This is a genomic window from Rhodococcus sp. PAMC28707, from assembly GCF_004795915.1.
GTDB lineage: Bacteria > Actinomycetota > Actinomycetes > Mycobacteriales > Mycobacteriaceae > Rhodococcoides.
This window is the reverse complement of sequence record NZ_CP039253.1, coordinates 1,094,023-1,150,704: the sequence shown is the minus strand read 5'-3', so window position 1 is coordinate 1,150,704 and position 56,682 is coordinate 1,094,023. Positions and strand designations below refer to the sequence as shown.

The following is a 56,682-nucleotide window of genomic DNA, read 5'->3' as shown; positions in this document are numbered from 1 at the left end:
TCGAGACGAAGCTCGAGAAGAGCGGCAAGTTGAAGATGCTCGCGAAGGTCCGCGTGGCACCCTCGCTACTCGATGTCCAATCTGTCGTGCAGTCCGAGCCGCTCGGGCTCGGGCATGCCGTCGCATGTGCCGAAGAAGTACTCGACGACGACGAAGACGCCGTGGCAGTCCTGCTGCCCGACGACCTCGTTCTTCCCCGCGGCGTGCTCGACGTGATGTCCCGGGTGCGGGCCAAGCGTGGCGGCACCGTGCTGTGTGCCTTCGAAGTACCCGAAGAAGACGTCTCCTCCTACGGAGTCTTCTCCGTCGAAACCGTCCCCGATGCGGTGAACCCGAATGTCCTCAAGGTCACCGGCATGGTCGAGAAGCCCAAGCGTGAAGACGCGCCGTCACTGTTCGCTGCGGCAGGCCGCTATCTACTCGATCGAGCGATTTTCGACGCCTTGCGACGCATCAAGCCTGGCGCTGGTGGCGAGATTCAGCTCACCGACGCCATCGCATTGTTGATCGATGAGGGCCATCCGGTTCACGTCGTCGTACATCGCGGTTCCCGACACGACCTCGGAAATCCCGGGGGATACCTACGCGCTGCGGTTGACTTTGCACTCGAACGCGATGATTACGGTCCGTCGTTGCGTGAATGGCTGACCGAACGACTGAGTGACGATTGGGCGCCGCAACTCACCACGTATGAATAGGCCCGTAGTACAGAGATAGAGAAGGGGCCAGATGCGCTCGGTTGAAGATCAGCAGACCAGAGTGACCGCTGCGGCGGTCGCTCCACGGCCTGTCCGAGTAGCGATTTCGGAAGCGCAGGGTTTGTTGTGCGCCGAGGAAGTGGTCACCGAGCGTCCACTGCCAGGTTTCGACCAAGCAGCCATCGACGGCTACGCCGTGCGCAGTGTCGATGTCGCATCCGCCGGAACCGACTTGCGCAACGAGGACGACGAGCGGATCGAATTGACGCTGCCTGTGGTCGGCGAGGTCACCGCCGGCTCACGGCAACCCATTCGGTTGCAACCGCGGCAGGCTGTTCGGGTGGACACCGGGGCACCGCTCCCGACGCTCGCCGACGCGGTACTCCCGCTGGACCGGACCGACGCGGGACGGGCACGCGTGCAGGTATATCGACCGGTGCGCTCGGGCGAATACGTCCGCAAGATCGGTGACGACGTACAACCGGGTGACGTTGCCGTGCGGGCAGGCACCATCATCGGCGCAGCCCAGGTCGGTCTACTCGCTGCAGTCGGGCGTGACAAGGTGCTGGTCCATCCGCGCCCGCGCCTGTCGGTCATTTCCGTCGGCGGAGAACTCGTCGACACCGATCGCACCCCGGGACCCGGCCAGGTCTACGACGTCAACTCCTATGCGCTCGCGGCCGCGGCACGTGATGCCGGCGCAGACGTCAACCGCGTCGGAATCGTCAGCGGTGACCCCAAACGGTTGCGTGAAGTTGTCGAAGGCCAGCTCATTCGCTCCGAGATCGTCGTCATTGCCGGTGCAGTCGGTGGCGGCGCCTCGGACAGTGTCCGGGAGGCTCTGTCGGACCTCGGCGATCTCGAAGTCGAACGTGTCGCGATGCATCCAGGTTCGGTGCAGGGTTTCGGGCAGCTGGGCCGCGACGAAGTACCGACCTTTCTCCTTCCTGCCAACCCGGTCAGTGCACTCGTGGTGTTCGAAATCATGGTTCGGCCGTTGATCCGCATCGCGCTCGGACGTCGCCAGCCGATGCGTCGCACCGTCACTGCGCGAACGGTCGCACCGATCACCTCGATCGAGGACCGCAAAGGGTTCCTGCGCGGTCAACTCATGCGTGACGAAGGCTCCGGTGAGTACCTCGTCCAGGCGCTCGGTGGTGCGCCCGGATCCTCCTCGCATCTGCTTGCCACTCTCGCCGAGGCCAACTGTCTCGTGGTTATCGAGCCGAATGTCACCGAAATCAGAACAGGTGAAGAAGTCGACGTAGCTTTCCTCGCCCAGCGGGGGTAGCGACTCCGCGGAGATGGTGCAGTGTCCTCGCCGAAGGCGCTAATGTCGACAGATGCCGCGCACGTGGTCGAGCCACCCAGGTTGGCCGGCAAAATTGGGACCTCTGACTGTTGCCGGGGGCAATGTCACTCTCCGTCCTGTGAAGCTTCGGGACGCGGGTGCCTGGAGTCGGCTCCGACTCCGCGATCGCGATCACCTGGAGCCGTGGGAACCGACCGGCGAGGGCTCGTGGGCCGCGCGACACCACATCTCGTCATGGCCCGCCTTGTGCTCCGGGCTCAAGTCCGAAGCACGTAAGGGCCACATGCTGCCGATGGCCATCGAGGTCGACGGTGAATTCTGTGGACAAATGACTGTCGGCAACATCATTCGCGGTGCGCTTAAATCTGCCTGGATCGGGTATTGGGTGGCCAAGGACGTCAATGGTCGCGGTGTTGCCACGGCAGCGTTGGCCATCGGTCTCGACCATTGTTTCGGTCCGCTCGGACTTCACCGTGTCGAAGCGACAGTGCGACCGGAGAACCTTCCGAGCCAGGCTGTACTACGTAACGTCGGGTTCCGTGAGGAAGGACTCCTGCGGGACTACCTCGACGTCGATGGGCGTTGGCGCGATCACCTACTGGTGGCGCTGACTTCCAACGAGGTTCAGGGGACCGTCGCAGACCGGTTGGTGCGCACTGGACGGGCGGCTTGGGCTTAGAACTCGGACGTGTCCACTCGTGACGGATGTGACTGGAGTTGCCTGTGTGTAATCTGGTGTCGGCGCGTCGGCGAGGTTCGGCAGCAACTTCCGCATAGCCTGAAGACGTCACAGATGTCGGACCCAACAGGCATGAGAGGAGAACGCCGATATGCCCAACTCGATCATCTGGATCGGTCTCGTCGCAATCTGGTTGTTCGTCCTGCTGCCGATGATGATGAGTAAGCGCCCACGCATCATGCAAACATCCGATGTCGCCCTCGCGACCCGCGTTCTGTACCGCGGTGGATCCTCGAGGCCCCAACGTGGACCTGCCGCCGGACACGCAAGCGACCCCGACTGGCGACCCGAGTACGACGAGCGCACATCGGCACCCGCCGGTGTCGTCTTCGGACGTAACGCACCAAGCACCGACGCGGAGGACCCGATGGACACTCACGCAGAAACCGAAGAAATCGACACAGGCGACGTCGAACGTGCCTACGTTCCGAGCCGTCGCGGACGCGGCGGCTTCGACGCCGAAGCCGATGCGATTGCAAGCGCCGCTCGATACTCTTTCCGGCAGCGCGCGGTACTTGGGTTGGTGTTCGCGGCAATCGCTACTGGCGCTCTCGCAGTCATCATGATGCCGATGTTGTGGTGGGCATGCACCCTTTCGGTCGCGGCCCTCGTTGGATACCTCTACTACCTGCGTCGGCAGGTCCAGATCGAGCAGGAGATCCGACGGCGTCGGATGACCCGAGCGGGTCGCTCACGCCTCGGTGTGGAATCACGCACCGACGAAGAGCTCCGGCTGGTTCCACAGCGACTGCGTCGTCCCGGCGCCGTGGTACTGGAAATCGACGACGAGGACCCGGAGTTCGAGCATCTCGATCACTACGACGAGCCATTTCAGCAGTCGGCGCGCGAGAGCCATGGCGTCCGACGGGCATCGGGGGCCTGACGTTCCGCGGTTTCCGATCCCTTTGATAGGGTTGAGCAGCAGTGAGAAACGCTGCACCAGGGGTTGTGGCGCAGTTGGTAGCGCGTCTCGTTCGCATCGAGAAGGTCAGGGGTTCGATTCCCCTCAGCTCCACCAGATGTAGGGCAGTACGAAACACGGCAGCGACCATTCTTCGGGTAACCGGAGAAGGTCGCTGTTTCATTTGAGTGGATGATTTCCGGGCAATACTTGAATCGACCCGTGAGCGTCATGTGAAGAAAAAGGTCTCCGACCGGTAGTCTTGCTTAAAAGTTGAGATCAGAGTCTGTGTTCGACGTCTGCCGGGAAACGTCAGCCCGGCCTAGCAGTCTCGAACGTGCGCACCGAGAGCTTGTGGAGAGTGAATGACTTTCGAGATTGTCGACCTCGAGGAGACGTGGGTCGCCGGTCTTCCGGTGCGTAGCCCGAAGCGGGCGCTGGGAAGGCTTGATGATCCGGCTTTGAATCAAGCATGGTCTTCTGTCCTGAAACAGGAAATCTCTGGTCCGCTCGCGTCTATCTATACAGACTTCGCGTCCGGTATCGGATCGTATAATACGCAAATAGTCGGTTATCGATGTTCTTCTTTGAGTCAAGTGACTCGGGGGCATCTCGTAGCCAGAGTGCCGCGTGCCAAGTATGCGAAATTCTCCGCAGTGGGTCATTTTCCGGACGTCATGACGCGGTTGTGGAAGCAGATCGACCACGCGGAAGACCAGGGTGAGATCAAACGGTTGTACACCGGCGACTACGAGTGCTACCCGCACGCTTACAAAATCGATCTGTACTTGCCGCTCGATTCTTCGCGGACTTCAGCATGACGCACAGCGTGACCGCGCGGGGTGCGGAGTTGTTCGGCGGGTTGGTGGCCCCACTTGCCGCTCCAGGGTTCGAATCCAGTGGTAGTGAATTGATTCGCTTTCTAAGAGAACGCATTCGAGACAGATCGGCCGATCCTGTTGCAGTCAGTACGGTCTTCGTTTCCGATGAGTTCGGTGACTACAACGCGCTGATCGGTTTACCGTATTTGTCACCGAGCGAGGTGCCCGTGGGGGACGTGTTCTTGCAAGTTCCGAGCGGAGTATTCGCAAAGTTCGTACCGACCGGTAATCTTCGCGATCCTATCGACGATGTCTGGGTGCAGGTCGATGAGGCAACGGAATCCGGAATGCTATTTCGGGCATACAAAGAAGATATCGAAGTCGTTACACAATCCGGTGAAGTGGAACTCTTTATCTCGATCGTAATCTAATTTCGTGAGGTGTTCCCCGCTTTAGGTCACTGTAAATCACATTGTGGACTTACTTGTGGTAAGTATTACCTTGCGAGATACGGGTTCAGTGAGTTCGAGACTACGGATTCCTTGTGACTCGGATGTCCACGCTGAATAGCGTAGGTGTCATGGTAGGCAACTGGGCAGGGGTGAACGATCATGGTTAGGCAACTGAGAGCGGAAGCTACACGCGCGGCCGCGCTTCGTGCAGCAGCGGATCTTTTTCTCGACGTCGGGCACGCGAATGCGACACTGAGTCAGGTGTCTGCGCAATCGGGCGTCACGAAGGGCGCCTTGTACTTCCACTTCGCGTCGAAGGAAGAGCTCGCCCGCGCAATTGTCGACGAGGGTCACGAGCGCGTATCGACTGCGTGCGCAGGATTGGTCGACAGTCGATCGCCTGCCCTGGAGTCGGTCATCGGAATTTCGTACTCCGTGCTCGAGCTGGCGGCTTCCGATCCTCTGGTCCGGGTGATGTATCGGTTGCAGATGGAGATCGATGGATCCGAAACTTCAAGGGGCAGTGTTTTTTGCACCTGGGGGAACATCTTCGAGCATCTCTTCGATCGGGCGATCGAACACGGTGACGTCGCCGATCACCTCGACTCCGGAAACGCTTCGCTCCTCGTATGCGAAATGCTCGCCGGTGTTCTGATGGTGTCCGAGGCTCAGTCCGCACTGGTGAGTGCACCGTCCCGCATGGAGAAGGTATGGAACACCGTGCTTCCGTCACTCGTTCCACCGAACAAGCTCGGATACTTCCGCGAGTTCGCAGCGCGCAGTCTCTCGAGCTTCGTGCCGTCCGAGGAATTCTCCAACGCGTAGCGCTCACGTCTGAGCAGGCTTGCTAAGGGTCGTTGCCCGGCGGACACTGTGTGATATGAGCCACGCAACGAGTTACCGCGTAATGTCCGACACCGAACTCCGAAAAGCAATCGGTACTCTGCAGAGCCGCGCCGACGACGCACGTCGGCGCGGAGCTGAAGCCGACGCCGAGCGGATCGAGCAGACCGTAAACGAGTATCGCGACGAGATGTCACGACGCTTGTGAGCCACCGGTTCAGGTCGGACCGAAACGTTCCGTTCGGATCCGGTACGGCGCGTGACCTAGTTCGACGAGCATGTCGGCAGTCGACTCGACGAAACCGGTAGGACCGCAGACAAAGCAGTCCGGCGAGGAGTCTGGTTGCCACTTTTCCGATGCCAGATCCTGCGCAGTCAGACGGCCTACCCGGTCGTCGTATTCGGGCGGCGCCTCGCGGGTGAAGCGATAATCGACCTCGACGCCCTCCGGCAGTGAGCGGAGCTCTCGGGCGTATATCAAGTCGTCCGAAGACCTGGCCGAATAGATCAACCGGAACGGAGTCTTCCTCGCGCTGAGACTGCGGGCCCGCGTCATCGCCATCAGCGGCACGATGCCGGACCCTCCCGCAACCAGCAGGACCGGTGACGGGCGGGCCTCGTTCCAGACGAACCAACCGCCGATCGGCCCGCGCAGCTCGATCTGCTCACCGACCTCCAGCGTGGACGTCAGGTAGGGCGATACCTCGCCGTCGGCGACGGTCTGAACCGTCAACGCAATTCGGTCACCGGCGCCCGGTTGGGCGAGAGAGTAACTTCGTTGCGCGCTGTACCCGTCCTCGGCGGTGAGACGCACGTCGACATGTTGACCTGGCTGGTGTCCGGGCCAACCTTCGACGTCGTAGATCAGCGTGCAGGCAGTGTGCGTTTCGAGAATCTTCTCGACAAGCGTCGCGACGAGCCACTCCATGGTGCGCTCAATCTCCTTGGTATCGCTGTTCCTGCCAGGGATCGCCGTAGTCGTGATAGCCGTTGCGCTCCCAGAAACCTGGTTCGTCCCGCATGAGCAGCGTCAACTTCTCGATCCATTTCGCGGACTTCCAGAAGTACAGGTGCGGCACCAGAAGTCGAGCTGGTCCTCCGTGTTCGGGAGACAACGGTTTGCCGTCGAATGTGTATGCAAGCCAAGCTTTTCCGCCCCGCAGATCGGATAGGGGGAGATTGGTGGTGTAGCCGTCGTGGCTGTGCGCCATGACGTGCGTGGCCTGCGTTTCGATACCGGCGAGAAGCGTGTCGAGCGAGATTCCACGCCATCGAGTGTCGAGTTTCGACCACTTGGTGACACAGTGAATATCTACTGTCGGTTTCTCTTCCGGCAGCGCACGCATCTGTTGCCAACTCCACTGATGCTTCGAACCCATCTCGGTGGAGATGGTGAATTGCCACCGGTCCGTGTCCACCCTGGGTGTCGGACCGAGGGACAAGACTGGGAAATCGTCGACCAGATACTGACCTGGTGGGGTGCGGCCGTCGTTGCCTCGACGCTTTCCGTGGAATCCTCGGGACACCAGTGCCATGGTCATCTCCTCGTCTTGTCTGCTTTGGCAGTGTCCTCCGCCTTTGCTTCCTGTGACAACTCGGTGTTCCCCGTGGCAACTCGGTCGACGCGTAGGGTGCGGTCAGGAACGCATCGCAGGACGCCGCCGAGAGTGGGGGAGAAGAGACACCGACATGGGCATCACCGATTTACGCGGTAAGAAGACGTTCATCACCGGGGCTGGGAGCGGGATCGGCCGTGCGACAGCACTCGCGGCCGGTGCGGCCGGTGCCGAACTCGTACTCACCGACATCAACGATATAAGTCTGAAGAGCACCGTCGACGCCGTCCGGGCTGCAAGTGGAATAGTTTCTCGCTCAAAAGCGATCGATATTTCCGTGTTCGAAGATGTGACGGCATTCGCAGACGAAGTTCACGCAGAGGGCGGCAGCCTGGACATCGTGATGAACGTCGCTGGGATTGCCGCGTGGGGAACCGTGGAAAACCTCGAGCATCGGCACTGGAAGTCCATGATCGATGTAAATCTGATGGGGCCGATCCATGTCATCGAGAACTTCCTGCCGCCGATGGTGAAAGCCGGCCGGGGTGGACACCTGGTGAACGTTTCCTCGGCCGCCGGGCTGATCCCATTGCCGTGGCATGCCGCCTACAGTGCGAGTAAATACGGTTTGCGCGGCGCATCCGAGGTGCTCCGATACGACCTGAAGCGGCACGGTATCGGGGTGAGTCTCGTCGTGCCGGGCGGAGTCAAGACAGGCCTGGTCGACACCGTGGACATCGCGGGCGTCGACCGTAACGATCCGCGAGTGCAGAAGCTGCAACATCGGTTCGAAGCGCGTGCCGTCGAACCGGAGAAGGTGGCCGAGGCGATCCTGGCGGGCATCGTCAAGAATCGCTATCTGGTGTACTCGTCGAACGACATTCGGTTCGCCTATTGGTGGGCACGCAAGTTCGCACCACCGTACGAGTTCGTGCTGCAGAAGGCCAACGATCAGTTCAGCAAGCTGCTTCGGACATAGTTCGACAGTTCAGCGAATGACCCAAGGTTGCGCACAGCGCATTACGGTTGACTGATGACTGCAGAACTCGGCGCTGATTCCGAGGTAGGAACGCTACGTACGGTGATGCTTCACCGCCCGGGCGACGAACTGCGACGTCTCACACCCCGCAACAGTGATCAACTGCTGTTCGACGGCATCCCGTGGGTCGATCGAGCGCAGGAGGAGCACGACGCGTTCGCGGAACTGCTGCGAGGCCGCGACGTCGAAGTGCTGTTGTTGGCGACGTTGCTCACCGAGGCGATGACGGTGAGCGGAGCTGCGCGGATGCAGGGCATTTCGGCGGCGGTGAACGAGCGGCGTCTCGGCCGCGCGTTGGCGCACGATCTTTCCGCACATCTGCGAGGGGTCCCGGCAGCGGAGTTGGCGCAGATCCTCATGGCAGGCATGACGTTCGACGAGCTTCTGGAGGCGGAGAGCGGTGACCCCGAACTCAGTGATGCGTCACTGGTTCGTCGGATGCACCACGGAGCGGATTTCATCATCGACCCGCTGCCGAATCTGCTGTTCACGCGTGACTCGTCGTTCTGGATCGGTAACCGCGTCGCGATCACATCCCTGGCGTTGCCTGCTCGACTGCGCGAGACGACGTTGACCGATCTGATCTATGCGTTCCATCCCAGGTTCCTCGGCATTCGGCGCGCCTACGAATCGCGGACGGCCCCGGTCGAGGGAGGCGATGTGCTGTTGCTCGCCCCGGGTGTGGTGGCCGTAGGGGTAGGGGAGCGCACCACTCCTGCCGGTGCAGAAGCATTGTCTCGCAGCCTGATCGAGGATGACTTGGCACATACGGTGCTGGTCGTTCCTATTGCGCAGGAGCGGGCGTCGATGCATCTGGACACCGTGTGCACGATGGTCGATGTCGATGCCGTCGTGATGTATCCGGCCGTTCAGAACACGTTGTCGGCGTACACGATTCGTCGAGAAGATGCCGGCGTTTCCATCCGCGGTGCCGATCCGTTTCTGGAGGCTGCAGCGGCCGCGATGGGAATCGGCAAGCTCCGAGTCATCGATACCGGACTCGACCATGTCACCGCCGAACGCGAGCAATGGGACGACGGCAACAACACCCTCGCCCTTGCCCCCGGTGTCGTCGTCGCCTATGAACGCAATGTCGAGACAAATGCCAGGTTGGAGGCGTCGGGCATCGAGGTGCTGCGGATCAGTGGTTCGGAATTGGGCTCTGGACGTGGCGGTCCGCGGTGCATGTCGTGCCCCGTGGCACGCGATGCGCTCGAGCCCCCTGTATGAGTGGGAGGCCCGGCATCGATGCCCACGGCGAACCCGCGCATCACAAAATTTCGCGGACCTTCTCCGCTGGTCGCGCCAGCACCGTTCCCTGGTCCGTCACCACGATCGGCCGTTCGATGAGAATGGGGTGTTCGACCATCGCCGCGATGAGTTGGTCCTCGGAGGCGTGTGCCAAGTCGAGTTCTTTGTAGACCGGTTCCTTCTTGCGGATTGCTTGCGACGCAGAAAGGCCGGCGTCGTCGAGAAGCTTGCGGAGACCGTCCTTCGTCGGCGGTGTGTCCAGGTATTTCACGATCGTCGGTTCCAGCCCGGATTCTTCGATGATCTTCAACGCAGTCCGAGAGGTGTTGCAGCGAGGGTTGTGGTAAATAGTCGCAGTAGAAGCCATGTTTGTTGATTCTGCCACCCGGGTAGGCGACTGGACATGACGGATCTGAGAGTGGTTATCGCTGGAGGTCACGGAAAGATCGCGCAACACCTGATTCAGGTGCTCACTGCGCATGGCGACCGCGCGGTCGCATTGATTCGCAATCCCGAGCACGCGAGTGAGGTGGAGTCGCTGGGTGCCCTTCCCGCGGTGCTCGATCTGGAAACAGCGACGGTCGACGAGGTGGCAGCAGTTCTCGCCGGTGCCGACGCCGCAGTATTCGCTGCCGGGTCGGGTGGATCGGGTGGGGCCGCGAGAAAGGATTCGGTGGACCGGGCAGGTTCGGTGCTGCTGGCCGACGCCGCTGAGAGGGCCGGAGTCAAGCGTTTCGTGCAGATCAGTTCCTTCGGTGCAGGTGAGCCGGTAGCCGATGACGCCGAGGACAGCTGGAAGGCGTACATGGCTGCCAAGACGGCGGCCGAAGAGGATTTGAAAGCCAGAACGAAACTCGATTGGACCATTCTTCGTCCTGGAGGATTGACCGACGAGGACGCGACGGCGCATATTGCCTTGTCCGAGCCACCGCTCGAGCGAGGGACGGTGCCGCGCGGCGATGTTGCAAAGGTGATTGCCGCGTTGCTCGAAACGCCGTCGACGATCGGGAAGACCCTGATGTTGACTTCTGGTGGGGTGCGCCTGGAAGATGCCCTCTGACTGTCCTGGTTCTGCAGGGGCACCTGAGCAAAGGGTCCATATGCGAGTGCACCTCGATCCAGCATCCAAAACCCCACTGTACGAGCAACTCCGCAGTGGAATTCTCGATCTCGTGCGAAGCGGAGAATTGATCGCGGAGACGAAGATTCCGACGGTCCGGGGCCTGGCTGCGGAGCTTTCGATAGCGCCGCACACGGTGGCGAAGGCCTACCGGGAACTCGAGCAGCAAGGAGTCATCGAGGCTCGCGGCAGGCTCGGTACGTTCATTGCTTCCGGAGGAGATCCCACCGAGGACAATGCCGCCCGGGCAGCGATGTCGTATGTGGCAGAGCTTCGGGCATTAGGGTTGTCCGACGCCCGAGTGCGAGATCTCGTCGATGTGGCTCTCGCGTCAAGTTGACGCTTCAACCTCGTTGTGTCAAAGTTGCCGTGTCTCGCTGCCGCCCCGAAGGAACTGACATGAACTCGAACATCTTCCGTGACGTAGCAACGCTGGTGGCCCGACTCGGTCTCGGCATCATTTTCATCGCCCACGGTTGGCAAAAACTCAACACCAACGGCCTCGACGCCACGAAAGCCGCCTTCGACGGCATGGGCGTCCCTCTACCAGGCTTATCCGCCTACTTCGCAACCTTCGTCGAACTCATCGGCGGAGTCGCACTCGTTCTCGGCATCTTCACTCCCATCGTCGGCATTCTGCTCTTCGTCGACATGCTGGGGGCATTCCTGTTCGTCCACTACGACATGGGGGTCTTCGTCGGTGAGGGCGGCTACGAGCTGGTAGTAGCGCTCGGAGTCGGATCCCTACTGTTGGCGGCCGTCGGCGCAGGGCGATTCAGCCTCGACGGAGTCTCCGGAGGCAAGACGAGCTTGGCGAAAATGCGCAAACGCCGCTAGCGGGTGTCTCCTGGATGGCGATTGGGGCCAAACGTTTGCTTGACATTCATTGACCTTCGATATCGGCGACGAGTCCTGATCGTTCCCCCGGCTGAGGCGGGACCAGAGCTGCCAGATGCACAAGGCCGACAGAGTAGCTACTCCGTCTTTCGGATGAAGCGAGAATCGTCGACCGTGATAGAAGAAACTACATCCTCGTTGGCCGGGTCCTCGAACGCATCCGGTGTCGTCCACTCGACGGTGCCGGTCACTGCTTCACCTGGCAGGTCGATGGACGATGTCGTACCGTCGGGGTCGATGCGTCGCAAAGTTTCCGTCCCGTCGACGCACCATTGCGTACCGTCAGGGCCGGTTGCTCGATCCGCGCGAGAGCCTGCGATGCCTTCTGGTTCGTCGACCGGCACGATGCGTCGAGCTCTTCTGTCCACCAACCGCACTCGTTGCATATCCGGGTAGGTGCGTATGATGCCGTACCGCCGGTCGCTACTCATGGCCGATCGGGTGGATCCCAGGTAGTACAGCTGTCCGTCGTGGACTGCGCTTGCCCAACCACCTTCGGTGATGATTCGGTCGACACTCAACGCCCCGTCGGGATCAATGGTGCAGTAGTGGGTGTCGTGCTCGGACGTGATCCAGATCCCGTCGTCGGTATGTATTCGACGTGCCCAGCGGTCGACAGGTGGCTCGATCGTCAGCGGCAGAACGTAGCGGGTGATGATCGGCGTTGCGCCCGCAGTCCGAACGCGAAGCAGGATCGGATCCGACTGGTGCATAACCCAGACGGTATTGCCGTCGAGCGTCACTGCTCCGGCCGCGAAAGGTGTTGGCTTCGTGGGTACATTGTCTAGATCGAGTTCGAGCAGGACACCCGATTCGACGAAGTCGCCGTCTTTGGTCTTCTCGGTGGGCCACCATCTGCCAGCGGCAGGAACCGTCTCGATCTCGGTAAGTCGATCGGTGCCGGCAACGCCGGTCCAACCGTTGTCCATCGGCTCTACCTGCTTGTGCACCAGATGCATTCGAGTGATGCGTCCGCACACGCGGGGAGGAGTGTCGATGCCGTTCAGCTCACCTGATCCAGCGCTGAAGATACCCGTCAGTGTGACCGGACCGTGGGTGGGTTCATCTGTCCACCACTTGCTGCTCCAACCGTCGCCGTAGAGGAGATGAAGCCACCGCCATTGGCCGTCGCGGTGCCGGGTAGGTCCTCTGCCGTAGGCCGGTCGGGCGGTTGCAGTACGGGTCTCATCGCAGATTGATGGTGCATCCGCCGACGAACAGTGCTCGAGGACGACGTCTGCAGCGTCTCCGATCGATGCACGGGGAAAGGAACCGTCCTGAATGACCCACCCTGCAATGAAAACGCGGAGGGTGCGTGGGTTTGTAGCGTTCATCCAATTCCCGACGCAGTAGGGGAGTCCGCACGACGAGGCGTGACGGGCGTCGGGTCACCGTATGTTTACTGTACCGACGGACCCCTCGAATTCAATGACAACTCCGCAAAAAAGTGTGGAGTCGGGCCGCGTCAGGCTGCAGCCGTGAAAGTTTTGTTGCGGGTCGACTGACAGCCGTGGCTGTCGTCGTAGTAAGAATTGCGGTGCTCGGACGACGCGCCAGCAGTCCGCGGTCGTGAGCTCATAAAGTGCCCGCCGACTTCCATTGCGCGAGAAACTAATACCAGTAGTCGGGTTCACTATCGGGGTCGTCGAGGACAGTGTCGATTTGATCGTTTCCAAGAATCTCGTCGATTGCCTCAGCTGCGGCTGCGATGGTGGCAAAGTGCGGATCGACATCGTTGGTGATGCACCAGGCGTGGTCGGCAGGGAAGATGAAGGCGGGATCAGGGGTGTCGCCGTAAGCCCACAATGCTGGATTGTCGCTGTTCCAGTGTTCGTAGTCGGCGAGTGTGCCGCGTATGAGCCAGTAGTCGCGGTTGGGAATCTTGAAGTTCGGCCACGGTGCAATGGTGATGGAATCCCATCCGTCCCAGATTGCGAAGTAGCATTCGTCCGGGGTGGTCGTGTGCCCAGTCAGGACGTTGAGTGCTGTTGCGACCTGCATGAGTTCGCTCGGGCCGTCTCCGTCGAATTCGATGTCGCTGGTTTTCTGTCCGGAGAATTCCGGGTCGGGGATGAACAACAGTCGCGCATACTTCTCGAAGCCGATCGGTCCGCGCCCGGCAAGCCGGTACCAGGGCAAGTTCTGAGAAGTCATCCACAGCGCGGGTGTCGAATCGGCACACAGCTCGAAAGTCATTGCTGCTCTCCTCTTTCGGCAAGGGCCATATAGTCAGCCCCGCGCGTACTCGTACTCGTACTCGTACCAGGGGCCGCCGAGGTGGGTGAGGGTAGTGAATCCTGCCGGTTCGGTGTCTGGGGAGTAGACCCATCCGGTGGAGGTGCTGAAAATGCCTGCGTTGCCGGCGAAATACACCTCACCCGTCGGTGAACTGCTGGCCCTTCTGATGTCGAAGGGCCCGATCTCGAAGTGCTCTCGATAGGCCCCGGGCTTGTTATGTATGGCGACTGCAATGGCCTCGAATTCGCTCCGCTCATCGAGGAACGACGTCGATGGCATCAGCGCCAGGAAGGCGAGTCCGGTGAGGACGACTGCTGGGGCCGGTACGACCCACCACGCCCATCGCTGGTCCCGACCCAGAACGTAGAGGGTGCGAATAGCCCAGACCAGACCGGTCACCAGAAATATCAGCACGCACGCCATCGCGGCGAGGAGGGGATCGAGCCACGTGTACGAACCGAAAGGGGACGACCACCAATTCCGGTCCAGGCACACCCACACGATGACTGCGACGGTGACGAACGCCAGCAGAATTGGGCCGGGAGGCTTCGACCGAGTAGGCAGACCCGTCGGCCGGCTACCGATCCACTTGTTGATCTCCTTCATTACGGCCATCTTCGGAGCGTAGCGGGGCCGCCCCAGTGAGTGTTGTCATCGAGGTCACGAGGGCAGTCCGGAACCGTGACAAATTTCGTGTCGGGTGGCTGTCTGGCCTGCCGACTATGTACGGGGTGCCGAACCGTATGAGCAGATCGCCTCGGTACCGGTGTCGCTGACGATCCGGTCTGCTGTAGACGTACGAATCGCGGAACTGAGACGGGATACGCTGCCGACGTGTCGAGATTTATATGGTGGTTCACCGCTGTGGCCGCGTTGGCGTTCGGCGCGTTGGTGTGGACGTCGGGGTCGATGAGTGATGTGTCGTTGGAGTGCTCGAAGATCGGAGAAAGCCGGTCCTCCTATCGGTGCGAAGACCGTATCGTCGACGTAATCGGGGTGTGGCCGGTGGTCGGGCTCGGGTTGTTGCTCACAGCACCGCCGCTGGTCGCGGCAGTGGCGATGCGACAGTGGGTTTCCTGGTTGGCCGTCGCAATACTGGTGGGGGTGTCGATCATCGGGCTGATCAATTGGTCCTCGTACTGGGGAGAGCTGCTTTCCGCAGTACCCCTGGTCGTCCTCGGATCGGTTGCCGCTGCACTGCACAAGTCGCGCCCGCGCACCTCAGCCGCATGAGCGAGACGCGCGATAAGCAACCCCGGCGAGGTAGTCGTCGGGGGCTTGGCACTGCGCTCGCGGCTGTTCTGTTCCTCGTCCTCCTTGCCGGGATGCGATACGAGTGGTGGGAATACCCCTCACCCGAGGACACACTTCTCGACTTCGCAACCGTGTGGCTGGCACTTTTCGGCCTCGTCGCCACTGGCAGCGTGTGGGCAGTCAGGTTGTACAAGTACTGGACACGACATCGCAGACTGACGTGGGCAAGTGCGCTCACACCGCTGCTCGTCCTAACTACTGCTGCTGCGTTCGAACTGGTTGATCTACCCGTGCACCGGGACTTCGATCGCGCACACGGTCAGATGGAAGAACTCGCCCGAACCATGCTGCGCGACGGAAATTCTCGCCTCGCATCAACGGAGATTGACGGTGTGCAATTCTCCGTCATCTACGTTGGCGAGGACAACTGTGTGTACTTCGTAGACGGAAAGCGAAGCGATGTGATTTCGCGTCATGGCTGGATGTACACAGCGCAGTGCGCTCCTGACAAGAACACCTTGCGATCGCTGGACTCGCCCGCCGACAACTGGCTTGCTTACGAGCAAGGATCGTGAGGTCCCCAGCCTGCAAAAAAGATGTTCCCTAGCGCCAACTCGGCAGCCAGAGTTGTTGCTGCCACAGCTCCGGTGAGATCGGCATCGCGGTCAGGATCGGCCACAACCAGATGAAGTTCGCAACCACCAGGCCGACATACAGACACACCAGTAGTAGCCCCGTGCCTCTACGTTCGGCGGACGCGCGTGCGCGCCCGATGATCTGCCCGAGTATCAACGCGAGCCCCATCACCATGAACGGGGCCATCGCGACTGCGTAGAAGTAGTACATCTGCCGATCGAGCGTGATGAACCATGGCAAAAATCCTGCGGCGTACCCAACGATGACTGCGGCGAACCGCCAATCTCGGCGGACCAGGAACATCCACAATCCCCACGCGAGCATCGGCACCGCGAGCCACCACATGGCCGGCGTGCCGATGAGCATGATGGCTTTGACGCACGACTGCGTCGAGCAGCCCTGCACTTGCTCACCGTCGGCGAAGTAGTACAGCATCGGGCGCAAGCCCATCGGCCACGTCCACGGCTTCGATTCCCAGGGGTGACGGTTGCCCACCGAATTGGTGAGACCCTCGTGAAAAGTCAGAACATTGCCGCTGTAATACCACAGTGAGCGCAGTGCATCCGGGACGAACGAGAACAGCCCGCCCGTACCGACCTGATTCCCGACGGCATGGCGATCGACTCCGGTCTCGCTGGCGAACCACCCTGAATACGTGCACAAATAGACGATCAACGGCACCACGACGAGGGCGTACAGCGACGGCCCTATGTCTCGAAGTGCCGTACCGATCCAGGGCCGAGATACTCCGTTCGCGCGGCGGGCCGCGACGTCGAATCCGACGCACAACAGTCCGAAGAACGCGATGAAGTACATCCCGGACCACTTGGTTCCGCAGGCAAGCCCGAGCATGATTCCGGCGCCGAAACGCCACCAGCGGACACCGAGCCTCGGCCCGAATTCGCTTGCCTTGATACGTCCTTCGCTTCGCACTTTCGCCATACGTTCACGGACATCGTCTCGATCGACCACCAGGCAACCCAGCGCCGCGGTCACGAAGAACGCCAGGAAGATGTCGAGCATGCCGACGCGTGAGGAGACGAATGTGACGCCGTCGGCGATCAGTAGGACGCCGGCAATCGCGCCCACCAGCGTCGACCGCGCCATCCGTCGTACTATCCGAATCACGATCAGCACCAACAGAGTTCCGAAGAGCGCCGACGAGAACCGCCAACCCCAACCGTTGTAGCCGAACAGTGCTTCCCCGGCTGCGATCAATTGCTTGCCGACGGGCGGATGCACTACGAGCCCGTAAGCGGGATTGTCCTCGACCCCACCGCCGGTGAGCACCTGCCATCCTTGCGGGGCGTAATGCTTCTCGTCGAAGACCGGCGTGCCGGCATCGGTGGGGTAACGCAGAATCGCGAAACGGGTGATGGCGGCGATTGCAGTGAGAACGAGAGTGACGATCCATCCGCGTCGCCGATCGGTATCGCGGTAGAAGTCGGCCGCCGCAGTGGTGGGCCCAGGACTGACGACGGGGCGCGCATCGGTCGACAGGGTCACATGCCGATCGTAGGCGGCGCAGCGGAATGCGAGAAGGTCGGTGTGGGGGATGATGGGTGCATGCTGATCCTTGCCGCAACACCCATGGGCGACGTGGGTGATGCGTCCCAGCGACTGCGCGACGCACTGGCCACGGCCGACGTCGTCGCAGCAGAAGACACCCGAAGGACCAAACAGCTGGCGAGTTCGCTCGGGGTGACCATCACCGGCAAAGTGATCAGCTTCTACGACCAGGTCGAAACCGCGCGTCTTCCCGGGCTGCTCGACGCGATCCGTGCCGAGAAGTCGGTCTTGCTGGTCACCGACGCGGGCATGCCGTCCGTCAGCGACCCTGGGTACCGGCTGGTGGCCGCCTGCGTCGACGCCGACCTTCCGGTCACCTGTCTGCCGGGCCCTTCCGCGGTGACCACCGCACTCGCGCTGTCCGGACTACCCGTCGAACGGTTCTGTTTCGACGGGTTCCCACCGCGCAAGCAAGGCCAACGGAGAACCTTTTTCGAGTCCTTGCGGACGGAATCGCGCGCCTGCGTGTTCTTCGAGGCGCCTCATCGACTCGCTGCCAGTCTCGACGACGCCGTCGCAGTACTCGGCCCGGATCGGCGTGCTGCGGTCTGCAGGGAGCTGACGAAGACCTACGAGGAAGTCAAGCGTGGCACGCTCGGCGAGCTTGCAGTGTGGGCCGCCGACGGGGTTCGCGGCGAGATCACCGTCGTGCTCGCCGGAGCGCAGCCCGTTGCCGCAGAACCGGAAGATCTGATCGGTGAGGTAGAAGAACTGGTTGCGTCGGGCATGCGGCTCAAGGATGCATGCGCCGAGTTGGCCGTCGGCGGCGTCAGCAAACGCGAGCTGTACGAGGCAGTTCTCGATTCTCGTAAAGCGGCGCAGGACACACTGTCGTAAGTTTCGGACTGGCCTTCAGCGGTGGGCCGTGGAGGTGAATTGGTAGGTCGCCGCATCGACGATCTCCTCGGGAGTGATGGTGATTTCGTCGTTCAGCCATGCGGTGACCAGCTCGGCCAAGCCGCCGACGAACAACAGGCCGTTGATTTCTCCCTGGTGTGGTGGCCACGCTCGATCGCCGTACATTCGGGTCGCTTCGTCTGCGACCATCTGAGCGAAGCCCCGTAGAGCTGCACGACGGTGGGTGCGCAGGGGCTCGAACGCAGCGGATTCGATCATCGCAACTCGACCCTTGCGGGGATCTTCGGTGAGGATGGTGACGAAGGAGGAGATGGCATTTCGTACGCGTTCCTCCAGTGTTCCGGTGCTCGATCGAAGCGCGGCCAACCCAGCCTGTCGAACTTCGTCGGCGATACCGTCCAGGACTTTCTGTAGGAGATCGTCTCTGCCAGTGAAGCTTTCGTAGAAATATCGTTCCGTCAGCTTGGCGCGGCTACAGATGGCAGTCATCGTGGCACCACTTTTCCCGGTAGCTGCAAACACGTCCAACCCTGCTTCGAGCAAACTCTCGCGTCGTTGGACTGCTCGTTGGTCTGCGCTCATGCCGCCGTACCGGCGTGGCGTGGATGGAGTCATGGAGTGATTTTGACAGATGCGAACGCGGCGCCGCTTCTATCGGAGATCAACCGACGACCTGCTGACGCAGCCCTTCTGTTGCTGCTTCGAGAATCGTCTTGGTGCCCTTGCGGACAATAAAACCTGGAATCGGAATCTTCGGATCGATGGTCAACTCGAACGCCACATGAGTGCCCCTGGCTGTCGGCGTCAATGTGTACTCGCCGTGCTGCGCCTTCTGCTGCGACCCCTCCACCAGGTCCCAGCTGACAGTCGTATCGGTCCAGGTGTACTCCACTACCTGTTCGTCGCTGATTCCCAGGATCGATACCGCCATCTTGACGTGATGGGGGCGGCCGTCGTCGAAACGGTCGATGACTTCGACCTTCTTGTGGACCGGCGACCACGACGGGAGCCCTTCCACATCTGCGAGGACATCGAGCACCGCCGCAGGATCGGCATCGATATCTACGTCTTTGTTCGCTGTGACTGCCATGTGGACAACGTAACTCAGGCCGAGCGGTCCGCGACAGGAATCGAGCCATGCGAGCGCACGAAGTCACCGATCCGCTGCAGCGCGCGGTGTGCTTCCGGCAGGAAGTCTGCGACCTGGAACACGTGCACCTGATCCGCCCATACTTGGAGTTCGCAATCGACGCCCGCAGCGCCGAGCCTCTCCGTCATCAACTCGGCGTCGGCGAGGATCATCTCGGTGGAACCAGCTTGAATCAGCACCGGCGGTAACCCGCGTAGGTCTGCGTCGACGGGTGAAACCCTCGGCCCCTGTTCTCCTTCGACGACGATCCGGGCTTCGACTCTCTCTGCCAGCACAGTCAGCGGAGGCACTGCCTCGGGCGGGAAGATAGCGCATTTCGACGCGTTCTCGTGGTTGAGCTTGTTCGTCGGGTCCATGTCCGTCAACGGTGACATCGCGAAAATGCCGGCAGGCATCGGTAGATCCAACGTCTCCAACGCCAAGGTGATCATGAAGGCGAGGTAACCACCGGCAGAGTCGCCGGCGATGAAGATCTGATCCGGGCGGTATCCCGAATCGAGAAGAAAGCGGTAACCGTCGACGCCGTCCTCGACCGCATGAGCGATCGGATTACGGGGCATCATCCGGTAGTCGACCGATAGCACGGGCGCATCGACGTACTGCGAGATCCGAGAGGTCAGCCTGCGGTGGGTATTGAGCCCGCAGCAGATGAAGGCTCCGCCGTGCAGATACAGCACCACATTGTCGTTTCGGACCCCTTCGGCACGGATCCATTCGGCGTAGCAATCGGCCAGCATGATCCGGTTGCACTGCGCGCCCTTCACTGCGGGCAACAGCATGCCTGCGTAGTCGACGAGTCCCATCGGCCATGGAAGGTGTGGCGCCTTGGCCCACAATGACAAGAACGGTCGAATCGAGTACTGCAGGCCCGTCGACAGCGCTCGTGAGCTCAGGCTTCCACCAGGAAAATCATGCCTGCGTGGCGCACGGTTAGGCGTCGACTGTGGCTGCCGCAGTGCGGTGAGCGCTGTGTTCATCGTCCTCGCCTCGATTCGACAGTTGTTTGGAACTCCTACTAACGGACCTTAGCGTGTGACATATATCGCCCGAACGTAAGGTCGTGTTCGATGTCACACCGTAATCGAAACTAGGCTCAAAGGTGATCCACATGGCGCTCATGCCCGTTACCGAATCCATGTTCCTGATCGCTGAATCGCGTGAGCATCCGATGCACGTCGGAAGTCTCCAATTGTTCGTGCCACCCGGGGATCCGCACGAGTTCGCACAAGAGGTCCACGACAAGTTGACGACGGGTGAAGTCCACGAGTTGTTCCGTAAGCGCCCCGGTCGCCCCGTCAACGTGATGGGCAGCCTCGCATGGTCACGTGAGCCGGACATCGACTTCGACTACCACGTAAGGAGGACAGTTCTGCCCTCTCCCGGGCGAATCAGAGAGCTGTTCCAGTTCCTTTCGCTCAATCACAGCACTCCGCTCGACCGGTACCGGCCGATGTGGGAAGTACACATCATCGAAGGTCTCGTCGACGGCCGCATCGCGCTGTACACAAAGGTGCATCACTCCCTCGTCGACGGTGTGTCGGCCCTGAAATTGACGCTCAACGCTCTCAGTACCGATCCCGATGACAGAAACGGTGTCGCAACATGGGATCCGTCCCTGTTCCGCGAGAAGAAGGCGCGTGAAACACCGTCCACACTCGAACGAATCACCGGCGGGTTGACTCTAGGACGCACAATTGCCGCTGATCTCATGGACTTTTTGCCCGCTGCAACCCGAATCGGATTGCGCGCCATGCGAAACGAAGGGGCGCAACTCCCTCTGCGCGCACCCCGCACGATGTTCAACGTACCGATCGGCGGAGCTCGACGTTTCGCGGCCGAAAGCTGGTCCATCGAGCGAATGACCAAGGTGGCCAAAGCCAGAGGGGTAACGCTGAACGACATCGTGCTCGCAATGTGCTCCGGTGCGCTGCGCTCCTACCTCATCGACCAGGAAGCGCTCCCTCGAGCACCCTTGATCGCAATGGTTCCGGTATCCCTCCGCACACCAGGGGAGGACAAAGGGCCCGGTAACTCGGTCTCGGTGATTCTGTGCAATCTCGGCACCCACGAATCCGACCCACTTGCCCGACTCGACGCCATCACCGACTCCACCGCCAAGGGCAAGAGCATGATGCGCGAACTCAACACCCTCGAATCACTGGCAATCGGCGCAGTGACCGTGGCGCCGTTGCTGTTCGGACCGGTACCAGGCTTCGTCAACTACACACCCCCGCCGTTCAATGTCATCATCTCGAACGTGCCGGGCACCTCCGAGGAATTGTATTGGAACGGAGCCAAACTCGACGGTATCTACCCGGCTTCGATCGTCTGCGACGGAATGGCGTTGAACATCACCGTCGCCAGCAACGGCGATTCCCTGAACTTCGGGCTCATCTGCTGCCGGCGCAGCGTCCCGCATCTGCAGAGAATGCTGACGCACCTGGAGAACTCCCTGGAGGAGTTGGAAAAGACCCTATAGGCGGCGGCGGTATGCTCCGCAGCCGCTCAGCCCGCTTACCGCCGCTTGAATGTGCGCTTCAAGTTATCTGATCGTATGAATGGACCATTCAAGCGAAGCGGGGAGCGGCACGACCACGCCGCCACCCCCGCCGCCACCACCCTGGGCGCTACTTGACCTCGTACTTCGGGAAGACCGGAGACGGGGCCGGCAGTGGCGTACCTACGACGATTCGGGTGCCGATATCGGCGAACTCGTGCGCTGGACTGCCGAGTAGTTCGAGGATCCGGGCGGCCGAGTCAGGCATGATCGGCTGCACCAGAATGCCGACGATGCGCAGCACCTCCATCGTCACGTAGAGCACAGTTGCCATGCGCGCCGGGTCCGTCTTGCGCAGTACCCATGGCTCCTGCTGCGAGAAGTAGCGGTTCGTCTCGCCGAGAACCGACCAGATTGCCTCGACGGCCGAATGCAGTGCCTGCACGTCGAATTCGCGTCGGCAGATCTCGAGCAGTTCGTCTGCGCGTGCCAGCATCGCGGAGTCCTCGGCGGTGAATTCGCCCGGTGTCGGCACTACTGCATCACAGTTTTTGGCGACCATCGTCAGTGATCGCTGCGCCAGGTTGCCGAGTTCGTTCGACAGGTCTGCGTTCATCCGCGTCACGATCGCCTCGGCGCTGTAGCTCCCGTCCTGGCCGAACGAGACCTCGCGCAACAGGAAGAATCGGAGTGAATCGAGTCCGAACTCCTCGACCAATGCGAAGGGGTCGACGACGTTGCCGACCGATTTGGACATCTTCTCGCCCTTGTTGTTCAAGAAACCGTGGACGAACACCCTCTTGGGTAGTTCGACACCGGCGGACATCAGGAACGCAGGCCAGAACACGGTATGGAAACGCGTGATGTCCTTGCCGATGATGTGAAGGTCTGCGGGCCAATACTTCTGGTACTTCGCCGACTCGGTATCCGGGTAGCCGACGCCGGTGATGTAGTTGGTCAATGCGTCGACCCACACGTACATCACGTGCTCGGGATCGTTCGGTACCTGAATTCCCCAGTCGAACGTCGTCCGAGAAATCGACAGATCTCGCAGCCCGCCCTTGACGAAGTTGACGATCTCGTTGCGGCGCGAGACAGGTGCGATGAAGTCGGGCTGCGCGTCGTAGAGCGCGAGGAGCTTGTCCTGATACGCAGACAGGCGGAAGAAGTACGACGCTTCCTCGGTCCACTCGACCGGAGTGTTCGTTTCGGTGGCGACCCGGGTGCCGTCGTCGGCGACTGTGGTCTCGGCCTCGGTGTAGAAGGCCTCGTCGCGAACGGAGTACCAACCGGAGAATGCGTCGAGGTAGATGTCCCCGTTGGCCTCCATGCGCCTCCACAGCTCCTTGCTGGCGGCGTGATGGTCTTCGTCGGTGGTGCGGATGAACCTGTCGTGGGAGATGCCGAGAGCCTTGTCGAGCTCCTCGAAGGCATCGGAGTTACGTGCAGCGAGATCGACGACGTCGATGCCTTCCTTGACGGCCGTCTGCTGCATCTTCAGGCCGTGTTCGTCGGTTCCGGTCAGAAACATGACGTCGAAACCGTCGAGTCGCTTGAATCGGGCGATCACATCCGTCGCGATGTACTCGTAGGCGTGTCCGATGTGCGGAACGCCGTTCGGGTACGCAATGGCAGTTGTGACATAGAAGGATGGCCGTGAGGCATCAGCTGGCGCAGTCATGGTTCGCCTACTCTATCGGCGTGAGCAAAGACCGTCCCGCACCACCATTGCCCGAGCCGCTCGGCCACCTCGTCGACGCCCATACCCACCTGGACGCATGTGGTGCCGTCGATGCGGCCAGTGTGGCTTCCATCCTCGACCGAGCCGAGTCCGTAGGCGTTTCTCGCGTGGTGACCGTTGCCGACGACCTTGCCGCCGCACGCTTCGCTGTCGACGCAGCTCACTGGGATCGGCGAGTGTGGGCGGCCACGGCGATACATCCGACGCGAGCCAACGTGCTCGACGAGACGACCCGCACCGAGATCGAGCAGCTTTCCGCCGATCCTCGGGTCGTCGCGGTGGGGGAGACAGGCCTGGACTACTACTGGCCCGGCAAACTCGACGGGTGCGCGACGGTCGAGGAACAGCACGAAGGTTTTCGCTGGCACATAGATCTGGCGAAGCGGCTGCGCAAGCCGCTGATGATTCACAATCGTGAGGCCGACGACGATCTGCTTGCGGTCCTGAAATCCGAAGGCGCCCCGGAGACTGTGATCTTCCATTGCTTCTCCTCGGGGCCGGAGATGGCGAGGGCATGCATCGACGCCGGGTACGTGCTGAGCCTGTCCGGGACCGTCAGTTTCAAGAACGCTCACGCTCTACGAGAAGCGGCCGCACTGATCCCGGATGCGCAGTTACTGGTGGAAACCGACGCTCCCTTTCTGACGCCCCATCCTTACCGTGGGGCCCCGAACGAGTCCTACTGCCTGCCGTACACCGCCCGGGTGCTCGCGGAGATCCGGGGTCAGGACCCTGGGCATCTTGCCGCCCACGTCACTGCCAATGCGGAACGGGTGTACTCGCTCCCGCCGGGCCGGTAGCGGAAAGACATAACTCGACTTCACTTACAGTCGGTTGCTTGCTTGGGTTGCGAGATATCCATCAGTTCGTTACCGTACCGTGACCGACCGCCGGGCGTTTCGAACAGAAGGTAACGCTCCAGAATCCAGGAATCGCTTGTGTCTAGTATTGCCCGCCTTAACTCCACCAGGTCTTTGACCTTCTACCTGGTGGTCGCCGCGCTGCTGGCGACGTTGATCGTCGGGGGCGCCACCGCCGTCGCTCGTCACAAAACCGTGACAATCGACGTCGATGGCGAGATGATCACGCTCAGCACGATGACGTCCGACGTCAACGGCGCGTTGGGTGCGGCTGGATACGAACCGAGCGACAAGGATCTCGTAGTGCCTTCCGGCGATTCGTCGCTGTCCGACGGCGAGACGGTCGTCCTCCGGCGCGCTCGCGAACTGAGCGTGACGGTGGATGGCCAACCCCGCGAGGTCTGGACCACAGCACTGACGGTCGACGAAGCCCTTTCGCAGATGGACCTGGCCCAGGACGTGCACGTTTCCGCTTCGCGCGGTGAGCGACTGCCACTGGAAGGTACGTCGCTGGAAATCGCACTGCCCAAGCAGGTCTCGCTCGTCGACGGAGCTGCTCCGGCCGCACCGGTGACACTGGCGGCACCTACCGTCCGGGAACTTCTCGAGCAGGCAGGCGCGCCACTCCAAGAAGCTGACACAGTGGTCCCTGCACCCGACGAGATCGTTACCGAGGGCGCGTCGATCATCGTCACCCGAGATCGAACCGAGACCAAGTCCGAGACCGCCGATGTAGCGCCACCCGAGCAGCGCATCGAGGACCCGACGATGAACATGAGCCGTACCGTCCTCGAGAATCCGGGCGCACCCGGCATCTCCGACATCACCTGGGCGATCAACACCGTCAACGGCAAGGAAGTCGGCCGCGAAAAGGTAACCGAGACCGTCAAGGTTCCGGCGCAACCGAAAGTAGTTCGAGTCGGTGCCAAGCCTGGCACCGAGGTCCCGCCCGTCGAGAACGGCAGCACCTGGGACTCACTCGCACAATGTGAAGCAACAGGTAACTGGGCCATCAATACCGGCAACGGATTCTTCGGTGGCGTGCAGTTCGACCAGAACACCTGGGAGCGCCAAGGCGGCCTCAAGTACGCGCCCCGGGCTGACCTTGCGAGCCGCGAAGAGCAGATCGCCATCGCTTCGGTGACGCAGAAGTCCCAGGGATGGGGAGCGTGGCCGGCGTGCACCTCCCGCCTCGGCTACCGATGACAGGTGCGTAGAGTTTTCACAGTGCAAGAACATGTGCGGGAACCCGCGGCGCTGCTAGGGCCTGCGGAGGTGCGATCTCTCGCTGCCGAGTTGGACGTGCGTCCTACCAAACAACTCGGCCAGAACTTCGTGCACGACGCCAACACAGTGCGACGCATTGCGGCCGCAGCCGACATCTGTGGCAGCGATACCGTCCTCGAGGTCGGGCCCGGTCTGGGCTCACTGACGCTGGCCCTGCTCGACGTCGCAGACTCCGTCATTGCCATCGAGATCGATCCCAAGCTGGCATCGCGGTTGCCACAGACAGTGGCCGAGCGAGCACCGTCGCTGGCCGACCGTCTCACCGTCGTCGAGTACGACGCGCTACGAATCAAGGCCGCCGACATCCCGGGGGAGCCGGCTGCCCTCGTCGCGAATCTTCCCTACAACGTTGCGGTTCCGGTTCTGCTGCACCTGTTTTCGGAACTACCGTCGCTCCGCACTGCTTTGGTGATGGTGCAGGCAGAAGTAGCCGATCGACTCGCTGCAGACCCCGGCAACAAGATCTACGGCATTCCCAGCGTCAAGGCAGGATTCTTCGGAACCGTCAAACGAGCAGGATCCGTCGGGCGCTCGGTATTTTGGCCGGTGCCGAAAGTGGAGTCCGGGCTGGTACGGCTCGACCGGTACGCCGAGCCACCGTGGTCTATGGACGACGCCCATCGACGTGCCGTGTTCGCCGTCATCGACGCCGCATTCGCGCAACGTCGCAAAACCCTCCGTGCAGCACTCAGCGGTTGGGCCGGCTCGCCCGTCATCGCGGAGCGCCGGTTACGCGAAGCCGGGATCGACCCATCTGCTCGCGGGGAAACACTCGACGCTGCGGCCTACGTGCGGTTGGCGGCAACCGAAGCCTGACCCGCGTATCGCTTCGGTCCAGATCGCTTCGATGGTCCACTCATACGATCAGATAACTTCAGTGATTCATTCAAGCGACCCCGTCCGCACCCGCTCGGTACCGACGGCTGAGCTTTATGTGTCGCTCCGCGAGCACCCGGCACTCGTCGGCGAGTTGCGGCGGATCGAGGACCGTGAAGTCCGTGTCGAAGGCGGACAGCCATCGAGCGATCGAGGGCAGTGAATCTCCGGCCAAGGCGAGGATGCAGGTCTCGTCGCTTTCGGACTCGAGAGTGCCCCATTCCGCGTCGACCATCGGTGTGATCGTCTCGATCGGAGAATGCAGCCGTATCCGTGCCTGCGCCTGAGCGAGTGCACGGTCGATTCCCCGCGCGACGAATGCCGCTGCCCCGCCGTCGGGCAATTCTCGTGGGGTGAAGCGTGGACCCGTCGGAATCTTCGGTTGGAGCCGGTCGACGCGGAACGATCGCCAGTCCTGACGGTTGAGGTCCCATCCGAGTAGGTACCACCGGGAGCCCGCCCGCACCAGGCTGTAGGGCTCCACCTCGCGCCGGGTCTCGGTCCCGTCGTGGCTGCGGTAGTCGAATCGCAGTCGTTCATGGCCATGGCACACGCCCGCAACTGCCGACAACACCGCAGCGTCGACGGCGGATAGTGCGTCCGGACGGTCTACGACGTCGATGCGTAGTGCGTCGAGTCGGTGCCGAATGCGCGACGGCATCACCTGGCGCAACTTGGTCAGCGCGCGCAACGACGCCTCTCCGATGCCCGCTACCGAGCCGCCGGCCGCGGATTGGAGTCCGAATGCCACTGCGAGTGCTTCGTCGTCGTCGAGTAGCAGGGGAGGCATTTCGGCGCCCGCACCCAGCTGATAGCCGCCGCCGACACCTGCGGTGGCGTGGACCGGGTATCCGATCTCGCGGAGCTTGTCTACGTCGCGTCTGACGGTGCGCGGGGTGACGTGCAGTCGGTCCGCGAGGTCGGCCCCTGCCCAGTCACGTCGTGTCTGGAGCAGGGACAGCAACTTCAGAAGTCGTGCCGAGGTTTCCCGCATACCCCGATAATGGCAGTAATTGCGGACCGATACTGTCCGCGGTCGGGGTGATCGGGGAGTTAGGACGGCCACACGAATGTGGGGTACCACGATTTCTCCACTACTGTTGACCCTCGTGCTCTCAGTCGTCCCCAGCCCCGTAGTCGTCAGGGCTCCGTCCAAGGTGAATTTGCACCTCTCGGTCGGTGACCTGCGCGAGGACGGCTATCACGAGCTCACCACGGTGTTTCAGGCGCTGTCGTTGGCCGACGAAGTTTCGGTGGTGCCGGCTCGGACCTTGCGCGTGACCGTTCGCGGCGATGATGCGCGGTCGGTCCCGACCGACGAGCGCAATCTGGTGTGGAAGGCAGCGGTCCTGTTGGCCGATGCCGTCGGACGTGAGCCGGGCGTCGAGATCACTATCGACAAGGGCATCCCGGTTGCAGGCGGTATGGCAGGTGGGAGTACGGACGCAGCGGCGACGCTCGTCGCGCTCAACGCCCTGTGGGATCTGGATCTTTCCCGAGCGGAGTTGACCGATCTGGCCGCCGAGCTCGGCAGCGATGTCCCGTTCGTTCTGCACGGCGGAACCGCGATGGGTACCGGCCGGGGGGAGAAGCTACTTCCGATACTCTCGCGCAACACATTTCATTGGGTTCTCGCCTTGGCCAAGGGCGGCCTGCAGACCCCAGCCGTATTCGCCGAGTTGGACGAGCTGCGCGCCAAGGGAAACCCGCCGCGCGTCGGTGAGCCCGAGGCTCTGATGCATGCGCTCGCGACCGGTGATGCGAATGCGCTTGCGCCGCTTCTCGGTAACGATCTGCAGGCTGCTGCGCTATCGCTGCTTCCGCAACTGCGCCGCACCTTGCGCGCAGGGGTGAGCGCAGGCGCTCTGGCCGGGATCGTCTCGGGGTCGGGTCCCACGTGCGCTTTTCTGTGTGCTGACGCTGATACCGCAGTGTCGGTCAGTGCTGAACTATCCGGTGCGGGTGTCTGCCGCACCGTGCGTGTCGCGAGCGGCCCGGTTCCCGGCGCTCGCGTGGTAACTAGTGAATCGATTGGTTTCTCCTGATGGTCAATCTCGTCAATCTCGAAAACGTCTCCAAGTCTTTCGGCGTCAAACCGCTGCTCGACGGAGTCTCCCTCGGTGTGCAGGAGGGCGAACGCATCGGCATGGTCGGCCTCAATGGTGGTGGTAAGACCACCACGCTCGAGGTTCTTGCCGGCATCGAGCCGCCCGACTCGGGGCGGGTCAGCCGGGTCGGTGGACTGCGGATGGCCGTCGTCACCCAGCGCGGCGTGCTGCCTCCGGGTTCGACCGTCGGGCAGGTCGTTCTCGACCCACTCGGCATGGCCGAGCACGAGTGGGCAGGCGACTCGCGCGTACGTAACATCCTGACCGGCATCGGTATTGCCGACCTCGGTCCTATCGGTAGCTCGGGCCTCGACGCTTCCATCGACAACCTGTCCGGCGGTGAGCGCCGAAGAGTCGCGCTGGCGGCGGCGCTGGTCCAGGATCTCGACCTGTTGGTGCTCGACGAGCCGACCAACCATCTCGACGTGGAAGGCGTGCAGTGGCTCGCCGCGCATCTGGTTTCGCGTCGCAGCGCTCTCGTCGTCGTCACCCACGATCGTTGGTTCCTCGACACGGTGGCGAACCAGACGTGGGAGGTCGTCGGCGGCGGCGTCGAAACCTACGAGGGTGGATACAACGACTGGGTGTTCGCCCGTGCCGAGCGCAGTAGGCAGGCCGATGCTTCCGAGGAACGTCGACGCAACCTTGCGCGTAAGGAGTTGGCGTGGCTGCGTCGCGGCGCACCGGCCAGGACCTCGAAGCCCAAGTACCGGATCGAAGCGGCCGAAGCGTTGATCGCCGACGTGCCTGCGCCCCGTGACTCCGTTGCCTTGGCGTCGTTCGCGCAGCGTCGACTCGGCAAGGTCGTCATCGAACTGGAAGATGCGCGACTCGAAACTCCGGACGGCCGTGAACTGGTCCGCGACTTCACCTGGCGCCTGGCGCCGGGTGAAAGAGTGGGTCTGGTCGGGGTGAACGGTTCCGGTAAGACCACGCTCCTGCGCACCCTTGCCGGTGAGTTGGAACCCGCCACTGGCAAGCGTATTCAAGGCCAGACCGTCAAGATCGGTTGGCTCAAGCAGGAATTGGACGATCTGCCCAAGAAGCTGCGAGTTCTCGACGCGGTCAAAGAGGTAGCTGAGCGAATTACCCTGGGCGACAAAGAGGTATCGGCGGGCCAGCTCGCCGAACGTCTCGGGTTCACCCCGGCCCGTCAGCGCACTCCGGTCGGTGATCTGTCCGGCGGCGAGCGTCGACGGTTGCAGCTCACACGGGTATTGATGGCGGAGCCCAACGTGCTGTTGCTCGACGAGCCCACCAACGATCTCGACATCGACACGCTGCAACAGCTCGAGGACCTGCTCGACGGCTGGGCGGGGACCATGGTGGTCATCAGTCACGACCGGTACCTCATCGAGCGCATCTGTGACTCGACCTGGGCGCTGTTCGGCGATGGCAAGCTCACCAACCTTCCCGGTGGCATCGAGGAGTACTTGCGTCGGCGCGCGGTGATGGCGGCCGAGGCGACACCGGACTCGCTGACCACGGGCGGTGTCGTCAAGACCGCTGTACGTGATGCAGGATCCGAGAGGGCTGCTCGTAAAGAGCTCAGCAAACTGGAGAAGTCCGTCATTCGTTTGTCGAAGCGGGAAGCGGAGCTGCACGCCGAACTGGCGGAGGTGGCCACCGATCCGGGCAAGCTCGTGGCATTGGATACCGAGCTCAAGCAGGTGGTGGCGGACAAGGACGTCGCCGAGGAGCGTTGGATGGAGCTGGCCGCCGAGCTGGAGTGACCTGCACATGATGGCGGGGCACGACGGCAGTAGGTACTTTCGATAGCAGGACGGTTCGGCGGACCGCGCACACCGGATACGAGAGGACCTACGAGTACATCGTGTCCATACTTTTCATACCGACCTTCCAACTGACGGCCGAGATGGGGTCCACTCAGTGACGTCCGTGGTGCGCAAGGCCATGGGCGATTCGTTCGAGGATCTGCATCCCAAGGTGCAGTGGCGGTTCGGACTCTCCGCAGCGGACGGGCTTTGCCAGATCGGCGTCGGCGTCATGGAAGAGATGACCCATTCGGCGTTGGTGCCATGGCCCGTTCTTGCGCTCGGGGCCCGGCGGGGTTTGTTCCCCGGGGGTCGAGGAACCGACGTTCCCTTCACCGTCGCCAACTACGCGTATACCGACGAACTGGGTCGGGAGACGATGTCGTTCGTGCGCAGGTTTGCCTTCGTCGGAAAGCCACAGGGCATGAACTCGGTGATGGTCACACCGGCTGTGTCCCAGGGGCACGATGTTGCGCTGGACTATCTGGGATACAGCTCGGACATGCTGGTACACACTCGATGTAGCGCGGACTCCGATGGTGGAATCCTGCTCGAGAGCGGCGCTCCACGGATACGCGGGCTACGTGTCCCCGCGTTCGCATCTGCCCTGACAACCGGACGCGAGTGGTGGGACGAGGGCGAGCAGCGGCATCGCATCCAGATCGACGTCACCAGCCCGATATTGGGTCGGCTGTTCCACTACCGAGGATGGTTCACAGCAGAGGAACGTCCGTGCGCGGCCGCTGACATCCCCGAAGATGCACGGCCGTCGAGGCTGGAAGAGCACGAATAGCACTGGAAGCGGTGGAACCCTCTGATACTGGACATAGTCGAGCCAGAGGTGTTCCGTCACATGCGGTGAGAGATCAGCGGTAACCCTTGGCCGGGTTGAGTAGATCGAGCACGATGGTCTGACCGTTGGACCTGACATGTATCTCAGGGTTCTGCAGTCCACCGGAGGTGAGGTACTCACCGAGGAGCTGGAGTAGCTCGTCGGGGCCGACCGAAGTGTCTGGCGTACGGATGTCACCGGTGCGGCTGCCCAGCTCGTTCTGAGTGAGTCGGCCCGCTATGCGTACCGATGCAACACCCATCGCGGTGCGGCGGTCGGGTGCTGCGCCGCGTGCCGGGCTCGACGACGGGCCGCTACTGGCGCCGTTCGATGCGTAGGTGCTCGATCGGCCGTTGGTCGGCAGGCCGTGCTCGGAGATCTGATCGCTAGTAGTCACTTCAACCTCGTTCGAATCTTTGGACGGCTGCTCGGGGCCGGCACTTGGGGGTTCCTGCTTCATGACCGGCTGCTCCAGTTCCTGCGTGATCGCAGGTTTTGCGGGCCTAGTAGGTGCCATCTCGGCGGGATCCTTCGCCGGAGGTGTAGCGGTCTTCGGATTGGTCGATGCAGGCGAGTCCGCCCAAGGCGGCGAAATATCCGCGGCCAATTTCGGGGTCGGCGTACTCAACCGGTGGGCCGGTGTTTGGCCGATCTTGATTCCCGCCTGCGGATAGCTGGAACCCTGCGTCATAGAAGACCTCGCGTCGTGAAGAACCTGTGTCATGCCACGTCTCGGCGTGCAATGTGCTGCGCTCGAGTATGAAACGTACCCGAAGCCCGTTCGGACTTCGGAAGCGTAACACTATGACTGTTTAACCGGTCCGATTGCGAGTATTTTCCCGTTGCGGGTCATTCACCGGCAGCGACGAGGGGCTCCAGCGTCAGTTCGGGCATCTCCTTCTGGAGATACTGCAGACGCCACTTGTCGCTGACGAGAGCGAGCAGCACGCCGTCCGTCCGCGTGAAAACCTCCACCCCGCGCTGGCGACCCAACTCGACCGCAGATTCGGTGTCGGTCCGGCGAGCGAGTGAATAGCCCAGCGATTCCAGACGAGCATCGACACCGAACTCAGCTTTCATTCGGGCCATGACCACCTCGAACTGCATGGGACCGACAGCTGCGAGAACCGGCGAAGCGTCACCGCGAATATCGTTGCGCAACACCTGGACAACGCCCTCGGAGTCCAACTGCTCCACGCCGCGACGGAACTTCTTGTACTTGTCGGCGCTGTCCACGCGCAACAGTGCGAAGTGCTCGGGCGCGAACGAAGGAATCGGTGGGTACTCGACCTTCTTCTCCGTGTACAAGGTATGCCCAGGCGCGAGAGCGGTGGCGTTGACCAGTCCCACGACGTCGCCGGGATATGCGTGCTCGACGGTGGTCCGCTCCCGACCGAACACCGTCAAGGCGTACTTGGTGGTGAACGGCTTACCGGTCTGCGAATGCGTCACGACCATGCCGCGCTCGAATACGCCCGACACGACGCGCATGAACGCCAACCGGTCCCGGTGCGCAGTATCCATTCCAGCCTGCACCTTGAACACCACAGCGCTGAACGGATCGGTCACTTCCCTCGCCGTACCCTTGATGTCTTCCCGCGGTCCTGGCTGCGGCGCAAGCGCCACCAGGGTGTCCAAGATCTGGCGAACCCCGAAGTTGAGCATCGCCGAACCGAAAATGACGGGCGATGTCTGGCCGCCGAGGAACATTTCCTGATCGTGACCCTGGCCGCTTGCAACCAGGAGTTCGCTCTCTTCGACTGCCGTGTCCCACTCGATGCCCTCGCGCGCAGCGGCAGCGTCGGCATCCATCAATTCCTCGGGGGCGATAGTGGCGCCACCAGCGGTTCGAGTGAATCGGATGTAATTTCCTGCCCTGACGTCGAGCAGACCACGGAAGTCTCCGGCGATGCCGACAGGCCAGTACAGCGGTGTCGGTGTCAGTCCGATGCGCTGTTCGATCTCGTCGAGGAGTTCCAGTGGGGACTGGCCCGGCCGGTCCCACTTGTTGATGACGGTGATGACCGGAATGCCGAACTGGCGGCACACCTGAAAGAGCTTGAGCGTCTGTGGTTCCAGGCCCTTGGCTGCATCGATGAGCATGACTGCCGCATCGACAGCGGTCAGAACCCGGTAGGTGTCCTCGGAGAAGTCGGCGTGGCCGGGAGTGTCGACAAGGTTGATGACGTTGATCTCGTCGACGCTCCGGTCGAGCTGGTAATTGAACTGCAGCGCGGTCGAACTCACCGAGATGCCGCGTGCCTTCTCCATCTCCATCCAGTCCGAGACCGTGGCGCGTCGACCGGCTTTGCCATGGGTGGCGCCGGCTTCCGAGATCACTCGGGCGTGCAGCGCGAGCGCTTCGGTCAGCGTGGACTTACCGGCGTCGGGGTGGGAGATGACGGCGAAGGTGCGCCTGCGATGGACCTCGTGGACGAGTTCCTTGTGCGGGTTCTTCGGCTGCGCCGTCGACTCGGTGGCGGTACTGCTCTTGTCGACCGGAGCGTCTACCGAATCGGGCGGCGTACTCAAACGAACCTCAATCTCACGTTGTACGGCATCGGGCTCGTACCAGGATACTCGGACGAAAAGGCGGTAATGGTTCACCTCCGCGCGAGGATTGAATAACCTGAATACCACCTGCCGTGACCACGCCCGCTCGACGAGGAGATGGCATTGAGTAAGTTCACCGAAGAAATGTTCGCGACTGCACAATCCAGTCGTCGTGGACTGGTGACCGGCGAGCCTGACCAGCCGCTCCGTCAGTCCTGGGGTGAGATCCATCAGGATGCGCGCGCGATGTCGGGCGCTCTGGCCGAGGCGGGGATCGGGCACGGAGACGCGATCGGTGTCCTCGCCGGGCAGCCGGTGGACATCGCACCCGCCTGTCAGGCCGCGTGGATGCGTGGCTGCTCGGTCACGATGCTTCATCAGCCGACACCGCGAACCGACCTTGCCGTGTGGGGGCAGGACACCGAATCCGTGGTGAAGATGATCGAGTCCAAGGCAGTCGTTCTGGGAGCACCTTTCGACGTCGCCGCCCCGATTCTCGAGGAACGGGGCATCACCGTGTTGAAAATCGAAGACATGCGTCGAGGCACTCCCATCGACCCGATCGAGACCTCGGAGTCCGACATCGCGCTCCAACAGTTGACGTCGGGGTCCACGGGGTCACCCAAAGCGGTGCGCATCACCCATGAAAACTTTTTCGTCAACGCGTACGCCATGATCGATCGGATCGAGTTCGATGTCGACCGCGACGTCATGGTCAGTTGGCTGCCGCTGTTCCACGACATGGGTATGGTCGGGTTCCTTACTGTGCCCATGCAGGTCGGGGCCGAGGTCGTCAGTATCACCCCACTGGACTTCCTGCGGTCACCGCTGCTGTGGGCCAAGCTGATCGACAAGTACCGTGGAACTGTCACGGCGGCACCGAATTTCGCTTACTCGCTACTCGCTCGACGGCTACGGCAAGCCGCGGACGATTTCGATTTGGATCTGAGCTCACTGCGCTATGCCTGGAACGGCGCCGAGCCGGTAGATCCGGACACGATGACGGCGCTCGCCGAGGCCGGGAGGCCGTACCGACTCGATCCCCTTGCCCTTGCCCCTGTCTACGGTATGGCGGAAACGACTCTGGCCGTGTCCATTCCGGACCCGTATCAAGGACAGGTGCTCGACGTCGTCGACGCAGACCTGCTCGAGGCGATGGGTCGCGCAGTACCGGCTACCAAGGGCAACGTGCGGACCCTGGCGACGCTCGGCAAGATGGTGCCGAACCTCGAAGGGCGCGTGGTGGACAAGGAAGGGCAGGTACTGACACCGCGCGGTGTCGGCATCATCGAAGTACGAGGCAAAGCGGTGACCCCCGGATACATCACCGTCGACGGCCCGGTAGCAACCCAGGACGAGGACGGTTGGCTCGACACCGGTGACGTCGGCTACTTCACCGAGGATGGTCTGGTCGTGGTGTGCGGGCGCATCAAGGACGTCATCATCATGGGCGGCCGCAACATCTATCCGACCGACATCGAGCGTGCCGCAGGGTCGGTGCGCGGAGTGCGCCCGGGCAACGCCGTCGCAATCCGTCTCGACGCCGGTGACAAGCGGGAAAGTTTCGCAGTTGCCGTGGAAACCAACGACTTTCAGGATCCGGATGAGGTCAAGCGAATCGAGCGTGAAGTCGTCCATGCCGTGCACTCGGAGGTAGGCGTGCGGCCACGCACGGTCGCTGTCCTGGGGCCTGGGTCGATTCCGAAGACCTCCTCGGGCAAGCTGCGTCGGGCCAATTCGGCTGCGCTGCTGGGGTAGCGCGCACCCTTTTTGCAAAGCGCACACACGTGCTCGGACGTGAACAGGGCGCGAAGGTTGGCAAAAACGGTGTTAGCTTCGCGACATGCTTCAGCGCGGATGAACCTGGTTCTGCGCAGCTTCGAGCCCGACGCGTAGAAGCAGTTCCGCCGCATCGGCAGCTTCCTCGCATATCACGCCGAGATCTTTGCGTTCGGCTGCGGAGAACGGCTTCAGGACGTACGCGGCAGCATCCATTCGACCCGGCGGTCGGCCGACCCCGACGCGCGTGCGCAAATAGTCCTTGGTGTCCAGCTGCTGTGAAATCGAGCGCAGGCCGTTGTGTCCGCCCTCGCCGCCGCCGAGCTTGAGGCGAATCGATCCGAACTCGATATCCAGTTCGTCGTGCACGATCACGATGTTGCCCGGATCTACGGAAAAGAATCGGGCAAGTGCGGCCACCGGTTGGCCCGAGAGGTTCATGAATGTGCGCGGCTTGGCCACCACCACCGGGCGATCGCTCAGTCGCGCCTGAATCACCTCGGAATTGGACTTCTTGTGAGAAGAGAACTTTGCACCGATTCGAGCGGCCAACACGTCGGCGACCATGAAACCTACGTTGTGCCGCGTCGCCTCGTACTGAGGTCCGGGGTTCCCGAGTCCGACGATCAGGGCTGGCTCTACATTCACGGCGACCATGCTTCCATTGCGGTGACAAACAACAACGCGCCGCTCCCCAGTGCAGGGGAGCGGCGCGTCGGTAGTAAAAGGGCTGAGATCAGCTCTCGGACTCTTCCGAGCTTTCCTCGGCTGCTCCCTCAGCGGCCTCGCCGGTCGGCTCGGTGCCTTCGCCTTCGGCCTCGAGGTCCTCCTCGGACGGAGCCTCGACGACATTGACGAGCAGCATTTCGACGTCAGACACCAGGGTGACGTTCTCAGGCAGCGTGACCGCGCCTGCGAGGATCTGAGTTCCGGCTTCGAGACCCTCGACCGAGACAGTGATCGACTCGGGGATCGACAGTGCGTCCGCGTCGATTTCGATGACGGTCGAGTCGGTGTAGACCAGGGTGCCTGCAGCGGCGTCGCCCTCGATCAGGACGTTGACCTCCACGGAGACACGCTCGCCCTTCTTGAGGACGAGCAGGTCGGCGTGCTCGATGCTGCGGCGGATCGGGTGCACGACGATGTACTTGGTGAGCGCGACCTGCTCTGCGCCGTCGATGTCGAGCGTCAGCACGGCGTTGGTGCCGTGGTTACGGAGAACTTTGGCGAAGGCCCGCGAATCGAGTGCAAGGTGCTGCGGGTCGGTTCCGTGTCCGTACAGAACCGCAGGAACGAGGCCGTCGCGACGTGCACGGCGCGCGGCACCCTTGCCGAATTCGGTGCGGACGATCGCCTTGAGATTGTTAGCTTCGTTCGACATGTGGTGAATGCTCCTGGTGTATCGCTTGTGGCGGATAAAGACTCGTCGGGGCTGACACGTACGAGCAAGGCCAGGGGCCGAGCCGCGTCGATCACGGTAGATCCTGTGTAGGTTCTACCCTCGCCGAGACAACCCGGAAGACTTTACACGACGGCTCGACCAGCCTGTCCAGCGCATCCGGAACTCACCGGGTCCGAAGTGCCTCGACCATCTCGTCCAGCTGCGCGAACGTGACGAAATAGTGCGGTGACGCCCGTACGACGGCGTCGAGTTTCCGATGCGTCATGTCGAGGAGCGTCGAACTGCGCGGACTCACGGTGACCGTGACGCCCTTGGCAGCCAGGAAGTCGCGGACGTCGGTCGGCGTCAGATCGTCGACTGTGAAGGAGACGATGCCGCTCCTGCGGTCGCCCAGATCGTGCACCGACACACCATCGAGACCACGTAGCGCGGTCCGCAGGTATTCGGCACGCTGAGATATCGCTTCTTCTGCGTTGTCGATGCCGATATCGAGCAAGTAGTCGACGGCGGTACCGAGCGCTAACCGAGCTGCGACGTCGCATTCCCAGAATTCGAATCGGGTGACATCGGGCGCGAGTCGGTACTCGGACTCTCCTGTCCACTGGGCGCTGTGTAGATCGAGGGCCGGCGGCTCCAGTGATACCGACAGTTCTGGGCGCAGGTACAGGAAACCGGTTCCACGGGGCCCGCGCAGCCATTTTCGTCCGGTTGCGCTCAGAGCGTCCACTCCGAGCTCGGCGACGTCCACGCGAATCTGACCGATCGATTGGCACGCGTCGAGCAACACGAGTGCGCCGAATCGATGCGCAAGATCGGCCACTGCGCGCGCCGGATTGATCAGACCACCGTTGGTCGGAGCGTGCACCAGCGAGACAATTCGGACCCGTTCGTCGAGCAATGCTTCCAGCGCAAGGAGATCTATCTGCCCTGTCGGATCACTCGGCACGATCTCGACCCGCGCGCCCGTCGCCGCCGCGCGTTGCAGGGCTGCGATCGCGTTGCTGGCATACTCCACTTCGCACATCAGAATTCGATCGCCCGCGGTCAACGGAATCGAATAGAAGACGTCGCTCCATGCGCGAGTTGCGCTGTCGCTCAACGCAATATCCGACGCCTCAGCGCCGATCAATGTCGCGATCGAAGTCTTGACGGCGGCGAGATCGTGTTTGCGCTCGATGGCAGCGCGGTAGCCACCGACGACGGCTTCTCGACGCAAGTGCGCAACCGCAGTCTCGACGACGGGCGTCGGGGGCAGCGAGGACCCGGCGCTGTCGAGGAAGATTGCTGTCTCTGCGGCAGGGGTGTCGCGGCGGATTCTCTCGAGATCGATCACCGTAAGTGAGCCTTCCTTTACGACAGGTTACGACAAGTTGTCGGTGCGCTGTGATGCACTTCTGGCTATTGTCGATGCAGGATTCCACAGCATCCGCGTTTCGTGCAGCACGGCGTCGGGTAGTTCGGTCCCCGGGTTGGTCCGATTCACATTCGTACGGGCGAGTGCGGGTCATGCAAGGAGGCACTTTTGTCGTCCAACGAGAAGTCGCTCGGGCTCAGTTCTCGGCCTGCGGCCGAGGCCTATGTGTCTCGGGTCTGCTTCAAGCTCGGTCCGCCGCAGCTCATCGGTGCCGAATTGGAATGGTTGACGTTCGCCGAGGACGGAGACAGACCGTCACTCGAACATCTTGCCGACGCGCTGGGGGACTACGCACCGCGCAGTATCGCACCTGATTCACCCGCCCTGACGTTGCCGGGCGGAAGCGTCGTCACGATCGAACCGGGCGGCCAGATCGAACTCTCCAGCTCGCCGCATGCGTCGGTGGCCGAACTGCAGAACGCGTTGGATTCGGACTCCCGTGAAGTCACCGTCGTCATGGAGGCAGCCGGCATCCATATGGCATCGGTGCCCGCGGACACCGAGCGTGAGGCGCACCGGGTGCTGGTCCTACCGCGCTACTGTGCAATGGAGAAACGCTTCACCACCATCGGCCCGTTCGGAAAGCTGATGATGTGCAACACCGCTGCAGCTCAGGTCAGCGTCGACGCCGGGGTCGATCGTGCCGAGGTTGCTGCACGGTGGGAGATGTTGGAGGCCATCGGTCCCGCATTCGTTGCCGCGTTCGCATCCTCGCCCAGTCTGCGTGGCGCACCGGAAGGCACCTGGGCGTCGCAGCGCATGCGCACCTGGCTCGAACTCGACGGCAGTCGCACCGCCGTTCCCGCCAGCGGTGATCCCATCGCGGCCTATGCGAGATGGGCGCTCGACGTCCCGTTGCTGTGCATTCGCAGTGAAGGGGAAAGCTGGGAGGCGCCGTTCGGATCCACGTTTGCGGATTGGCTTGCAGGAGATGTCGCGGCACTGGCAGGGAGACAGCCGACCACCGTCGACCTCGACTACCACCTGACCACACTGTTTCCGCACGTTCGAGCCTGCGGACACCTCGAAATTCGGTACCTCGACGCCCAACCCGATGGGCAATGGGTCGTTCCGGCATCGGCGTTCGAATCGTTGTTGTCGACCCCGGCAGTCACCGAGGCGGCAACCGCGCTCGCCCACCGGACTGCAGGCCGATGGATCGATGCCGCACAGTTGGGGTTGGCGGATGCCGACTTGCGTGAGACGGCCGTAGAACTGCTGCGGTTGGCTGCACGCGCGGGAGGTGATCACGCGGACTCGTTGTCAGCGGCCTCGGAGCGATGTCGCCGGGGTGAGTCACCCGAACCAGGGGACGCAGTGGCCCGTTCGATCGACGCATGCCATTTCACGAGCAAGGAGACGGTGTCGTGACAGTCGAGCATCTTCGTGATCGAGTAGAGGTCGTACTTTCCCGTAGTCGTGCACGTAGTGCGCTGCTGACCGAGAGTGTCGACGAGAATGAGCTGACCGCGCAGCACTCGCCGCTGATGAGCCCGCTGGTGTGGGACCTCGCGCACATCGGCAATCAAGAGGAGTTGTGGCTCGTCCGCGACGTCGGAGGCCGTGATCCGGTGCGCCAGGACATCGACGAACTGTACGACGCGTTCAAGCACTCGCGTTCGAGCCGCCGTTCGCTGCCTCTGTTGTCACCGGATGAGGCTCGCGCCTACGTCGGCACCGTGCGGGAGAAGGTATGGGACATTCTCGCGTCCAGCCCGCTCGATGGGCGCAGGCTCGAGCAAGATGCATTCGCGTTCGGCATGGTTGCGCAGCACGAACAGCAGCACGGCGAGACCATGCTTGCGACGCACCAGCTTCGGCTCGGACCGGCGGTCCTCTCGGCGCCCGCGCCTCCCGCCCCGACCGTCGAAGCGGCAGGCGAGGTCGTGATCGAGGGCGGCCCGTTCACGATGGGCACCACCTTCGATCCGTGGGCGCTCGACATCGAACGGCCTGCGCACGCGGTATTCGTTTCCACATTTGCCCTCGACGTCGCACCGGTCACCAACGGTCGGTATGTGGAATTCATCGAAGACGGTGGTTACGACCGAGAAGATCTGTGGAGTGAGCGCGGTTGGTCGCACCGGATCACCGAGGGACTTCGAGCGCCGTTGTTCTGGGAGCGTGACGCAGATGGTGCGTGGTGGCGTCGCCGATTCGGTGTCACGGCCCCGATTCGGCCGAGCCAGCCTGTGGTTCACGTCGGCTTCTTCGAGGCCGAGGCGTACGCGCGCTGGGTAGGCAAGCGCCTACCCACCGAGGCGGAGTGGGAGAAGGCGGCGCGTTTCGACTCGTCGACCGGCTCGGTCCGCAAGTATCCGTGGGGAGATGCCGAGCCGACGGAAGCTCACGCAAATTTGGGTCAGCGGCACCTGGAACCAGCCGACATCGGGGCTTATCCAGCGGGGGCGACACCGCAGGGTGTGCAGCAACTCATCGGTGATATGTGGGAGTGGACGTCTTCGGATCTGGAGCCCTACCCGGGATTCGAGCCGTTTCCGTATGTCGAATATTCCGAGGTGTTTCTGCGCGGTGATTACAAGGTGTTGCGCGGAGGTTCGTTCGGCACCGACGAGGTCGCGTGCCGGGGCACGTTCCGGAATTGGGATCACCCGATTCGTAGGCAGATCTTCGCCGGCTTTCGGTGCGCACGCGATGTCGAGTCACGCTGAATGTGCCGTCATCTCGGTTACCTCGGTCGGCAGCGCAGCGTCGCCGACGCTGTGACGGCGGGTAGCAATTCCCTGCGTGTTCAATCGTGGGCGCCCAAGGACATGCGGGGCGGAGGCACTATCAATGCCGACGGCTTCGGTACCGCGTGGTGGGATGCAGGCACCGTGCGCAGCTACCGAAATCCGATGCCGATGTGGTCGGACCCAGCTGTCGCCGAGGTCCTTGTCGCCGCACAGTCGACGGCGATTGTTGCGGCGGTGCGCTCGGCGACCGTCGGAATGCCGGTGGAGCGCAGTGCGTGTGCCCCGTTCACGGACGGCACCTGGGCTTTCAGTCACAACGGTGTCGTCTTCGGTTGGCCGGAGGTGATGACGGACCTCGCCGAGCAAGTGCCGTTGGCGGACCTTCTGCGTCTACCGGCACCAACGGATTCGGCAGCATTGTGGGTCATCCTGCAAAACCTTCTTCGTGAACACGAAGCGGACAAGGCGTTGCGCATCCTGGTGAACCGCGTCGAATCCGTTTCGCCGAGTTCGCGGCTGAATCTCCTGCTCTCCGACGGGCATACGCTCTATGCCACGACCGTGTATCACTCGTTGTCCGTACTGCGAGGCGAAGACGCGGTCACCCTCGCGTCCGAACCGCTGGACGACGATCCGTCGTGGGAACCGATTGCGGACCACCAGTTCGTGGTGGCCCGGCCCGGTTACCTCGATATCACCGACCTCGATTGAAGGAGCATTTTCGTGTCAGACAGTGCGTTGGACGTCCACATCTCGCCGGAACGGTTACTGGAGGACTTGCGATCGGATGTGAGGCAGGGTCTGACGGCGTCACCGAAGTGGCTCTCGCCCAAGTGGTTCTACGACACCACCGGCAGTGAATTGTTCGAGCGGATCACCGAGTTGCCCGAGTATTACCCGACTCGAACCGAGCGGGCACTCATCGAGGCCCATGCCCAAGACATCGCCGAGCGCACCGACGCGGCGATCCTCGTCGAACTCGGTTCCGGTTCTTCGGAGAAAACCAGATTGCTGATAGAGGCCGGAATCAAACATGGCTCGCTTGCGAAGTACGTTCCGCAGGATGTCTCGCCGTCGGCGTTGTCCGGCGCGATCGAGCAGCTTTCGCGCGAATTTCCTGCGCTAGAAGTCCACGGGATCGTCAGCGACTTCACGGACACCTTGCAGAATCTGCCCGCCGACGGGCGGAGAACTATCGCCTTCCTCGGCGGCACGCTCGGCAATTTGACTCCCGAGGAGCGCGCGGGGTTCCTGTCCGACATCGCCGGTGCACTGATTGCCGACGAATTTCTCGTCCTCGGAGTGGGCCTCGTCATCGACCCGGACGTACTGATCCCGGCATACGACGACGCAGCCGGTGTGACGGCAGAGTTCAACGTGAACGTGCTGTCGGTACTCAACGATCGGCTAGGGGCGAATTTCGATCGCTCCCAGTTCGAACACGTTGCCGTGTGGGATGCAGACAACGAGTGGATCGAAATGCGACTTCGTGCGAAAGAGGCTCAGCATATTGTCATCGCGGATCTGGCCCTCGACATCGACTTTGCCAAGGGTGAAGAGTTGCGTACCGAGATTTCGGCCAAATTTCGTCAAGAGGGGATTACGGCAGAACTGGCAGACGCCGGATTCGGCGTCGATCAGTTCTGGACGGACCCGAAGGAGCGATTTGCGTTGATCCTTGCTCGTCGCGGCCGCTGATCGTTTTCCTTCCCGCATCGCTCGTCCCGACCGCACGTGGCCGTCGCTGGTAGGAATGAGTCAGGTACCACGCGACAATAGATCGGACGAGACGATGTCGAACAAAATTGTGTCCACGATCGGTCAGGTGGCCAAGTCGGCCTTGGGCATCGTCGGTGTTCGCATAGGCACCGAGGAACCTGCCCATACCAGTCGGCGGTTGACCGACATGGTGGAGATCCGTCGCTATGAACCGCGAATTGCCGCGCAGACCACGGTTGACGCGGATGAAGAACAAGCACGACAGGACGGGTTCCGGCGCCTCGCCGGGTACATCTTCGGTGGCAATACGGGCTCACAGAAGGTCGCCATGACAGCGCCTGTCAGTCAATCGTCTGCCGACTCCCAGCGGATCGCGATGACGGCGCCCGTGTCGAGCACCGCAGACGGCGACAAATGGGTGATCCGGTTCTTCATGCCGTCCTCATGGTCGATGGAGACGCTGCCGACGCCCAATGACGACCGCGTGAAGTTGGTCGAGGTTCCGGCGGAGACAGTCGCCGTGCTGCGCTTCAGCGGTAGCCGCGCCCGAGGCAACGTTGCGCCGCAGATGGCGAAATTGTCAGAGGTGTTGCACGTCAACAATATCGAGATGTCGAATGAGCCGATGACCTGGTTCTACGATCCGCCCTGGACGCTGGCATTCCGGCGTCGTAACGAGGTTGTCGTGTCGGTGCCCGAAGGTTCCTGAGCGTCGACTCAGGTGTACCGACGCGCCAGCGCACTCCATAGCCGATCAGAACCACCCTCCCCTCGAGCACACGCGCTTCGGTGTGCGGAGGGAGGGGGAGTCAGCTGGTACGGCGGCGAGCCTTTTCTAGCGCGCCCAGCGTCCCCATCACGCTTGTGCGCTGACTGGTGAGGTCTTTGAGTCGCGCACGGGCAGGCAATCCGGAGCTACCGTCGAGTGCGGCGATCTTCTCGTCGATGCTCGCCAATTGCTCGAGGAGTTTTTGTCCACGTGATTGAAGTTCGATCAGGTCGACACTGCTCACACCTGCCTGGGATTTCTTGGGAGCTGCTTTCCCTGATGCAGACGCCGACGTCGGTGCTGCGGCCACCGCAGCAGCTGCCCTCGGCCGCAATGCTTTGCGGACTGCGGCCGGATCGGGAAGCTTCTCGAGGCGGATGCGATTGAGAACCTCGCGTGCGTCGCGTGCGGTTACGCGGTACTCGCGCTCTTCCTCGTCTTCTGACGCGAGGGTCCCACCGAGGGGGCGCAAACCATACATTCCGATGAAGTGCTTGGCCTCATCGATGATGGCTTCGTGTTCGCGGCATTGGCCGCAGCGTGGCTCGTTTCGATACATTTCGATCGAATCGGTGCTCCCACACCACACGCACGCGCCCGGAGTCCAGCGGGCGATTCGGACGGTAGAAGTTGCGGTCGGGCTGTCCATAGTTTGTGCGTCGATCACGACGAGTCATCTTAGGTTACAACGAAACCCGCCCCGCACACCCCTCCCGGTCGAACTGCGGTTTTCGAACCTGTTAGTGACCAAGTTCATGCAGTGGGGGAGAGATGGCGGAGCGGGTGTATGGAAACCGAGCCTGCGAAGAATCGAATAGTGCTGGGTGCTATGCGACGCCGTTGAAGAGGCTTGTTACCGAACCGTTTTCGAAGACCTCGCGGATGGTGCGAGCAAGCAGCGGAGCGATGGACAGCACGGTGAGCGTGTCGAAGCGCTTGTCGTCGCTGATCGGGAGGGTATTGGTGACGACAACTTCCTTTGCCCCGCATTCTGCGAGACGTTCGGCGGCAGGGCTGCTGAGGACGCCGTGGGTGGCTGCGATGACGACGTCACCGGCTCCGGCTTCCTTGAGCACCTTCACGGCTCCGGCGATCGTTCCACCGGTGTCGATCATGTCGTCGATCAGGATGCAGGTGCGTCCTTCGACGTCTCCGACGACCCGGTTCGACTTGACCTGGTTGGGCACCAAGGGGTCGCGTGTCTTGTGAATGAATGCCAGCGGTCCGCCGCCGAAGCTGTCGGCCCACTTCTCGGCGACGCGAACGCGCCCCGAGTCAGGGGAGACGACGGTGATGTGTTCGAGGCTGTACTTGCTTCGGATGTGCTCGGCCAACTGGCTGTGCGCGTGCATGTGGTCGACGGGGCCGTCGAAGAAGCCTTGAATCTGATCGGTGTGCAGATCGACCGTGATGATGCGATCCGCGCCGGCTGTCTTGAGAAGGTCGGCGACCAGACGTGCGGAGATCGGCTCGCGTCCGCGGTGCTTCTTGTCCTGACGGGCGTACGGGTAGAACGGCAGAATCGCGGTGATGCGTTTGGCCGATCCGCGCTTGAGCGCGTCGATCATGATCAACTGTTCCATCAGCCAGGTGTTGAGCGGGAACGGGTGACTCTGCAAAACGAAGGCGTCGGATCCACGGACCGATTCCTCGAAGCGAACGAAGATCTCACCGTTGGCGAAGTCGCGTGCGGTCTGCGGGGTCAGGCCGATTCCCAGCTCCTTTGCCACCTGCTCGGCAAGCTCTGGATGTGCTCGACCCGAGAAGAGCATGAGGTTCTTCTGGTTGTCGATCCAATTGGGGGTGGTCACTGCTGTTCGCCATCCTTTGATTCGTGCGCGTTTGTCGACTTGGCAGCCACAGCCCGAACAGCAGCTTCCGCCGCCGCCGTTCCTGGCCGTTTCTTTTCGACCCAGCCCTCGATATTGCGCTGGGAACCCGCGGAGACGGCGAGCGCCCCCGGAGGTACATCGTGTCGGAGCACTGTTCCAGCTCCGGTGTAGGCCCCGTCGCCTACTCGAACCGGGGCGACGAACATGTTGTCCGACCCAGTTCGGACGTGCGAACCGACGATGGTGCGGTTCTTGCCGACGCCGTCGTAGTTCACGAACACGCTCGACGCGCCGATGTTGGAGTACTCACCGATGGTCGCGTCGCCGACGTAGGTCAGGTGCGGCACCTTCGAGTGGTTTCCGATTGTCGAATTCTTGGTTTCGACGAAGGTTCCCACCTTGGCGCCGTTACCGATGTCGGACCCTGGACGTAAGTATGCGAACGGTCCAACAGTGGCACCGGAGCCGATGGTTGCGAGATCGGCTTGGGTGCGTATCACCGACGCGCGCTCGCCGACGACGACGTCGCGGAGGGTGGAGTCGGGTCCGATGACGGAGTCCTCGCCGATGTGAGTGCTTCCCAACAACTGGACGCCGGGTTCGAGGCGGACATCTGCCCCGAGAGTGACATCGACGTCGATCCAGGTTGTGGCGGGATCGACGACGGTGACGCCCGCGCGCATGTGTCGCTCGATGATGTGACGATTGAAGATTGCGGTGACGCGGGCGAGCTGAACTCGGTCGTTGACACCCAGAACCAGGTCCGGATCGGCGAGCTGAGTGCCGTAGACCGCCAGGCCGCTGCTCTTGCTGATCTTGACCACGTCGGTCAGGTAAAGCTCGTGCTGAGCGTTCTGGGTGCTCAGCTTGCCCAGTGCAGTCCGCAGTGCGACGGCATCGAACGCGTAGACCCCGGAATTGACCTCATCGATTCTGATCTGGGCCGGACTCGCGTCGGCATGCTCGACGATTTCGGCTATCTCACCGTCGTCGGTACGTACGATTCGGCCGTATCCGTTGGCGTCGGCGGGCACGAATGTGAGGACCGTCGCCGCGGCAGGTTTGGGTGCGCTCAGGTGCTCGTCGAGCAAAGCTTTGAGGGTGTGGCCGTCGAGCAGGGGCACATCGGCGGCTGTGACGAGGACGGTGCCCTCGAAGTCGTCCGGTAATGAACGTAAGCCGCACTGCACTGCGTGGCCGGTACCGAGTTGTTCGTCCTGAACGGAGGTGGAGATGGTGCACCCGAGCTCGACACTCAACTCGTCGACCGATTCGGTTACTCGCTCACGATCGTGCCCGACAACGGTGACCAGGTAGTCGGGCCCTAGATCGGCAGCGGCATGCAGAGCGTGGGCAAGCATCGTGCGGCCGGCGAGGGGGTGGAGGACTTTGGGCGTCTTGGACCGCATCCGGGTGCCTGCTCCCGCTGCGAGAACGACCACGGCGGTGTGCAACGGCAACTGAGCTCCTTGCGAATTGCTGGTTACTTTCTCGACAGAAATTCTTCTCGCTCCGCCGCCAGGACTCGAACCTGAACTATCTGAACCAAAATCAGAGGTGCTGCCATTACACCACGGCGGATCGTGGACCAGCGGTTTCTCCGGAGACCGAAGACCTTTGTGAATCAGGTCTGCGGCCGCGGTTCTCCCACCGAGCGCAACGAGTCTCGCATGAACGGTAGTTGCCAGTCGAACCGCGCCCAAAATTGACCACTAGGCTTGCCGAACGAGGCTCCTTGCAAGCAAGCGGGCAAAGACTTTCGGTGGGAGGCATTTTGTCCGAACCCGAGCGGGTACCGCGCGTTCGAATGACTGGGACGCAGCGCCGTGAGCAGTTGATCGAGATCGGGAGGTCCCTTTTCGCCGAGCGCGGGTACGAGGCGACCTCGGTGGAAGAAATCGCAGGTCGGGCCCACGTCTCCAAGCCCGTCGTGTACGAGCACTTCGGCGGGAAGGAGGGCCTGTATGCGGTGATCGTGGATCGCGAGATGTCGACGCTGCTGCAGATGATCACGTCTTCGCTCGAACAGAATCGCTCCCGAGTCCGCGTCGAGCGAGTCGCTCTGGCTCTGCTTACTTATGTGGAGGAGCGCACGGACGGCTTTCGAATCTTGGTTCGGGACTCACCGGTCGCCGCCATTGCTGATGGCAAGTACTCGTCGTTGTTGAACGATGCCGTCTCTCAGGTAGGCCACATTCTGGCTGCGGACTTCACGCGACGCGGATTCGATGCCGGGTTTGCTCCCTTGTATGCGCAAGCGCTGGTCGGAATGGTCTCGATGACGGCACAGTGGTGGCTCGACGTTCGAGAACCTTCGAAAGAAGTTGTTGCGGCTCACGTTGTCAACTTGTGTTGGAACGGATTGACCAATCTGGAGGCTGCGCCGCAATTGGGCGGCAAATGAGCGGTCGATTTTCGCACTACCGCTCGAAAGAGCGGGTAGGGTCAAATTTGCAGCACTGAGAGTTACGTCACAGGCGCTGGATTTAATTGTTCAGACCGTTAGCAAGTTGACCGAGGCGAGAAAACCACTGGATGGTACCGTTCGCAGCATTGCGCAATGGCAGTCCCAGTATTCCTAAGGCGGATCCAATGGTCAGACAGGCCCGCGCTGAGATTACTCGCGATACGGTGTTGTCCGGTGCAGCAAACGTGTTTCTGCGTCTCGGATATGCGAACGCGAGTCTCAGCGAAATCATCTCTCAATCACAGGTCACCAAGGGTGCTCTCTACTTCCACTTCGGGTCGAAGGAAGAACTCGCGCGTGCTGTGATCGACGAGGGCAATGCCAGGCTCACCGCCGCGTGCCTGCAGTTCAACGACGGCCGTATCCCGGCTCTCGAAGCTGCCATCGGCATCTCCTACATCGTCGTGGACATGTCGGTCACCGACCCCATGGTCTCGGCGATGATGCGTCTGAGCCACCAGATCGGTGACTACCGGGGTACCCAGGGCAACGTCATGGCCGGCTGGAGCGTCGCGTTCGATGCGCTCGCGGCCAAGGCGATCAAGCAGGGCGATGTAGATCCGGATGCAGACCCGAACACCATCGGATCTCTCGTACTCGAGATCCTTACCGGTGTGCACATGGTCGCCGTAGCCACCGGGACCACCGAGGAGTTGCCATCACGCTTGGAGCGCCTCTGGTACTACCTGCTTCCCTCACTCGTCACGGCAGGCAAGCTCGACTACTTCCGTGAATTTGCTGCACGACGGGTCATCCGGCACTAGCTCCTCGGCTCGGTGGGCCTGCCCAGCCGTCGCCGGGTCGGTCTGCTCCCATAGAATTGGTCGCGACCGCCGGTTCGCTCGTTTCGCCATGATCTTGGTGCACTTTCGAACCGGGCTGCCTTCGTGTCGTCTTTCGTTCAGGAGCCCTGCTGTTGTCTTCCGATTCTTCGCTTCACCTGTCGGGCGTCGCACGCGTCGCTCTGGCAGATTCCGCTTTGATGACCGTAAGCGAGGCCGTCGGAACTGCGGAGTACACGCTCGTCGCGCCGAATTCTTCGCGTCCGTTCGTCGCTGCCGCGATTGCGCAGCATGCGCAGGTGCTCGTCGTCACCGCGACGGGGCGTGAAGCGGACGATCTCACCGCTGAACTCGGCCAGATGTTCGGGGACTCGGTGGCGCAGTTTCCGTCATGGGAGACATTGCCGCACGAGCGGCTTTCCCCCAGCGCTGACACCGTCGGCCGCAGACTCGAAGTGTTGCGTCGGCTCGCGCGGCCGGACGACCAGGACTACGGCCCACCTCTCCAGGTGATCGTCACCACGGTGCGGTCGCTCGTTCAGCCGATGGCCCCGGGGCTCGGAGAGATCGAGCCGATCGGATTGAAGGTAGGCGTCGAGATCGACTTCGACGGCCTGATCCACCGACTTGTCGAGTTGGCATACACGCGTGTCGACATGGTCGGCAAACGAGGCGAATTCGCCGTCCGTGGTGGCATCCTCGATATCTTCTCCCCGACGGCCGATCATCCGGTGCGTGTCGAGTTCTGGGGTGACGAGGTAACCGAACTCCGCGCTTTCTCCGTTGCGGATCAGCGTTCCCTGCCCGACGTCGTCATCGAGTCGGTCATCGCACCTCCATGTCGTGAACTGATACTCACTCAGGATGTTCGCGATCGTGCCGCGGTGCTCGCCGGTGACAATCAGGCTGATGCGGCACTGGTGGAGATGTTGGACAAGATGTCTGCCGGGGTGCCAGTGGAAGGCATGGAAGCGTTGCTTCCGCTGTTGCAGCCCGGCGAGCTCGAGCTACTTGCCGATGTGCTGCCGAAGGGTGCACACGTCCTGTTGTGCGATCCAGAGCGAATCCGTACGCGTGCAACAGATTTGGTTCGTACCGGTCAGGAGTTCCTCGAAGCGTCATGGACGGCGGCGTCTGTGGGTGGAGCGGCACCGCTCGACACCTCGACCGTGGACACCAGCAGTCTGGGCGGGACGAGTCTCGACCTCGGAGCGTCCGCATACCGTTCGCTACGCCAGATCCGCGAATCCGCGCAGGCGCTCGGGCGGCCGTGGTGGACCATCAGTCCACTGGCTTCGGGCAGCGAGACCGAGGTCGAGTTGGCTGTCGAGACCGTCCCCGAGGTTCGTGGTTCGGAGGAGTTGCTCACCGGACTCTTTGCCATGCTTCGCGCGCACGTGTCCACGGGCGGTCGCGCTGTCATCGCCGTCGCGGGCGCGGGAACCGCAACGCGTATCATCGAGCGTCTCGGTGAGGCCGAAGTGCCCGCTGTGGCAATCGATACGGGTTCCGAGCCGTTGCCCGACGTGGTGAGCGTTCTGTGCGCCTCGCTCCACGCCGGATTGATCCTTACCGATGCGAAGCTTGTGATCGTCACCGAAAGCGACCTGACGGGAAACCGTGTTGCCGCCGCCGAGGGCCGAAAGCTACCGGCCAAGAGGCGAAATCAGGTCGATCCGCTGGCCTTGAAGGCCGGCGACAGTGTCGTGCACGATCAGCACGGTATCGGCCGGTTCGTCGAAATGGTCGAGCGGACCATCGGCGGAGCTCGCCGCGAATACCTCGTCGTGGAGTATGCACCCAGCAAGAGGGGGCACCCGGGGGATCGATTGTTCGTGCCGATGGATTCTCTGGATCAGCTCTCCCGCTATGTCGGCGGTGAAATGCCGTCGCTGAGTAAGCTCGGTGGTTCGGATTGGTCGAACACGAAACGCAAGGCGCGCAAGGCTGTTCGAGAGATCGCCGGAGAGCTCGTGCAGCTGTATGCGGCTCGTCAGGCGGCGCCGGGCCACGCCTTCGGCCCGGATACTCCATGGCAGCGTGAAATGGAGGACGCGTTCGCATTCACCGAGACGATGGACCAGATGACAGCCATCGCCGACGTCAAGGCGGACATGGAGAAGCCGGTCCCGATGGACCGTGTCATCCTCGGCGACGTCGGCTACGGCAAGACCGAGATCGCCGTTCGTGCCGCGTTCAAAGCAGTTCAAGACGGTAAGCAGGTTGCCATCCTCGTGCCGACGACCCTTCTGGCGCAACAACATCTGCAGACCTTCACCGAGCGCATGGCAGCCTTTCCGGTGACGGTCAAAGGGCTCTCGCGCTTCACCCACGGTTCGGACTCGAAGCAGGTCATGGCCGGACTCGCCGACGGGACGGTCGATATCGTCGTCGGTACCCACCGGTTGCTGCAGACCGGAGTGGCGTGGAAAGACCTGGGGCTGGTCATCGTCGACGAGGAACAGCGATTCGGCGTCGAGCACAAAGAGCACATCAAGTCCCTGCGTACGCACGTGGACGTCCTGACGATGTCGGCGACACCGATTCCTCGTACGCTGGAAATGAGCTTGGCCGGCATTCGCGAGATGTCGACGATTCTGACTCCGCCGGAAGAGCGTCACCCGGTACTCACCTATGTAGGCGCCTACAACGACAAGCAGGTCGCGGCGGCCATCAGACGTGAACTGCTCCGTGACGGTCAGGTCTTCTTCGTGCACAATCGAGTCAGCTCGATCGACAAGGCAGCCAAGAAGATTCGTGACCTCGTACCGGAAGCTCGGGTGTCCGTAGCGCATGGTCAGATGAACGAGGAGACGCTCGAGCGAACCGTGCAGGGGTTCTGGGAACGTGAGACGGACGTACTCGTCTGCACCACCATTATCGAAACCGGTCTCGATATCTCGAATGCGAACACCCTGATCGTCGAACGCAGTGATTCGCTGGGCCTTTCGCAGTTGCACCAGCTTCGTGGTCGGGTCGGGCGTAGTCGCGAACGTGGTTACGCGTACTTCCTGTATCCGCCAGAGAAGCCGCTCACCGAGACGGCGTACGACCGTCTGTCCACCATCTCGCAGAACTCCGATTTGGGTGCGGGTATGGCGGTGGCGATGAAGGACCTCGAAATTCGTGGTGCCGGTAATGTTCTCGGCGCCGAACAGTCCGGCCACGTGGCAGGTGTCGGTTTCGACCTGTACGTCAGATTGGTCGGTGAAGCTGTCGAGGCTTACCGGGCAGCCGCTGACGGGAAGCCCATCACCACCGATGAGGCCCCCAAGGAGGTTCGGATCGACCTTCCTGTCGACGCCAACATTCCGCCGGACTACGTGACCAGTGATCGGCTTCGACTCGAGGCATATCGGAAGTTGGCCGCTGCCGCGGATTCCGAAGCCATCAATGCCGTCATCGAGGAGTTGGTGGATCGCTACGGCCCGCTGCCCGAGGAAGTCGGCAGGCTCGTTTCTGTCGCGAAGCTGCGGCTCATCGCCAAGGAATACAACCTCACCGACGTCAATGTCGCCGGCACACAGGTCAAGTTGGCGCCGATGGATCTTCCCGATTCCAAGCAGATCCGGCTCAAGCGTCTCTACCCCAACGCGCAGTACCGCGCGAGCACCGGCGTCGTGCAGCTGCCACTACCGCGCGTCGAGGGTGGGGGAGTCGGAGCTGCCAGGGTTCGTGACGTCGAATTGGTGCAGTTCATTGCCGACCTGATCCTTTCGCTCGACAGTAAGCCGTCTCGATCGGTTCTGTTGGAGCACACTGTGGGCGTGTGATGACGGTAGTTTTGCTCGACCCGACTCGGCCCGGTCAAGTTCCGGCGGAAGCCGTCGAATTCCTCAGTGGGGTAGTCGAATTCACCGAGGAAGTGCCCGTCGGTATTCGGTGGCTTTTCGCCGGAACGGCACATGCCGACGACTCCGGCGGTGTGCTCGTCAGTACCGATCCGCGCAATGGTGATGTCCTCGAACGTATTCGGCGCGGTGACCGAGTCATCGCCTCCCCGAAACTACCCGGTGACGATCTCATCGCAGCTGTCGTGCTGATGGATCGACTCCGAACGATCGGGGGCTGGGAAGCCCAACAGACGCATGCCTCGCTGAGCGGCTATCTCCTCGAGGAAACCTACGAGTTGCTCGACGCGATTCACAGTGGGAACCTCGTCGATCTGAAGGAAGAACTAGGCGATCTCCTGCTGCAGGTCTTGTTTCATTCGAGGATCGCTCAGGACGCGGAACACGGCGGCTTCGACGTCGACGATGTCGCTGCCGGTCTGGTCGCAAAGCTGACACACCGCACACCACACCTGACCGACGGCTCAACGGGACCCATCGACGTCGCGGCTCAGGAACGGGCGTGGGAGGAACGCAAGGCGGCGGAGAAGGCGCGCGGGTCATGTCTGGACGGCATCGCGATGGCTCAGCCCGCACTTGCACTGACACAGAAGATCATTGCGCGCGCATCCAAGGCCGGTCTGCCGGACGAGCTAGTGCCCGACGACCTGCGAACAGTGCACATCGGCCTCGATCACAGCAGCGGGGGTGAGAGTGCGGAAGATCTGCTCCGCGGTCGGGTGTTGGAGTTCGCCGAGCGCATCCGTTGTGCCGAAGTATCGGCCAAGGATCGCGGGGCTGTCCCCGGGCAGCTCTCCGCGATCGAGTGGATCGAAAACTGGGGTCTGCGGGCGTAACTCAGCCCCGCACGCGGTCACGCGAACAGCGTAGAACCCCAGTACTCCGATTCCCCGAGCCCCGGTGGGCACGCGAACACCGCGGAGCCGACGTGCTGGATGTACTCGTTGAGTAGATCCGTTCGCGCCAGAGCAAGCTGCAGCGGCACGAACTGGGTCAACGGGTCACGGCAGTACGCGATGAAGAACAGTCCTGCGTCGAGGTGCCCGAAACCGTCCGAGCCGTCGGTGAAGTTGTAACCGCGCCGCAGGATCTGGATGCCGCCGAGTTCTTCTTTGGACGCGAGCCGGACGTGTGCGTCGGCGTCGATGAGAGGTCCGTCGGGACCTTTCGAATCGAGATCGAGCGCATCGAATTCGTCGGTCAGGCCCAGTGGCGCGCCGGTTCCCTTGCTACGCCCGATGACTCGCTCTTGCTCTTTGAGTGTCGTGCGGTCCCAGGACTCGATGAGCATACGGATTCTTCGTGCAACGAGGTAGGAGCCACCACCCATCCACTCCTGGTCGTCGGCCGGGTCGACCCAGACGTTCTCGTCCAGCATCTGCGGATCTTCGGCCTTGAGGTTGGCGGTTCCGTCTTTGAAGCCGAACAGGTTTCGTGGTGTCGCCTGACTTGTCGACGTGGACGAGGTGCGTCCGAAACCGAGTTGCGACCACTTGACGGACACCGTGCCGAATCCGACGCGAGCCAAGTTGCGGATGGCGTGGACGGCAACCTGCGGATCGTTGGCGCATGCCTGAATGCACAGGTCGCCGCCAGATCGCGCAGGATCGAGGTTGTCGGCGGGGAAGTGCTGTAGTTCGGCCAACGATGCGGGCTTTTTGTCCGCGAGACCGAACCGATCGAACAACCCCGGACCGAATCCGATGGTCAATGTCAGTGATGAGGCCGCGAGCCCGAGGGCTTCACCGGTGTCGGACGGCGGCTTGTACTCGCCTGCCCCGACGGCGCCGTCCTCGAATGTCTCTTCGCCCTTGGTCAGTCGCTCGGCCATGTCCGTCCACTTACGGAGCAGGGCGACGAACTCATCGCGCGATTCGGTGGTGATGTCGAAGGCGACGAAGTGCATTCGGTCCTGTGCGGGCGTGACGATGCCTGCCTGATGGTTACCGCGGAATTCGACAATGTCGGATGTCGGGGACTCAGAGCCTGTTGCTGTGGCGTTGCCGGCGATGGCTCCGACTCCGACAAGCGCCGCCCCAGCCCCGACGGCACCGAAGAGGCGCCGTCGGGAGAAGCCGGAGCCACCTGACCCTGTGCTCTTACTGTCCTGCGACGACACCCTGCACCTGACTCACTTCAGCGGACAACGCGTCGATCTTGTTCGAGAGTTCTTGGCGCTGTGGTTCGGTCACGGTGTCGTAGAACACGAAGCCGTCGCCGACACGGTACTTGGCAAGTTCGGCGTCGAGTGCGGCGAAGCGAGTGTCGATCGATGTCCCCAGTTCTGGTTCACGCTCGTCGATGATCGGACGTACTGCGGCAACCGCGGCCTGCGCACCGTCGACGTTGGCCTGGAAGTCCCAGAGGTCGGTGTGTGAGAAGAAGTTCTCTTCGCCACTGATCTTGGTCTTGGCGACCTCGTCGAGTAGTCCCTGTGCGCCACCGGCAACCTGGATCGGGTCGACGGTGAAGTCGTCGGCCTTGACCTTCTCGGCCAGTTCACCGATGTTCGCCTGAAGCTGATCGGCCATCGCGTTCGTGTCCGGCTGCAGCCCCTGTGCCCACAGATCCTTTTCGATGCGGTGGAAGCCGGTCCATTCCGCTCCCGGCTCGACGTCGGGCTCGCGGAGGTCGATGCGGGGGTCGAGGTCGTCGGGGAAGCTCTCGGCGACGGGCTCGATACGTTCGTAATAGCTACGCGCGATGGGGAACTGGGCCTTGGCGCCCTCGACATCGCCGGCCTTGACAGCTGCCACGAAACTTGCGGTCGTGTCCTGCAATGCATCGATCTGGCTGAGAACGTAACGCTTGTATCCCGATGCGGCTTCGGCGAGCAGGCCGCCCTCGTCGGCTTGGCGAACGGCGTCACCGCTGACGATGAAGTCTGTTCGGATGCCGTCGCCCACCATGCCTGCCTTGCATGCAGTTTGGTACGTGCCGGGGTCGGGCAGCGCGACGATAAGCTGGCGTGTCAGGCCAGGGCCGATGTTCTCGACCTCGCCCATGACTCGATCGCCTTCACCGTAGACATAGAACTCGGTGACCTTGCTGCCGTTGTTCGTGATCTGGAAGGTGGAGTTTCCAGTGGCACCTTCGGAGGCACTGATGTCACATCCGTTGTCGGTCGCGGTGACTGCGATGTCCCCGGCGCTCGTCTCGGAGGACGACTTTTCGGTACAACCGGCCAGAGCCAGCGGAAGAACCGCAACCGCTGCCAGAGCGTAGGTGGTACGACGCATTTTCTTCAGTGCCTTTCGGAAGCGTGGAGAACAGGCTCTGGTGTCGCGGGGACGCGAACCGGCCGGAGGAACAGAAACAGGACGATGACGAGATATGCCAACCAGCCGACGGCTTGCAGGACTGTCGGCTCGGGTCGGAAGTTGAAGATGCCTGCGAGCACTGTGCCGTACCAGCTCGAGGCGTCGTAGTGCGCGGTGACGTCGAACGCCACCGAAGATCCGCCGGGGAGCACTCCGCCGATCTGCAGTGCGCGTATGCCGTAGGCGAGAATCCCGGCGGCGACGACGATGAGGAAGACGCCGGTGTATTTGAAGAACACGGCGAAGTTGATGCGAATCGCACCGAAGTACAGGAACACCGTCAGGATGGCCGCGACGACGATGCCCACGAGAAGTCCGAGCAACGGCCACAGGCTGCCGTTGGTGTTCTCGGCGTATCCGACCATGAGAAGCGCGGTTTCGATTCCTTCACGCCCGACGGCGAAGAAGGCCAGTGTCAGAACGGCAATCGGACCGACGGTCAGTGCACGTTCCATTCCGCCCTTCAGCTCGCCGGAGATGTCCTTGGCCGCTGTGCGCATCCACAGGACCATGGCGGTGACAATGGCGACCGCGACGAGGGAAGCGAGCCCGGCGATGATCTCGGCGGTGAGACCGGTGACCGTCGACGTGCCGTAGTGAATGACGAAGAACACGACTGCGACCATGGCGACGGCGGCGCCGACTCCGAGCCATACCCATTTGAGTGCATCGCGGCGATCGGCTTTGACGAGGAAGGCCACGAGGATCATCACGACGATGCCGGTTTCGAGCCCTTCGCGGAGTCCGATCAGTCCGCTGCCGAACATCTGGGTTGCGATCGATGGCGC

At 62.1% G+C, this 56,682-nt stretch carries 56 protein-coding genes and 2 tRNA genes (2 of these 58 cut by a window edge); 34 read left to right on the top strand and 24 right to left on the bottom strand.

Going from position 1 to position 56,682, the window contains the following annotated elements; genetic code table 11:
* From E5720_RS05125 to E5720_RS21590, 9 genes are all read left to right on the top strand, one after another.
* Positions 1-698, top strand: partial view of a UTP--glucose-1-phosphate uridylyltransferase gene (locus E5720_RS05125; RefSeq protein WP_136169743.1) — the 3' portion only. Its footprint begins 265 nt before the window's first position; only the last 698 of its 963 coding nucleotides appear in the window; the start codon falls outside the window, past its left edge; its stop codon occupies positions 696-698.
* A gap of 31 nt (positions 699-729) precedes the next feature.
* A complete protein-coding gene (glp, locus tag E5720_RS05120) occupies positions 730-1,989 on the top strand; it encodes a gephyrin-like molybdotransferase Glp (RefSeq protein ID WP_136169742.1) in 1,260 nt (419 codons plus the stop codon).
* Between the two features lie 52 nt (positions 1,990-2,041).
* Positions 2,042-2,689 carry a GNAT family protein gene (locus E5720_RS05115; protein ID WP_136169741.1) on the top strand — a complete coding sequence of 216 codons (648 nt, stop codon included), beginning with the start codon at positions 2,042-2,044 and terminating at the stop codon, positions 2,687-2,689.
* 151 nt (positions 2,690-2,840) lie between these two features.
* Complete coding sequence (glpR, locus tag E5720_RS05110) at positions 2,841-3,632, top strand: gephyrin-like molybdotransferase receptor GlpR (protein ID WP_136169740.1); 792 nt, start codon at positions 2,841-2,843, stop codon at positions 3,630-3,632.
* Positions 3,633-3,691: 59 nt separating this feature from the next.
* Positions 3,692-3,767: transfer RNA gene (locus tag E5720_RS05105), tRNA-Ala, on the top strand.
* A 248-nt stretch (positions 3,768-4,015) separates the two neighbouring features.
* Complete coding sequence (locus E5720_RS05100) at positions 4,016-4,471, top strand: GyrI-like domain-containing protein (RefSeq protein ID WP_136169739.1); 456 nt, start codon at positions 4,016-4,018, stop codon at positions 4,469-4,471.
* Positions 4,468-4,902, top strand: a complete 435-nt coding sequence (locus E5720_RS05095; protein WP_247596172.1) for a GyrI-like domain-containing protein — start codon at positions 4,468-4,470, stop codon at positions 4,900-4,902. The genes E5720_RS05100 and E5720_RS05095 overlap by 4 nt, the downstream gene beginning before the upstream one ends.
* Before the next feature lie 180 nt (positions 4,903-5,082).
* The gene (locus E5720_RS05090; RefSeq protein ID WP_136169738.1) at positions 5,083-5,748 is read left to right on the top strand and encodes a ScbR family autoregulator-binding transcription factor; all 666 of its coding nucleotides are present in this window, start codon (positions 5,083-5,085) and stop codon (positions 5,746-5,748) included.
* A 55-nt stretch (positions 5,749-5,803) separates the two neighbouring features.
* Positions 5,804-5,974 carry a hypothetical protein gene (locus tag E5720_RS21590; protein ID WP_168708283.1) on the top strand — a complete coding sequence of 57 codons (171 nt, stop codon included), beginning with the start codon at positions 5,804-5,806 and terminating at the stop codon, positions 5,972-5,974.
* Positions 5,975-5,983: 9 nt separating this feature from the next.
* Here E5720_RS21590 and E5720_RS05085 read toward each other — a convergent pair whose 3' ends face one another.
* Entirely contained in the window at positions 5,984-6,694 is a 711-nt protein-coding gene (locus E5720_RS05085; RefSeq protein ID WP_136169737.1) for a ferredoxin reductase, read from the bottom strand.
* A gap of 7 nt (positions 6,695-6,701) precedes the next feature.
* A complete protein-coding gene (locus E5720_RS05080; protein ID WP_136169736.1) occupies positions 6,702-7,301 on the bottom strand; it encodes a sulfite oxidase-like oxidoreductase in 600 nt (199 codons plus the stop codon).
* Positions 7,302-7,455: 154 nt separating this feature from the next.
* Between E5720_RS05080 and E5720_RS05075 the strand changes: the two genes are divergently transcribed.
* The gene (locus E5720_RS05075; protein WP_136169735.1) at positions 7,456-8,301 is read left to right on the top strand and encodes an SDR family oxidoreductase; all 846 of its coding nucleotides are present in this window, start codon (positions 7,456-7,458) and stop codon (positions 8,299-8,301) included.
* A 54-nt stretch (positions 8,302-8,355) separates the two neighbouring features.
* Entirely contained in the window at positions 8,356-9,591 is a 1,236-nt protein-coding gene (locus E5720_RS05070) for an arginine deiminase (RefSeq protein ID WP_136169734.1), read from the top strand.
* A gap of 40 nt (positions 9,592-9,631) precedes the next feature.
* Here the strand turns inward: E5720_RS05070 and arsC are convergent, their stop codons facing one another.
* Complete coding sequence (gene arsC, locus E5720_RS05065) at positions 9,632-9,979, bottom strand: arsenate reductase (glutaredoxin) (protein ID WP_136169733.1); 348 nt, start codon at positions 9,977-9,979, stop codon at positions 9,632-9,634.
* 36 nt (positions 9,980-10,015) lie between these two features.
* On the opposite strand from arsC, the gene E5720_RS05060 reads away from it, so the two are divergent.
* From E5720_RS05060 to E5720_RS05050, 3 genes are read left to right on the top strand one after another with little or no spacing between them, the layout of a single operon-like run.
* Positions 10,016-10,672 (top strand): NAD(P)H-binding protein, encoded by a 657-nt coding sequence (locus tag E5720_RS05060; protein WP_136169732.1) that lies wholly within the window; start codon positions 10,016-10,018, stop codon positions 10,670-10,672.
* Positions 10,673-10,712: 40 nt separating this feature from the next.
* Positions 10,713-11,072, top strand: coding sequence for a GntR family transcriptional regulator (locus E5720_RS05055; RefSeq protein ID WP_136169731.1), 360 nt, complete (start codon positions 10,713-10,715; stop codon positions 11,070-11,072).
* 59 nt (positions 11,073-11,131) lie between these two features.
* Positions 11,132-11,569, top strand: coding sequence for a DoxX family protein (locus E5720_RS05050; RefSeq protein WP_136169730.1), 438 nt, complete (start codon positions 11,132-11,134; stop codon positions 11,567-11,569).
* Between the two features lie 137 nt (positions 11,570-11,706).
* On the opposite strand, the gene E5720_RS05045 is transcribed toward E5720_RS05050, so the two are convergent.
* From E5720_RS05045 to E5720_RS05035, 3 genes are all read right to left on the bottom strand, one after another.
* A complete protein-coding gene (locus E5720_RS05045) occupies positions 11,707-12,963 on the bottom strand; it encodes a hypothetical protein (protein ID WP_136169729.1) in 1,257 nt (418 codons plus the stop codon).
* A gap of 277 nt (positions 12,964-13,240) precedes the next feature.
* Positions 13,241-13,825: a hypothetical protein gene (locus tag E5720_RS05040; protein WP_136169728.1), complete on the bottom strand. Its 585-nt coding sequence runs from the start codon at positions 13,823-13,825 to the stop codon at positions 13,241-13,243.
* Positions 13,826-13,858: 33 nt separating this feature from the next.
* On the bottom strand, positions 13,859-14,482 hold the full coding sequence (locus E5720_RS05035) for a DUF1109 domain-containing protein (protein WP_136169727.1): 624 nt from the start codon (positions 14,480-14,482) through the stop codon (positions 13,859-13,861).
* 219 nt (positions 14,483-14,701) lie between these two features.
* Here E5720_RS05035 and E5720_RS05030 point away from each other — a divergent pair, with 219 nt between their 5' ends.
* Positions 14,702-15,100, top strand: a complete 399-nt coding sequence (locus tag E5720_RS05030; protein WP_247596171.1) for an ABC transporter permease — start codon at positions 14,702-14,704, stop codon at positions 15,098-15,100.
* Positions 15,097-15,696 (top strand): hypothetical protein, encoded by a 600-nt coding sequence (locus tag E5720_RS05025; RefSeq protein ID WP_136169726.1) that lies wholly within the window; start codon positions 15,097-15,099, stop codon positions 15,694-15,696. The genes E5720_RS05030 and E5720_RS05025 overlap by 4 nt, the downstream gene beginning before the upstream one ends.
* A 28-nt stretch (positions 15,697-15,724) precedes the next feature.
* Here the strand turns inward: E5720_RS05025 and E5720_RS05020 are convergent, their stop codons facing one another.
* Complete coding sequence (locus E5720_RS05020; RefSeq protein ID WP_136169725.1) at positions 15,725-17,263, bottom strand: phospholipid carrier-dependent glycosyltransferase; 1,539 nt, start codon at positions 17,261-17,263, stop codon at positions 15,725-15,727.
* 60 nt (positions 17,264-17,323) lie between these two features.
* Between E5720_RS05020 and rsmI the strand changes: the two genes are divergently transcribed.
* The gene (gene rsmI / locus E5720_RS05015) at positions 17,324-18,163 is read left to right on the top strand and encodes a 16S rRNA (cytidine(1402)-2'-O)-methyltransferase (RefSeq protein WP_136172453.1); all 840 of its coding nucleotides are present in this window, start codon (positions 17,324-17,326) and stop codon (positions 18,161-18,163) included.
* Between the two features lie 15 nt (positions 18,164-18,178).
* Here the strand turns inward: rsmI and E5720_RS05010 are convergent, their stop codons facing one another.
* Genes E5720_RS05010 through E5720_RS05000 form a run of 3 tightly spaced genes read right to left on the bottom strand, consistent with a single transcriptional unit; the run spans position 18,179 to position 20,311 of the window.
* Complete coding sequence (locus E5720_RS05010) at positions 18,179-18,799, bottom strand: TetR family transcriptional regulator (RefSeq protein ID WP_136169724.1); 621 nt, start codon at positions 18,797-18,799, stop codon at positions 18,179-18,181.
* Between the two features lie 46 nt (positions 18,800-18,845).
* A complete protein-coding gene (locus tag E5720_RS05005) occupies positions 18,846-19,274 on the bottom strand; it encodes an SRPBCC family protein (RefSeq protein ID WP_136169723.1) in 429 nt (142 codons plus the stop codon).
* A gap of 14 nt (positions 19,275-19,288) precedes the next feature.
* On the bottom strand, positions 19,289-20,311 hold the full coding sequence (locus E5720_RS05000; RefSeq protein WP_247596170.1) for an alpha/beta hydrolase: 1,023 nt from the start codon (positions 20,309-20,311) through the stop codon (positions 19,289-19,291).
* A 131-nt stretch (positions 20,312-20,442) separates the two neighbouring features.
* Between E5720_RS05000 and E5720_RS04995 the strand changes: the two genes are divergently transcribed.
* Positions 20,443-21,813 (top strand): wax ester/triacylglycerol synthase family O-acyltransferase, encoded by a 1,371-nt coding sequence (locus E5720_RS04995; protein WP_136169721.1) that lies wholly within the window; start codon positions 20,443-20,445, stop codon positions 21,811-21,813.
* Between the two features lie 148 nt (positions 21,814-21,961).
* Here E5720_RS04995 and metG read toward each other — a convergent pair whose 3' ends face one another.
* Positions 21,962-23,512, bottom strand: a complete 1,551-nt coding sequence (metG, locus tag E5720_RS04990; protein ID WP_136169720.1) for a methionine--tRNA ligase — start codon at positions 23,510-23,512, stop codon at positions 21,962-21,964.
* Between the two features lie 20 nt (positions 23,513-23,532).
* Here metG and E5720_RS04985 point away from each other — a divergent pair, with 20 nt between their 5' ends.
* The 3 genes from E5720_RS04985 (at position 23,533) to rsmA (ending at position 26,535) form a co-directional block, all read left to right on the top strand.
* The gene (locus E5720_RS04985) at positions 23,533-24,372 is read left to right on the top strand and encodes a TatD family hydrolase (RefSeq protein WP_136169719.1); all 840 of its coding nucleotides are present in this window, start codon (positions 23,533-23,535) and stop codon (positions 24,370-24,372) included.
* A gap of 138 nt (positions 24,373-24,510) precedes the next feature.
* A complete protein-coding gene (locus E5720_RS04980) occupies positions 24,511-25,638 on the top strand; it encodes a resuscitation-promoting factor (protein ID WP_136169718.1) in 1,128 nt (375 codons plus the stop codon).
* A gap of 21 nt (positions 25,639-25,659) precedes the next feature.
* Complete coding sequence (gene rsmA, locus E5720_RS04975; RefSeq protein WP_136169717.1) at positions 25,660-26,535, top strand: 16S rRNA (adenine(1518)-N(6)/adenine(1519)-N(6))-dimethyltransferase RsmA; 876 nt, start codon at positions 25,660-25,662, stop codon at positions 26,533-26,535.
* 70 nt (positions 26,536-26,605) lie between these two features.
* On the opposite strand, the gene E5720_RS04970 is transcribed toward rsmA, so the two are convergent.
* Complete coding sequence (locus tag E5720_RS04970) at positions 26,606-27,589, bottom strand: YafY family protein (RefSeq protein WP_136169716.1); 984 nt, start codon at positions 27,587-27,589, stop codon at positions 26,606-26,608.
* A 115-nt stretch (positions 27,590-27,704) separates the two neighbouring features.
* On the opposite strand from E5720_RS04970, the gene E5720_RS04965 reads away from it, so the two are divergent.
* The 3 genes from E5720_RS04965 (at position 27,705) to E5720_RS04955 (ending at position 31,271) form a co-directional block, all read left to right on the top strand.
* Positions 27,705-28,640: a 4-(cytidine 5'-diphospho)-2-C-methyl-D-erythritol kinase gene (locus E5720_RS04965; RefSeq protein WP_136169715.1), complete on the top strand. Its 936-nt coding sequence runs from the start codon at positions 27,705-27,707 to the stop codon at positions 28,638-28,640.
* On the top strand, positions 28,640-30,436 hold the full coding sequence (locus E5720_RS04960) for an ABC-F family ATP-binding cassette domain-containing protein (protein ID WP_136169714.1): 1,797 nt from the start codon (positions 28,640-28,642) through the stop codon (positions 30,434-30,436). The genes E5720_RS04965 and E5720_RS04960 overlap by 1 nt, the downstream gene beginning before the upstream one ends.
* Before the next feature lie 157 nt (positions 30,437-30,593).
* Positions 30,594-31,271, top strand: a complete 678-nt coding sequence (locus E5720_RS04955; RefSeq protein WP_136169713.1) for a DUF4166 domain-containing protein — start codon at positions 30,594-30,596, stop codon at positions 31,269-31,271.
* 73 nt (positions 31,272-31,344) lie between these two features.
* Here the strand turns inward: E5720_RS04955 and E5720_RS04950 are convergent, their stop codons facing one another.
* Both E5720_RS04950 and E5720_RS04945 read right to left on the bottom strand, forming a co-directional pair.
* Positions 31,345-32,001 carry a hypothetical protein gene (locus E5720_RS04950; protein ID WP_136169712.1) on the bottom strand — a complete coding sequence of 219 codons (657 nt, stop codon included), beginning with the start codon at positions 31,999-32,001 and terminating at the stop codon, positions 31,345-31,347.
* A gap of 158 nt (positions 32,002-32,159) precedes the next feature.
* Entirely contained in the window at positions 32,160-33,842 is a 1,683-nt protein-coding gene (locus E5720_RS04945; RefSeq protein ID WP_136169711.1) for a peptide chain release factor 3, read from the bottom strand.
* A 144-nt stretch (positions 33,843-33,986) separates the two neighbouring features.
* Between E5720_RS04945 and E5720_RS04940 the strand changes: the two genes are divergently transcribed.
* On the top strand, positions 33,987-35,621 hold the full coding sequence (locus tag E5720_RS04940; protein WP_136169710.1) for a fatty acyl-AMP ligase: 1,635 nt from the start codon (positions 33,987-33,989) through the stop codon (positions 35,619-35,621).
* Between the two features lie 90 nt (positions 35,622-35,711).
* Here the strand turns inward: E5720_RS04940 and pth are convergent, their stop codons facing one another.
* The 3 genes from pth to E5720_RS04925 form a co-directional block, all read right to left on the bottom strand.
* Positions 35,712-36,290: an aminoacyl-tRNA hydrolase gene (pth, locus tag E5720_RS04935; RefSeq protein ID WP_136169709.1), complete on the bottom strand. Its 579-nt coding sequence runs from the start codon at positions 36,288-36,290 to the stop codon at positions 35,712-35,714.
* A gap of 88 nt (positions 36,291-36,378) precedes the next feature.
* Complete coding sequence (locus E5720_RS04930) at positions 36,379-37,023, bottom strand: 50S ribosomal protein L25/general stress protein Ctc (protein ID WP_136169708.1); 645 nt, start codon at positions 37,021-37,023, stop codon at positions 36,379-36,381.
* A 184-nt stretch (positions 37,024-37,207) separates the two neighbouring features.
* Positions 37,208-38,377, bottom strand: coding sequence for an aminotransferase class V-fold PLP-dependent enzyme (locus E5720_RS04925; RefSeq protein WP_136169707.1), 1,170 nt, complete (start codon positions 38,375-38,377; stop codon positions 37,208-37,210).
* A 189-nt stretch (positions 38,378-38,566) separates the two neighbouring features.
* On the opposite strand from E5720_RS04925, the gene egtA reads away from it, so the two are divergent.
* The 5 genes from egtA (at position 38,567) to E5720_RS04900 (ending at position 43,582) form a co-directional block, all read left to right on the top strand.
* A complete protein-coding gene (gene egtA / locus E5720_RS04920) occupies positions 38,567-39,829 on the top strand; it encodes an ergothioneine biosynthesis glutamate--cysteine ligase EgtA (protein ID WP_136169706.1) in 1,263 nt (420 codons plus the stop codon).
* Positions 39,796-41,130 (top strand): ergothioneine biosynthesis protein EgtB, encoded by a 1,335-nt coding sequence (gene egtB, locus E5720_RS04915; protein WP_136169705.1) that lies wholly within the window; start codon positions 39,796-39,798, stop codon positions 41,128-41,130. The genes egtA and egtB overlap by 34 nt, the downstream gene beginning before the upstream one ends.
* The gene (gene egtC, locus E5720_RS04910) at positions 41,131-41,865 is read left to right on the top strand and encodes an ergothioneine biosynthesis protein EgtC (RefSeq protein ID WP_136169704.1); all 735 of its coding nucleotides are present in this window, start codon (positions 41,131-41,133) and stop codon (positions 41,863-41,865) included. It abuts the gene before it with no gap.
* A gap of 12 nt (positions 41,866-41,877) precedes the next feature.
* Positions 41,878-42,852 carry an L-histidine N(alpha)-methyltransferase gene (egtD, locus tag E5720_RS04905; protein WP_136169703.1) on the top strand — a complete coding sequence of 325 codons (975 nt, stop codon included), beginning with the start codon at positions 41,878-41,880 and terminating at the stop codon, positions 42,850-42,852.
* A gap of 94 nt (positions 42,853-42,946) precedes the next feature.
* Positions 42,947-43,582 carry a heme-binding protein gene (locus tag E5720_RS04900; protein ID WP_136169702.1) on the top strand — a complete coding sequence of 212 codons (636 nt, stop codon included), beginning with the start codon at positions 42,947-42,949 and terminating at the stop codon, positions 43,580-43,582.
* Between the two features lie 100 nt (positions 43,583-43,682).
* Here E5720_RS04900 and E5720_RS04895 read toward each other — a convergent pair whose 3' ends face one another.
* The 4 genes from E5720_RS04895 to E5720_RS04880 all read right to left on the bottom strand — a co-directional run bounded on the left by E5720_RS04895 (position 43,683) and on the right by E5720_RS04880 (position 47,055).
* Complete coding sequence (locus E5720_RS04895; RefSeq protein WP_247596169.1) at positions 43,683-44,309, bottom strand: hypothetical protein; 627 nt, start codon at positions 44,307-44,309, stop codon at positions 43,683-43,685.
* 160 nt (positions 44,310-44,469) lie between these two features.
* Positions 44,470-45,414: a ribose-phosphate diphosphokinase gene (locus E5720_RS04890; protein WP_247596292.1), complete on the bottom strand. Its 945-nt coding sequence runs from the start codon at positions 45,412-45,414 to the stop codon at positions 44,470-44,472.
* Positions 45,415-45,449: 35 nt separating this feature from the next.
* The gene (gene glmU / locus E5720_RS04885) at positions 45,450-46,934 is read right to left on the bottom strand and encodes a bifunctional UDP-N-acetylglucosamine diphosphorylase/glucosamine-1-phosphate N-acetyltransferase GlmU (protein ID WP_168708282.1); all 1,485 of its coding nucleotides are present in this window, start codon (positions 46,932-46,934) and stop codon (positions 45,450-45,452) included.
* 50 nt (positions 46,935-46,984) lie between these two features.
* A tRNA-Gln gene (locus E5720_RS04880) sits at positions 46,985-47,055 on the bottom strand.
* Between the two features lie 226 nt (positions 47,056-47,281).
* Between E5720_RS04880 and E5720_RS04875 the strand changes: the two genes are divergently transcribed.
* The 4 genes from E5720_RS04875 to E5720_RS04860 all read left to right on the top strand — a co-directional run bounded on the left by E5720_RS04875 (position 47,282) and on the right by E5720_RS04860 (position 53,410).
* On the top strand, positions 47,282-47,878 hold the full coding sequence (locus tag E5720_RS04875; RefSeq protein WP_210729958.1) for a TetR/AcrR family transcriptional regulator: 597 nt from the start codon (positions 47,282-47,284) through the stop codon (positions 47,876-47,878).
* Between the two features lie 188 nt (positions 47,879-48,066).
* Entirely contained in the window at positions 48,067-48,705 is a 639-nt protein-coding gene (locus E5720_RS04870) for a ScbR family autoregulator-binding transcription factor (RefSeq protein WP_136169699.1), read from the top strand.
* A 218-nt stretch (positions 48,706-48,923) separates the two neighbouring features.
* Entirely contained in the window at positions 48,924-52,496 is a 3,573-nt protein-coding gene (gene mfd, locus E5720_RS04865; protein ID WP_247596291.1) for a transcription-repair coupling factor, read from the top strand.
* Positions 52,496-53,410: a MazG family protein gene (locus E5720_RS04860; protein WP_136172450.1), complete on the top strand. Its 915-nt coding sequence runs from the start codon at positions 52,496-52,498 to the stop codon at positions 53,408-53,410. The genes mfd and E5720_RS04860 overlap by 1 nt, the downstream gene beginning before the upstream one ends.
* Before the next feature lie 17 nt (positions 53,411-53,427).
* Here the strand turns inward: E5720_RS04860 and efeB are convergent, their stop codons facing one another.
* The 3 genes in view from efeB to efeU are tightly spaced (at most 5 nt apart) and all read right to left on the bottom strand, a layout consistent with a single transcriptional unit that may run on beyond the window.
* A complete protein-coding gene (gene efeB / locus E5720_RS04855; protein WP_136169697.1) occupies positions 53,428-54,693 on the bottom strand; it encodes an iron uptake transporter deferrochelatase/peroxidase subunit in 1,266 nt (421 codons plus the stop codon).
* Positions 54,674-55,813 (bottom strand): iron uptake system protein EfeO, encoded by a 1,140-nt coding sequence (gene efeO, locus E5720_RS04850; protein WP_136169696.1) that lies wholly within the window; start codon positions 55,811-55,813, stop codon positions 54,674-54,676. Before efeO ends, efeB begins: the two co-directional genes overlap by 20 nt.
* Positions 55,814-55,818: 5 nt before the next feature.
* Positions 55,819-56,682, bottom strand: partial view of an iron uptake transporter permease EfeU gene (gene efeU, locus E5720_RS04845; protein ID WP_136169695.1) — the 3' portion only. Its footprint extends 27 nt past the window's final position; 864 of the gene's 891 nt are visible here — the last part of the coding sequence; the start codon falls outside the window, past its right edge; its stop codon occupies positions 55,819-55,821.

Excerpts from the sequence above, each read along its gene's own strand:
- glp (WP_136169742.1), top strand. The coding sequence starts at position 730 with ATGCGCTCGGTTGAAGATCAGCAGACCAGAGTGACCGCTGCGGCGGTC.
- E5720_RS05115 (WP_136169741.1), top strand. The coding sequence starts at position 2,042 with ATGCCGCGCACGTGGTCGAGCCACCCAGGTTGGCCGGCAAAATTGGGA.
- glpR (WP_136169740.1), top strand. The coding sequence starts at position 2,841 with ATGCCCAACTCGATCATCTGGATCGGTCTCGTCGCAATCTGGTTGTTC.
- E5720_RS05100 (WP_136169739.1), top strand. The coding sequence starts at position 4,016 with ATGACTTTCGAGATTGTCGACCTCGAGGAGACGTGGGTCGCCGGTCTT.
- E5720_RS05095 (WP_247596172.1), top strand. The coding sequence starts at position 4,468 with ATGACGCACAGCGTGACCGCGCGGGGTGCGGAGTTGTTCGGCGGGTTG.
- E5720_RS05090 (WP_136169738.1), top strand. The coding sequence starts at position 5,083 with ATGGTTAGGCAACTGAGAGCGGAAGCTACACGCGCGGCCGCGCTTCGT.
- E5720_RS21590 (WP_168708283.1), top strand. The coding sequence starts at position 5,804 with ATGAGCCACGCAACGAGTTACCGCGTAATGTCCGACACCGAACTCCGA.
- E5720_RS05085 (WP_136169737.1), bottom strand. The coding sequence starts at position 6,694 with ATGGAGTGGCTCGTCGCGACGCTTGTCGAGAAGATTCTCGAAACGCAC.
- E5720_RS05080 (WP_136169736.1), bottom strand. The coding sequence starts at position 7,301 with ATGGCACTGGTGTCCCGAGGATTCCACGGAAAGCGTCGAGGCAACGAC.
- E5720_RS05075 (WP_136169735.1), top strand. The coding sequence starts at position 7,456 with ATGGGCATCACCGATTTACGCGGTAAGAAGACGTTCATCACCGGGGCT.
- E5720_RS05070 (WP_136169734.1), top strand. The coding sequence starts at position 8,356 with ATGACTGCAGAACTCGGCGCTGATTCCGAGGTAGGAACGCTACGTACG.
- arsC (WP_136169733.1), bottom strand. The coding sequence starts at position 9,979 with ATGGCTTCTACTGCGACTATTTACCACAACCCTCGCTGCAACACCTCT.
- E5720_RS05060 (WP_136169732.1), top strand. The coding sequence starts at position 10,016 with ATGACGGATCTGAGAGTGGTTATCGCTGGAGGTCACGGAAAGATCGCG.
- E5720_RS05055 (WP_136169731.1), top strand. The coding sequence starts at position 10,713 with ATGCGAGTGCACCTCGATCCAGCATCCAAAACCCCACTGTACGAGCAA.
- E5720_RS05050 (WP_136169730.1), top strand. The coding sequence starts at position 11,132 with ATGAACTCGAACATCTTCCGTGACGTAGCAACGCTGGTGGCCCGACTC.
- E5720_RS05045 (WP_136169729.1), bottom strand. The coding sequence starts at position 12,963 with ATGAACGCTACAAACCCACGCACCCTCCGCGTTTTCATTGCAGGGTGG.
- E5720_RS05040 (WP_136169728.1), bottom strand. The coding sequence starts at position 13,825 with ATGACTTTCGAGCTGTGTGCCGATTCGACACCCGCGCTGTGGATGACT.
- E5720_RS05035 (WP_136169727.1), bottom strand. The coding sequence starts at position 14,482 with ATGGCCGTAATGAAGGAGATCAACAAGTGGATCGGTAGCCGGCCGACG.
- E5720_RS05025 (WP_136169726.1), top strand. The coding sequence starts at position 15,097 with ATGAGCGAGACGCGCGATAAGCAACCCCGGCGAGGTAGTCGTCGGGGG.
- rsmI (WP_136172453.1), top strand. The coding sequence starts at position 17,324 with ATGCTGATCCTTGCCGCAACACCCATGGGCGACGTGGGTGATGCGTCC.
- E5720_RS05010 (WP_136169724.1), bottom strand. The coding sequence starts at position 18,799 with ATGACTCCATCCACGCCACGCCGGTACGGCGGCATGAGCGCAGACCAA.
- E5720_RS05005 (WP_136169723.1), bottom strand. The coding sequence starts at position 19,274 with ATGGCAGTCACAGCGAACAAAGACGTAGATATCGATGCCGATCCTGCG.
- E5720_RS05000 (WP_247596170.1), bottom strand. The coding sequence starts at position 20,311 with ATGAACACAGCGCTCACCGCACTGCGGCAGCCACAGTCGACGCCTAAC.
- E5720_RS04995 (WP_136169721.1), top strand. The coding sequence starts at position 20,443 with ATGGCGCTCATGCCCGTTACCGAATCCATGTTCCTGATCGCTGAATCG.
- metG (WP_136169720.1), bottom strand. The coding sequence starts at position 23,512 with ATGACTGCGCCAGCTGATGCCTCACGGCCATCCTTCTATGTCACAACT.
- E5720_RS04970 (WP_136169716.1), bottom strand. The coding sequence starts at position 27,589 with ATGCGGGAAACCTCGGCACGACTTCTGAAGTTGCTGTCCCTGCTCCAG.
- E5720_RS04960 (WP_136169714.1), top strand. The coding sequence starts at position 28,640 with ATGGTCAATCTCGTCAATCTCGAAAACGTCTCCAAGTCTTTCGGCGTC.
- E5720_RS04950 (WP_136169712.1), bottom strand. The coding sequence starts at position 32,001 with ATGACGCAGGGTTCCAGCTATCCGCAGGCGGGAATCAAGATCGGCCAA.
- E5720_RS04930 (WP_136169708.1), bottom strand. The coding sequence starts at position 37,023 with ATGTCGAACGAAGCTAACAATCTCAAGGCGATCGTCCGCACCGAATTC.
- egtB (WP_136169705.1), top strand. The coding sequence starts at position 39,796 with ATGCCATTTCACGAGCAAGGAGACGGTGTCGTGACAGTCGAGCATCTT.
- egtC (WP_136169704.1), top strand. The coding sequence starts at position 41,131 with ATGTGCCGTCATCTCGGTTACCTCGGTCGGCAGCGCAGCGTCGCCGAC.
- E5720_RS04900 (WP_136169702.1), top strand. The coding sequence starts at position 42,947 with ATGTCGAACAAAATTGTGTCCACGATCGGTCAGGTGGCCAAGTCGGCC.
- E5720_RS04890 (WP_247596292.1), bottom strand. The coding sequence starts at position 45,414 with ATGCTCTTCTCGGGTCGAGCACATCCAGAGCTTGCCGAGCAGGTGGCA.
- E5720_RS04875 (WP_210729958.1), top strand. The coding sequence starts at position 47,282 with ATGACTGGGACGCAGCGCCGTGAGCAGTTGATCGAGATCGGGAGGTCC.
- E5720_RS04870 (WP_136169699.1), top strand. The coding sequence starts at position 48,067 with ATGGTCAGACAGGCCCGCGCTGAGATTACTCGCGATACGGTGTTGTCC.
- mfd (WP_247596291.1), top strand. The coding sequence starts at position 48,924 with ATGACCGTAAGCGAGGCCGTCGGAACTGCGGAGTACACGCTCGTCGCG.
- E5720_RS04860 (WP_136172450.1), top strand. The coding sequence starts at position 52,496 with ATGACGGTAGTTTTGCTCGACCCGACTCGGCCCGGTCAAGTTCCGGCG.
- efeO (WP_136169696.1), bottom strand. The coding sequence starts at position 55,813 with ATGCGTCGTACCACCTACGCTCTGGCAGCGGTTGCGGTTCTTCCGCTG.